The organism is Paucibacter sp. TC2R-5, from assembly GCF_025717605.1.
Classification (GTDB): Bacteria; Pseudomonadota; Gammaproteobacteria; order Burkholderiales; family Burkholderiaceae_C; genus Paucibacter_A; species Paucibacter_A albus.
On the sequence record NZ_JAJIRQ010000009.1, the window covers coordinates 168,671 to 225,988 of the forward strand.

47 protein-coding genes (2 of these 47 only partly in view) are annotated in these 57,318 nt (G+C 62.7%); 18 read left to right on the top strand and 29 right to left on the bottom strand.

Annotated elements, in window-relative coordinates; translation table 11 throughout:
- The 4 genes from LNV08_RS19935 to LNV08_RS19950 form a co-directional block, all read right to left on the bottom strand.
- A protein-coding gene (locus LNV08_RS19935) for a family 2A encapsulin nanocompartment cargo protein cysteine desulfurase (protein WP_263535484.1) crosses the window boundary here: on the bottom strand, nt 1-743 show its 5' end (the start). It extends 1,108 nt beyond the left edge of the window; only the first 743 of its 1,851 coding nucleotides appear in the window; the start codon lies at nt 741-743; the stop codon falls past the left edge of the window.
- Complete coding sequence (locus tag LNV08_RS19940; RefSeq protein ID WP_263535485.1) at nt 718-1,647, bottom strand: family 2A encapsulin nanocompartment shell protein; 930 nt, start codon at nt 1,645-1,647, stop codon at nt 718-720. Before LNV08_RS19940 ends, LNV08_RS19935 begins: the two co-directional genes overlap by 26 nt.
- Before the next feature lie 70 nt (nt 1,648-1,717).
- Nucleotides 1,718-2,695, bottom strand: coding sequence for a serine O-acetyltransferase EpsC (epsC, locus tag LNV08_RS19945; RefSeq protein ID WP_263535486.1), 978 nt, complete (start codon nt 2,693-2,695; stop codon nt 1,718-1,720).
- Nucleotides 2,695-3,177, bottom strand: a complete 483-nt coding sequence (locus LNV08_RS19950; RefSeq protein WP_263535487.1) for a rhodanese-like domain-containing protein — start codon at nt 3,175-3,177, stop codon at nt 2,695-2,697. Before LNV08_RS19950 ends, epsC begins: the two co-directional genes overlap by 1 nt.
- 277 nt (nt 3,178-3,454) lie before the next feature.
- Between LNV08_RS19950 and LNV08_RS19955 the strand changes: the two genes are divergently transcribed.
- Both LNV08_RS19955 and groL read left to right on the top strand, forming a co-directional pair.
- On the top strand, nt 3,455-3,742 hold the full coding sequence (locus LNV08_RS19955) for a co-chaperone GroES (protein WP_263535488.1): 288 nt from the start codon (nt 3,455-3,457) through the stop codon (nt 3,740-3,742).
- A 36-nt stretch (nt 3,743-3,778) separates the two neighbouring features.
- On the top strand, nt 3,779-5,419 hold the full coding sequence (gene groL / locus LNV08_RS19960) for a chaperonin GroEL (protein ID WP_263535489.1): 1,641 nt from the start codon (nt 3,779-3,781) through the stop codon (nt 5,417-5,419).
- Between the two features lie 726 nt (nt 5,420-6,145).
- Here groL and LNV08_RS19965 read toward each other — a convergent pair.
- The 3 genes from LNV08_RS19965 to LNV08_RS19975 form a co-directional block, all read right to left on the bottom strand.
- Nucleotides 6,146-7,147 carry a dienelactone hydrolase family protein gene (locus LNV08_RS19965; protein ID WP_263535490.1) on the bottom strand — a complete coding sequence of 334 codons (1,002 nt, stop codon included), beginning with the start codon at nt 7,145-7,147 and terminating at the stop codon, nt 6,146-6,148.
- A gap of 221 nt (nt 7,148-7,368) precedes the next feature.
- On the bottom strand, nt 7,369-8,097 hold the full coding sequence (locus LNV08_RS19970; RefSeq protein ID WP_263535491.1) for a cysteine hydrolase family protein: 729 nt from the start codon (nt 8,095-8,097) through the stop codon (nt 7,369-7,371).
- A 323-nt stretch (nt 8,098-8,420) separates the two neighbouring features.
- Entirely contained in the window at nt 8,421-8,969 is a 549-nt protein-coding gene (locus tag LNV08_RS19975) for a VOC family protein (protein WP_263535492.1), read from the bottom strand.
- 532 nt (nt 8,970-9,501) lie between these two features.
- On the opposite strand from LNV08_RS19975, the gene lepB reads away from it, so the two are divergent.
- Nucleotides 9,502-10,170: a signal peptidase I gene (lepB, locus tag LNV08_RS19980; RefSeq protein WP_263535493.1), complete on the top strand. Its 669-nt coding sequence runs from the start codon at nt 9,502-9,504 to the stop codon at nt 10,168-10,170.
- A 261-nt stretch (nt 10,171-10,431) separates the two neighbouring features.
- Here lepB and LNV08_RS19985 read toward each other — a convergent pair whose 3' ends face one another.
- The 10 genes from LNV08_RS19985 to LNV08_RS20030 all read right to left on the bottom strand — a co-directional run bounded on the left by LNV08_RS19985 (nt 10,432) and on the right by LNV08_RS20030 (nt 21,046).
- Nucleotides 10,432-11,004, bottom strand: coding sequence for a PEP-CTERM sorting domain-containing protein (locus tag LNV08_RS19985; RefSeq protein ID WP_263535494.1), 573 nt, complete (start codon nt 11,002-11,004; stop codon nt 10,432-10,434).
- 854 nt (nt 11,005-11,858) lie between these two features.
- The gene (locus LNV08_RS19990) at nt 11,859-12,743 is read right to left on the bottom strand and encodes a cytochrome b/b6 domain-containing protein (protein ID WP_263535495.1); all 885 of its coding nucleotides are present in this window, start codon (nt 12,741-12,743) and stop codon (nt 11,859-11,861) included.
- 66 nt (nt 12,744-12,809) lie between these two features.
- Nucleotides 12,810-13,340, bottom strand: coding sequence for a rhodanese-like domain-containing protein (locus LNV08_RS19995; RefSeq protein WP_263535496.1), 531 nt, complete (start codon nt 13,338-13,340; stop codon nt 12,810-12,812).
- Between the two features lie 38 nt (nt 13,341-13,378).
- Complete coding sequence (locus LNV08_RS20000; RefSeq protein ID WP_263535497.1) at nt 13,379-14,071, bottom strand: hypothetical protein; 693 nt, start codon at nt 14,069-14,071, stop codon at nt 13,379-13,381.
- A gap of 13 nt (nt 14,072-14,084) precedes the next feature.
- Nucleotides 14,085-14,546: an ExbD/TolR family protein gene (locus tag LNV08_RS20005; RefSeq protein WP_263535498.1), complete on the bottom strand. Its 462-nt coding sequence runs from the start codon at nt 14,544-14,546 to the stop codon at nt 14,085-14,087.
- A 22-nt stretch (nt 14,547-14,568) separates the two neighbouring features.
- Nucleotides 14,569-14,994 carry an ExbD/TolR family protein gene (locus tag LNV08_RS20010; protein ID WP_263535499.1) on the bottom strand — a complete coding sequence of 142 codons (426 nt, stop codon included), beginning with the start codon at nt 14,992-14,994 and terminating at the stop codon, nt 14,569-14,571.
- A 37-nt stretch (nt 14,995-15,031) separates the two neighbouring features.
- Nucleotides 15,032-15,739 (bottom strand): MotA/TolQ/ExbB proton channel family protein, encoded by a 708-nt coding sequence (locus tag LNV08_RS20015; protein ID WP_263535583.1) that lies wholly within the window; start codon nt 15,737-15,739, stop codon nt 15,032-15,034.
- A gap of 120 nt (nt 15,740-15,859) precedes the next feature.
- Nucleotides 15,860-16,876 carry a sulfate ABC transporter substrate-binding protein gene (locus LNV08_RS20020; protein ID WP_263535500.1) on the bottom strand — a complete coding sequence of 339 codons (1,017 nt, stop codon included), beginning with the start codon at nt 16,874-16,876 and terminating at the stop codon, nt 15,860-15,862.
- 426 nt (nt 16,877-17,302) lie between these two features.
- Nucleotides 17,303-18,469, bottom strand: coding sequence for a sigma-54 interaction domain-containing protein (locus LNV08_RS20025; RefSeq protein WP_263535501.1), 1,167 nt, complete (start codon nt 18,467-18,469; stop codon nt 17,303-17,305).
- A 219-nt stretch (nt 18,470-18,688) separates the two neighbouring features.
- On the bottom strand, nt 18,689-21,046 hold the full coding sequence (locus tag LNV08_RS20030) for a sulfatase-like hydrolase/transferase (protein WP_263535502.1): 2,358 nt from the start codon (nt 21,044-21,046) through the stop codon (nt 18,689-18,691).
- Nucleotides 21,047-21,278: 232 nt separating this feature from the next.
- Between LNV08_RS20030 and LNV08_RS20035 the strand changes: the two genes are divergently transcribed.
- Both LNV08_RS20035 and LNV08_RS20040 read left to right on the top strand, forming a co-directional pair.
- Nucleotides 21,279-22,832, top strand: coding sequence for a Do family serine endopeptidase (locus tag LNV08_RS20035; protein WP_263535503.1), 1,554 nt, complete (start codon nt 21,279-21,281; stop codon nt 22,830-22,832).
- 405 nt (nt 22,833-23,237) lie between these two features.
- A complete protein-coding gene (locus LNV08_RS20040) occupies nt 23,238-24,110 on the top strand; it encodes a hypothetical protein (RefSeq protein ID WP_263535504.1) in 873 nt (290 codons plus the stop codon).
- Nucleotides 24,111-24,430: 320 nt separating this feature from the next.
- Here LNV08_RS20040 and LNV08_RS20045 read toward each other — a convergent pair whose 3' ends face one another.
- Entirely contained in the window at nt 24,431-25,249 is an 819-nt protein-coding gene (locus LNV08_RS20045) for a substrate-binding periplasmic protein (protein WP_263535505.1), read from the bottom strand.
- Between the two features lie 388 nt (nt 25,250-25,637).
- Between LNV08_RS20045 and LNV08_RS20050 the strand changes: the two genes are divergently transcribed.
- Nucleotides 25,638-26,453 (top strand): class II glutamine amidotransferase, encoded by an 816-nt coding sequence (locus tag LNV08_RS20050; RefSeq protein ID WP_263535506.1) that lies wholly within the window; start codon nt 25,638-25,640, stop codon nt 26,451-26,453.
- 11 nt (nt 26,454-26,464) lie between these two features.
- On the opposite strand, the gene LNV08_RS20055 is transcribed toward LNV08_RS20050, so the two are convergent.
- The 11 genes from LNV08_RS20055 to LNV08_RS20105 all read right to left on the bottom strand — a co-directional run bounded on the left by LNV08_RS20055 (nt 26,465) and on the right by LNV08_RS20105 (nt 46,273).
- Nucleotides 26,465-28,735 carry a xanthine dehydrogenase family protein molybdopterin-binding subunit gene (locus tag LNV08_RS20055; RefSeq protein WP_263535507.1) on the bottom strand — a complete coding sequence of 757 codons (2,271 nt, stop codon included), beginning with the start codon at nt 28,733-28,735 and terminating at the stop codon, nt 26,465-26,467.
- Entirely contained in the window at nt 28,732-29,223 is a 492-nt protein-coding gene (locus LNV08_RS20060) for a (2Fe-2S)-binding protein (protein ID WP_263535508.1), read from the bottom strand. Before LNV08_RS20060 ends, LNV08_RS20055 begins: the two co-directional genes overlap by 4 nt.
- A gap of 30 nt (nt 29,224-29,253) precedes the next feature.
- The gene (locus tag LNV08_RS20065; RefSeq protein ID WP_263535509.1) at nt 29,254-30,651 is read right to left on the bottom strand and encodes an efflux transporter outer membrane subunit; all 1,398 of its coding nucleotides are present in this window, start codon (nt 30,649-30,651) and stop codon (nt 29,254-29,256) included.
- A gap of 3 nt (nt 30,652-30,654) precedes the next feature.
- The gene (locus LNV08_RS20070) at nt 30,655-33,792 is read right to left on the bottom strand and encodes an efflux RND transporter permease subunit (RefSeq protein WP_263535510.1); all 3,138 of its coding nucleotides are present in this window, start codon (nt 33,790-33,792) and stop codon (nt 30,655-30,657) included.
- A complete protein-coding gene (locus LNV08_RS20075; protein WP_263535511.1) occupies nt 33,789-36,881 on the bottom strand; it encodes an MdtB/MuxB family multidrug efflux RND transporter permease subunit in 3,093 nt (1,030 codons plus the stop codon). The genes LNV08_RS20070 and LNV08_RS20075 overlap by 4 nt, the downstream gene beginning before the upstream one ends.
- Nucleotide 36,882: 1 nt before the next feature.
- On the bottom strand, nt 36,883-38,442 hold the full coding sequence (locus LNV08_RS20080) for an MdtA/MuxA family multidrug efflux RND transporter periplasmic adaptor subunit (protein ID WP_263535512.1): 1,560 nt from the start codon (nt 38,440-38,442) through the stop codon (nt 36,883-36,885).
- Nucleotides 38,443-38,487: 45 nt separating this feature from the next.
- Nucleotides 38,488-38,889, bottom strand: coding sequence for a hypothetical protein (locus LNV08_RS20085; RefSeq protein ID WP_263535513.1), 402 nt, complete (start codon nt 38,887-38,889; stop codon nt 38,488-38,490).
- Nucleotides 38,886-39,263, bottom strand: coding sequence for a cytochrome c (locus tag LNV08_RS20090; RefSeq protein ID WP_263535514.1), 378 nt, complete (start codon nt 39,261-39,263; stop codon nt 38,886-38,888). Before LNV08_RS20090 ends, LNV08_RS20085 begins: the two co-directional genes overlap by 4 nt.
- Nucleotides 39,264-39,350: 87 nt before the next feature.
- Nucleotides 39,351-40,781, bottom strand: coding sequence for a DUF1501 domain-containing protein (locus LNV08_RS20095; protein ID WP_263535515.1), 1,431 nt, complete (start codon nt 40,779-40,781; stop codon nt 39,351-39,353).
- 22 nt (nt 40,782-40,803) lie between these two features.
- Nucleotides 40,804-43,287 carry a DUF1549 and DUF1553 domain-containing protein gene (locus tag LNV08_RS20100; protein WP_263535516.1) on the bottom strand — a complete coding sequence of 828 codons (2,484 nt, stop codon included), beginning with the start codon at nt 43,285-43,287 and terminating at the stop codon, nt 40,804-40,806.
- Nucleotides 43,288-43,477: 190 nt separating this feature from the next.
- Nucleotides 43,478-46,273, bottom strand: a complete 2,796-nt coding sequence (locus LNV08_RS20105) for a TonB-dependent receptor (RefSeq protein WP_263535517.1) — start codon at nt 46,271-46,273, stop codon at nt 43,478-43,480.
- 385 nt (nt 46,274-46,658) lie between these two features.
- Here LNV08_RS20105 and LNV08_RS20110 point away from each other — a divergent pair, with 385 nt between their 5' ends.
- From LNV08_RS20110 to ccmC, 12 genes are all read left to right on the top strand, one after another.
- Nucleotides 46,659-46,823 carry a hypothetical protein gene (locus tag LNV08_RS20110; protein ID WP_263535518.1) on the top strand — a complete coding sequence of 55 codons (165 nt, stop codon included), beginning with the start codon at nt 46,659-46,661 and terminating at the stop codon, nt 46,821-46,823.
- 9 nt (nt 46,824-46,832) lie between these two features.
- Nucleotides 46,833-49,184 carry a DUF1549 and DUF1553 domain-containing protein gene (locus tag LNV08_RS20115; protein WP_263535519.1) on the top strand — a complete coding sequence of 784 codons (2,352 nt, stop codon included), beginning with the start codon at nt 46,833-46,835 and terminating at the stop codon, nt 49,182-49,184.
- A gap of 37 nt (nt 49,185-49,221) precedes the next feature.
- Nucleotides 49,222-50,676, top strand: a complete 1,455-nt coding sequence (locus LNV08_RS20120) for a DUF1501 domain-containing protein (protein WP_263535520.1) — start codon at nt 49,222-49,224, stop codon at nt 50,674-50,676.
- 192 nt (nt 50,677-50,868) lie between these two features.
- A complete protein-coding gene (locus LNV08_RS20125) occupies nt 50,869-51,288 on the top strand; it encodes a hypothetical protein (protein ID WP_263535521.1) in 420 nt (139 codons plus the stop codon).
- A 15-nt stretch (nt 51,289-51,303) separates the two neighbouring features.
- Nucleotides 51,304-51,888 (top strand): peroxiredoxin, encoded by a 585-nt coding sequence (locus LNV08_RS20130; RefSeq protein WP_263535522.1) that lies wholly within the window; start codon nt 51,304-51,306, stop codon nt 51,886-51,888.
- Nucleotides 51,889-51,954: 66 nt separating this feature from the next.
- Nucleotides 51,955-52,668 carry a c-type cytochrome gene (locus tag LNV08_RS20135; protein ID WP_263535523.1) on the top strand — a complete coding sequence of 238 codons (714 nt, stop codon included), beginning with the start codon at nt 51,955-51,957 and terminating at the stop codon, nt 52,666-52,668.
- 20 nt (nt 52,669-52,688) lie between these two features.
- The gene (locus LNV08_RS20140) at nt 52,689-53,690 is read left to right on the top strand and encodes an SMP-30/gluconolactonase/LRE family protein (protein WP_263535524.1); all 1,002 of its coding nucleotides are present in this window, start codon (nt 52,689-52,691) and stop codon (nt 53,688-53,690) included.
- Nucleotides 53,691-53,746: 56 nt separating this feature from the next.
- The gene (locus LNV08_RS20145) at nt 53,747-54,229 is read left to right on the top strand and encodes a c-type cytochrome (protein ID WP_263535525.1); all 483 of its coding nucleotides are present in this window, start codon (nt 53,747-53,749) and stop codon (nt 54,227-54,229) included.
- Nucleotides 54,226-54,957 (top strand): lectin, encoded by a 732-nt coding sequence (locus LNV08_RS20150; RefSeq protein WP_414858777.1) that lies wholly within the window; start codon nt 54,226-54,228, stop codon nt 54,955-54,957. The genes LNV08_RS20145 and LNV08_RS20150 overlap by 4 nt, the downstream gene beginning before the upstream one ends.
- Before the next feature lie 249 nt (nt 54,958-55,206).
- Nucleotides 55,207-55,869: a heme ABC exporter ATP-binding protein CcmA gene (gene ccmA / locus LNV08_RS20155; protein WP_263535526.1), complete on the top strand. Its 663-nt coding sequence runs from the start codon at nt 55,207-55,209 to the stop codon at nt 55,867-55,869.
- Nucleotides 55,866-56,543, top strand: a complete 678-nt coding sequence (gene ccmB, locus LNV08_RS20160; RefSeq protein ID WP_263535527.1) for a heme exporter protein CcmB — start codon at nt 55,866-55,868, stop codon at nt 56,541-56,543. Before ccmA ends, ccmB begins: the two co-directional genes overlap by 4 nt.
- Nucleotides 56,544-56,581: 38 nt before the next feature.
- Nucleotides 56,582-57,318 carry the 5' portion of a heme ABC transporter permease CcmC gene (gene ccmC, locus LNV08_RS20165; RefSeq protein ID WP_263535528.1) on the top strand. It continues 67 nt past the right edge of the window, so 737 of the gene's 804 nt are visible here — the first part of the coding sequence; the start codon lies at nt 56,582-56,584; the stop codon falls past the right edge of the window.

Sequence of the window (57,318 nt, forward strand, 5' to 3'; positions counted from 1 at the left end):
GGCTTTTGCGTGGTCGCCGCGTTGTCCAGCCAGACCAGTTGCTTGCCTTTGACTCGCTCCTGCAAGATGGGGAAGTCGCGCCGCACCGCCTGCACATCGAAGCCGCCGGGCGCACTGCGCGGCTGTGTCTGCGGCGCACCGGCGCGCGACTCGTGCTCCTGCACCTGACCGGGCTGCACAAAGTAGTAGCGGCCGGACTCATCCCGCTTGCCGCTCAGCTCGGTAGTACCAGGCTGGCTGCTGCGCACGTTGCCAAGCAGGGCCCTCAGCGTATCCTGGCCCGGCAGACCAAAAGCTTGGGCACTGATGCGGTCTTCCGGCTCCGGCAAGGGAGCCGCCGCAGCCGTGATCGGATGCGTGGCCTCGTTGACGAAGTAGTAGCCGCCCGGCGATGAACTCGCCGGTGCACCGCCCGCTTGCGGTTCTTTGGGGTGTGAGGTCGAAGGCAGGACGGACGGCAGCGCCGCCGCATAGGCTTCGGGCACGCCCTGCGCCACGCCGCCCTGACGCGGCGCTTGAGCGGCATGCGCTTGACCGGCCGGCGCTGCTTCCAACTGCGGCGACACATCCTCGCGCAGATCCAGGTCTTGATCGGGCTTGGCTGGCGCGGCCTGAGCCACAAAGTTAGGCCCAGGATCGCCATTGGGCAGCGCGGCGAAGAATTCACCGGCCAAGCGGCTCAAGAGCCCCACATCCGGCAAGTTCAGGCTTGCGCTGTCACTTGTAGGTATCTGGATACTCATGGTATTTGCCGATCTCCACATCATCCAAGAGGGCCAGGGCGTCATCGCTCTGCACAGCCAGCGAGCAATACAGCGAGATCAGGTAGGAGGCGATCGCGTTGCGGTTGATGCCCATGAAGCGCACCGACAGACCCGGGCTTTGTTCGCCGGCCAGGCCGGGCTGGAACAGGCCGACCACGCCTTGGCGCTTTTCGCCGACGCGGATCAACAAAATCTTGCTCTTGCCATCAGCCACCGGCACCTTGTCGGAGGGCACCAGTGGCACGCCGCGCCAGGTCAGGAATTGCGAGCCAAACAAGCTGACAGTCGGCGGCGGCACACCGCGGCGGGTGCATTCGCGGCCAAAGGCTGCGATCACCAACGGGTGGGTCAGGAAGAAGGCCGGCTCTTTCCAGACCTTGGTCAGCAGCTCGTCCAGATCATCGGGTGTAGGCGCGCCGGTCAGCGGATAGATGATCTGATCCGGTGCAACGGACGACAGCAGGCCGTAATCGGGGTTGTTGATCAGCTCGGACTCCTGGCGCTCCTTGATGATCTCGATGGTCAGGCGCAGTTGCTCCTTGATCTGATCATGCGGGCTGCTGTAGAGGTCGGACACGCGGGTGTGCACGTCCAAGACCGTGGAGACGGCATTGAGGAAATACTCGCGCGGCTTGTCTTCGTAGTCGACAAAGGTCTGCGGCAGCTCGCTCTCGTCGCGCTTGGCGCAAGTAACGCGGATGTCCTTGGCGTTCTTGACCTTGTTGAGGCGGTAGATGCCAGCCTCGACCGGCAGCCATTGCAGCAGATGCACAAGCCAGCGTGGGCTGATGGTCTCCAGCTGCGGAACGGTCTTGGTGGCATTGGCTAACTGACGCGCAGCGGAATCGCTGAGCGCCAATTGGGCTTCTTGGCTTTCGGCCATGGGGCTTCTCCTGGGGTGGTGGTAGGTAAATGGTTAACTGATCGTCTAAGGAACGGGCAAGCTGTTGATCTCAGGCTTGGGACTCACTTTGCGAGTTGGCTTGACTGATGTGGCTGCCGGCCGGCACGCTGCGCGTGACCCAGACATTGCCGCCAATCGTGGCGCCGCGCCCAATGGTGATGCGCCCGAGAATCGTGGCGCCCGCGTAAATCACCACCTCGTCTTCGACGACCGGATGGCGTGGCAAACCCTTTTGCACATGGCCCTCGGCGTCGACGGGGAAGCTGCGTGCGCCCAAGGTCACCGCTTGGTAAATACGAACCCGCTCGCCGATCACGGCGGTCTCACCGATGACGACACCCGTGCCATGGTCGATGAAAAGCCCCGCGCCGATGCGAGCGCCGGGATGGATGTCGATGCCGGTGCTGGCGTGCGCCAGCTCCGCCACGATGCGCGCCAGCAGCGGCACGCCCAGCCCGTAAAGCGCGTGCGCTAGCCGGTGGTGAATCATCGCGGTGATGCCGGGATAGCAAAGCAGCACCTCGTCGACGCTGCGGGCGGCCGGGTCACCGTCAAAGGCGGCCATCACATCGCTGTCGAGCAAGCGCCGGATTGGCGCCAGCTTCTGTCCAAATTCGCGCGTCAACGCAGAGGCCAAATGCTCCAAATCGGCTTCCGGCTTGCCCGGGCCGGCGCGCCCTGAATGGCGATCTACATAGCGTAACTCCAGCAATATCTGGGCGCGCAATGCATGCAACTGGGTGTGCAGAGTATGGCCAACGAAAAAGTCCTCGCCGTCATGCCGCAAATCAGGTGGCCCCAGGCGCATTGGGAACAGCGCGCCGCGCAGGCCTTCAACGATGGTGCCCAATGCCTGCGCCGAAGGCAGTTCGCGGCCGCCCGGTTCGCGTGGGCGCAGCTGCTGTTCGCGCCAATCATGGCGGGCGCGGCGCAGCGCGGCGACCACGCCGTCGAGTTGCAAATCGCCGTCGGCGGGCGCTTTGGACGAATTAGGCGCTGCCTGCAAAGCTTGTAATTGCGCGCTCATCAGTCTTGGCTCCAAGGCAGGCCACGAACCCGCCAGCCGTCGCAATGGCCGCGTTGGTCGGCTTCGTTGAGCTCGCCCTCGAAGCCTTCTTGCACATTGAAGACGCGTTGGAAACCGGCCTTCGCTGCGGCTTCGGCCGCCAGCGCCGAGCGCTTGCCGCTGCGGCACAGCAGCAAGACCAGCGAATGCTTGCCGCCGAGCTTGGTCTCCAGCTCCCGTGTGAATCGTGGGTTACGGGTCAGGCTGGTGCCGCTGGCCCAGGGCACCAACACGCTGCCCGGCACATGGCCGACAAATTTGTATTCTTCAGGCGAGCGCACATCCACCAGCGTGGCCGCCCCGGCTTGCACCAGGGCCCAAGCCTGTTGAGGCGGCAGGCTGCCTGCAAAGGCCAGGCCCTCAGCGCCGGCCTGTTGCTCGGCGGCTTCTAAGACTTGACGCAGTTCGGGGCTGAGCAAGGGACTTTCGAGTACGGCTGACATGATGTGGCAGAACCTTCCCGCGCCGGCCAGCAAGCTTTCGGCGGGCGCTTTGAATTGAAGTGAGAGTGCCGTCAGCTTAAGAACTTGAGGGCATGCCTGGAACTGCCGATTGCGCCCATTCATAGTTGAAAAGCGAATATCAAACCGCCGGACAGCAGGCCGCCGTGGTTCACAAGATTTCCGCAGATGCTTGCGCGCTTTGCTTCCTTGTGGCGAGGCTGGCGCGCTGCCAGCATCCAGGCTTTCCCACTATCGATTTATTGAAGGAGCCTCAAGCATGTCCATCCGTCCCTTGAATGACCGAGTGCTGATCAAGCGCCGGGACGCCGAAACCAAGACCGCCTCTGGCATCTTCATTCCCGACAGTGCCGGCGAAAAGCCCGAACAGGGCGAAGTGCTGGCCGTCGGCCCTGGCAAATTGCTCGACAACGGCGTACGCCAGGCCTTGAGCCTGAAGGCCGGCGATCAAGTCTTGTTCGGCAAGTACGCCGGCCAAACCATCAAACTGGACGGCGACGAATTGCTGGTGCTGCGCGAAGAAGACGTCTTTGCTGTGATCGAGTAAGTGACTTAATTTTTAGAGATTCAAGAGAGAAAACAAATGGCAGCAAAACAAGTTGTATTCGGTGACGACGCCCGCGCCAAGATCGTTCGCGGTGTCAATGTCTTGGCTGACGCGGTCAAGGTCACGCTGGGCCCCAAAGGCCGTAACGTCGTGTTGGAGCGCAGCTACGGCTCTCCCACCGTCACCAAGGACGGCGTCTCGGTCGCCAAGGAAATCGAGTTGAGAGATCGCCTGGAGAACATCGGCGCCCAGTTGGTCAAGGAAGTCGCCAGCAAGACCAGCGACAACGCCGGTGACGGCACCACCACCGCCACCGTGCTGGCTCAGGCTATCGTGCGCGAAGGTTTTAAGTACGTTGCCGCCGGCCTCAACCCGGCTGATCTGAAGCGCGGCATCGACAAGGCTGTGATCGCCTTGGTGGCCGAGATCAAGCTGATCGCCAAGCCCACCACCACGTCCAAAGAGATCGCCCAAGTCGGCGCGATTTCGGCCAACTCCGACCATGACATCGGCCGCATCATTGCCGATGCGATCGACCGCGTCGGCAAGGAAGGCGTGATCACCGTGGAAGACGGCAAGAGCCTGAACAACGAACTCGATGTGGTGGAAGGCCTGCAGTTTGACCGCGGCTATCTGAGCCCGTACTTCATCAACCAGCCCGAGCAGCAGACCGCAGTTCTAGAGCAGCCATTCATCCTCTTGTTCGACAAGAAAATCAGCAATATCCGCGAGCTGCTGCCCACGCTGGAAGAGGTGGCCAAGGCAGGCCGTCCCTTGCTGATCATTGCCGAGGATGTCGAAGGCGAAGCGCTGGCCACTTTGGTGGTCAACAGCATTCGCGGTGTGCTCAAGGTCGTGGCCGTCAAGGCGCCGGGCTTTGGCGATCGCCGCAAGGCGATTCTGGAAGACATCGCCGTGCTGACCGGCGGCAAACTGATTGCCGAGGAAGTCGGCCTGACGCTCGACAAGGTGACGCTAGCCGAGCTAGGCCAGGCCGCGCGGGTCGAGGTCGGCAAGGAGCACACGGTACTGATCGACGGCGCCGGTCAGGCCGAGGAAATCCAAGGCCGCGTGGCGCAAATTCGGGTGCAAATCACCGATGCCACCAGCGACTATGACCGCGAAAAGCTGCAAGAGCGTGTGGCCAAGTTGGCCGGCGGTGTGGCCGTCATCAAGGTTGGCGCGGCCACCGAAGTGGAGCTGAAGGAAAAGAAGGCGCGCGTCGAGGATGCACTTCACGCCACGCGAGCCGCGGTGGAAGAGGGCATCGTGCCCGGCGGCGGCGTGGCCTTGCTGCGCGCCCGCCAGGCGCTCTTGGCCAAGGGTGAGCTCAAGGGCGACAACGCCGACCAGGACGCCGGCATCAAGCTGGTCTTGCGCGCGATCGAGGAGCCGCTGCGGCAGATCGTTAGCAATGCCGGCGGCGAGGCCTCGGTCGTGGTGGCCAAGGTATTGGCCGGCAGCGGCAACGATGGCTTCAACGCCGCCAATGGCACGTATGGCGATCTGGTCGAGCAGGGCGTGCTGGACCCCGCCAAGGTGACGCGCAGTGCTTTGCAGAACGCGGCCTCTGTCGCCAGCCTGATTCTCAGCACCGAAGCCATCGTGGCCGAGCTGCCCGAGCCCAAGGTCGAGGCGCCGCATGCCGATCATCACCATGAAGGCGGTGGCTTCTGAGCTAGGTCATCCCTTCAGCAAGAAAAGGCCGACCCAAGGGTCGGCCTGTCTATTTGTTGCGTTCAGCAGGCTGCCTTGAGCTTGGCCATTTCGCTGCGCAGCGATGTTGCCTCAGTGGCCGCCGGACCGCAGGCCTGTTCCTTTGGCTGCTTGATCCACATATTTAAGCTCTTATCCGAAATCCCCAAGCGCTTGGCCGGCCAAGGAAAATGTCGCCAACCATGCAGATGTGCACAATGTAGTACACCCGATGACCTAGTAAGTTATGTCGTTTCAAGGCTGGCAGCAGTCGCTCGATTTTGGCGAGCCAACAAGCTCTGCGGTCGAAACCGGTCATTGAGCTTTTCGTTGGACGAATGTCTGCAGCACCCCCCGAAGCTGCCGATCGACAAATCAGCGACGCGAGACCATCGGTGCATGAGGCGTCGGCCGATCCAACGACAGCTTTCACAAGCTGCGAAATGGCATCAGGGCCCGCTGGCTTAAACGGCGAACGAGCCGGCGGCGGTCAACTCCGTGCCCATCACCGACATTCGTTTCCGACCTGCGTCAAACGGTTCGAGACCCCAAAGCGGCCATTCCCCTTGCTCAGTGCATTGATCGATTGCTGTCGTTCAACGTCCACGTTGAGCTGCCGCCGAGCCGCCAGGCGGCGGGTGTACCCGCCAGCGCCGCTGGTGGACGGTCCGCTCGAACGTGCTGTTGGGCGTCACCCTGAAACCGCAGTCACTTTGGCTGCAAGCTTGCGATAAGGAACTCTTTGATTGCCTTGACCGCCTCTGCATGCGCCTGCGCATCGTAGGCGACAGTGACTCCACGCTCGACGCACGGATCGCTCGCGTAGGTGAACGGCTGCTTCGTCTGGCTGTTCACGACACGACCACCCGGCACCTCCTCCAGGCGGGGGCAGCCGCGCGTCGTCTGCGCCTGCGAGAGATTGACTGGGTTCTTGAGTGTCGGGTTATCGAAGACATGGTGCGCACCGGGGTACTCGGTCAGCGTGATGTCCTTTCCGGCTTTCCTGAGGCGCTCGACGTAGCTGCGGCATTCGGCGGCGGGGACGTAGTCGTCCGCCACGCCGTGGAAGATGCGGATTGGCTTGTCCGCCACGTCCAGCCCGTCGATGAAGTCCCGGTTGCAGGTCGGATAGAGCCCAATGTAGCCGGCGAACGTGAGGCCGCCCGCCGGGCCGTGCATCGCGGCGAACCGCTTGAGAGCGGCGTAGTGAGCCGCTCCGCCACCGCGCGAGAAACCCATGACGACGACCCGCGCCGGGTCGATACGGGGATGCTTGCCGAGCACCTCGAGCGCGCGGTACGCGTCGCCGATGTGAGCCAAGCGGCTGAGCCGGTCCTGGTCGTCCTGGGTGCTGGTGATGCCGCGGCCGGTGAAACTGTCGACAATGAAGGTCGCGACTCCGAGGCTGGCGAATTCGCGCGCCCAGTTGTCCTGCTGGCCTGACGGGCCGCCCGAGCCGTGAAGCAGGATCACGGCCGGCAGCCGGTCGGTGCCGGCGCGTGGGATGCGGAGCTCGCCGCTGATGGTCGCCGGCTTGGCGTCCTTCTTCCCGGTCAGAAACTCTTGCTCGGTCGGGGTCTGGGTCTGGATCACATGCAGCTCGAGTCTTGCAATCTGCGCGCTGACCGGGCTGATCAGGAACACCGCACTGATGACCAACGACCAGGCAAGAAGCACCAAGCCGGGCTTGCGGGGAAAGCTGATGCACATAAGAACCTCCTTCGGTGACTCACTGCTGTGTAGTGACGTCCAACGTGGTGCAGACCGCAGGGCGGCGTGGATTCACGCCGAAGTCCGCGCCATAAAGATTTGATGTTATGTTCAAGGCCGTTCAGTTCTAAGCCCTAACGATAGGGGTGCGGGAAGGGGAAAAAGCACGTCTTCAAGCCCAAGTCACTTGACGGCCGCCGAGATCGGTAGCCTTCGCCGTCTTAGCGCATCGACTGTATGAATTTATCCGACGTCGAGACCCAGCCGAGCAAGACCTGTATCGTCAACAACGAAGCTTCGTGATTGCTCCTGGGCAAGTTTTTGCCGAGTGGTTCAGCCGTGCAATCTTCCAGCAAGACACATGAATAGTCTCTGAACATCGCATCTCGAATGGTCGACTCGACGCAGATGCTGGTCGTGCACCCTGTCACGATCAACTGCTTGATACCGCGCTGTTGCAGCAAGCCATGCAGCTCCGTTTCGAAGAAGCCGCTGAAGCGATGTTTGTAGAGGACGATGTCGCCCGCCTGCGGCGCAAGTGCGGGCAGGATGCCCGTGTTCCAAGTGTCCCGAATCAAGACTCGACTCTCGTCGCCGTTCGGCGCCTTGGCCATCGCACCCAGGCCCATCAGCTGATGCCTCATGTGGTTGGGGCTATCCAGCGGCCCGACATCCGAGAGATCGGTCTTGAACCCCATCTTCAGATAGACGATAGGGATGCCGCAGGCTCGTGCGGCCACCAGCACCTGGGCGGTTGGCGGCACGGCCTTCTGAATCGCCGAAATGTCAATGCCGGCACGCTCAAACATGCCGCCCTCGGCGCCGAAATCGTTTTGCATATCGATCACAAGCAGCGCGGCTTTCGACACATCCAAGCCGAACGCTGTGGGCCTCGCGTCCAGCGTCAACAGTGGATGAAGGCGGCTGGTCGGCGTGATTTCGTTCGTCATGCAAGGTCTCCCGAAAAGACGGTGAAAGCAAGCCCGGGGCCTCTCAACTGTCTCAAGCCTTAACGCTTTATTCGCACGGCATTGGGTCAGACAGGCCGGCCATTTTGCAAGCGCCGAGTAGACGGCGTCAAGCCGCAGGGGTACCGTTTTTGCCAACGGCGGCTTACTGGAGGTGATGCGGCCACTCTCACCTAGCCAGTTCCTGAAATACGAATGCGCAGAGGGGTTGCCAGCACGGTGCCCAGAGCAGTCGTCGCCATGGCAGAAGTAACTGCCATTTGACATTGCTTATCAACCAGCCTGAGGTCCGGTTTAATAGCTGGTTAGGTTTCTGAGTTGACACGGCCGAAGTTTCGTTGCCATTGCTCTACGGTCATAAACGAAGGGTCAGCGCGGCAGTTGGCTTCAGTCTCCGAGAGGAGTTCGGCATCCGACTTTGAAAGGTCTAGTGGGTCTCCATGCGGTTGAGAGACATAGAAGGGGGTTTCAAAGTAGACCTCCACTGTATTTCCCTCGGGATCGTTGAAGTACAGAGACAGCGCGTTTCCGTGGTTCAGTGTGATCAACTTTGTGGCGCCGACTCCTGGTGACGCGGCTCCGATTCGACGTAAATCATCGATGGCCTCTGCCCTGAAGGACAGTTGCATTACCGTGCTGAAAGTCGCCTCTGGTGGACGGCCCGATGAAATCACCAACTGATGATGATGACTAGGGTGAGCACTCATGAAGACGAGGTCGTTCTTGAACGTTCGCCCGCAGCCTCTGTCCGTTACCCGCAAGTTGAATAGCTCAGAGTAGAAGCGAACCATCCGTTCGACGTCTCGGGCGTAGATGCCTACGTGCGACAGCATAGGTGCGTTGTGGGCGCTCATGTTGGTTCTTTTGGATGTACGGGCCGCTAGGCCAAATTACAGGCATCGAACCGTAGTATGCCGCAGGGCGGCGTGGATAAACACTGACGCCCGCGCCAAACGGCTTCTCTGCAAAAGTCCACAAATGCTTGAAACACCCTTGACGGCCGCCAATATCGGAAGCCCCAAAATCAAGGCAGACTGGGCAGTGCAGGTGAACGGCAGCATCGGGCACTGAGTCCCCACGCACCCACAGGCCCTCGAAAAGCCCGGCATGCGCCAGGTCGGCAGTTCGAACTTGCGCCGCATAGCTGACCTTCGGTTCGCCGACCGTTTTGGTCAAGGTCAGCTTGCTGGCGATGATGCGGCCTCTCGTTCCAGGCCTGCTAACCTTTTAATGACTTACCGCTTTGCCTAGCCTGCTGCATAACAGTTAGCGTTTATCTGCCGCGGCACGACTACGAACACCGTGCGCCGAACCCTCGCGCTGTTCCTGTGCGAGACTTGCAATTGCTCGTAGGCTCCTCAGATCCCTTCTACTCACGGGGTAATCATGAAACAGTGGCTCAAGAACAACCGCGGCTTTCTGGTCTTCCTAATCTGCTTCGGTTTCTTCCGTACGGCAATTGCCGACTGGAACCCGATCCCGTCAGGTTCCATGCGGCCAACCATACTTGAGGGCGACGTGGTATTTGTGAACCGCCTTGCCTACGATCTGAAAATCCCACTCACCGATCTCTCTGTCGCAGAGCTCGGTAACCCGCAACGCGGGGAGATCGTGACGTTCAAGTCACCGAAAGACGGTACAAGGTTGATAAAGCGGCTTGTCGCAATACCTGGCGACATCATTGAGATGCGAGATGAGATTCTCTTCATCAACGGCAGCGCCGCCGAGTACACCAACGTTACTATCGTCAGCGAGCCCGTAGGTTATGGCTTCAACCTTCAGGCCGCACGCGCTACCGAGCGCGTTGCCGGCAGCAGTCGCGCTGTGCAGTTTCTGCCTCGCGTTGGCAGCAAGAAGTCCTTCGGACCAATGACGGTTCCCATGGAACAGTACTTCATGCTCGGCGATAACCGGGACAACAGCGAAGACTCTCGCTTCATCGGATTTGTGCAGCGCGCCTCACTCATCGGCCGCGCCGAGCGCGTTTTAGTCTCTGCGGATATCAAGGGCAACTGGCTACCACGCATAGAACGCACGGTGGCGCCGCTCCAGTGAGGCCGCATCGGCGCCAGTAAGTCGCGGTTGACCAAAACGGTCGGCGAACCGAACGTCAGCTGTGCGGCGCTTGTTCGTGCCGTCGACCAAGTGCAGGCCGGCAAAATTTCAGAGGCAATGACTCCTTGGCAACTCGGTGTCCGATGTAGTCATACGGGATTGGGGCCGGCGGCGAGTTGCCAGCAGTACCGCTCTTGCCCGCCTAAAAAAACCGGCCACTTGAGCCGGTTCTTTCGAAAGGCCTAAGTCAATCGATTACTGCTACTTGCTGCTGCGGCCGCGAGCAACTAAGCCCATGAGGCCCAGACCAGCGAGGAGCATTGCATAGCTTTGTGGCTCGGGCACTGCGGCGATGCTGAATTCCCCGATTGAATAGTAGTCGAAGGGGTAGGCATGAGGGATTAATGCCACTTCACTAAAATATACAAAAGACCTATTCACCTCAGGCCCTCCCGCCCTGGACATGAAACCGAATTCTCTGTTGGGGGCATAGTAATCAGCGCTCCACCCCGTGTATCCTCGCGGCTGATGCAGGGTATTGCTCAACAGAGCAAAAGAGTCAGCCGCTGTACCGACGGAAATCACGCCTCGTTTTGAAGATAGTCGTGGATTGTTCGAACTCGCTGTCAAATCAAACGTGACCCCATCCCATACCAGAGTGAATGCACTGAAGCCGACTCCGGCGTCGTAGGTGAAGGTTCCCGCCGTTGGCGCAAGTGAACCCTCCGTGACATTGAATTTGATTGCGTAAGTCTGTGGCGCAGCCTCAGCTGCAAACGGGGCGATCAACAGCGAAGCCGTAACAGCCACTAGAGCACGAGAAAAAACGGACATGAAACTTTCCCTTTACATTCAGCACTGGAACATCTTGATTGCGTGCCCTCTCCCCGGTGCGACTTGAGCAAGCCCTTGCCTGAGGCAATTGCGAAGGTTGCCTTCAAGTGAGAACATGTCCGGAGCGCCGCTTTGCATCGCAATCCAGGGTCCCCTTAAGCCCCGTGCACAGTGTCTACGGATCTGGCTTCCGCGTTGGCGACAAAACGCGACAAATCATGACAAGGCTGTCGCATTTGCTGTGGCAATGGCAGCCTAGGCTATGCGCAATAGGCCTGACATCCGGTAGCCATTTGAAGCTCAGTTTCAGGTCGAAGCAAAGACCGCGTTTTTGCATCTGGAAGCCGTACGATGACGCTGAGATGATCCACACCGGGATCAGCCGGGCGAAGATGAACTTAGTGATCTTCGACTCTTCGGCATGTAGGCTTCGTTCGGTCTTCCGCAGGCATAGGACGGTGGTCGAGGAGTCGCACACCTACTGAGCATGCCTGTCATCGCCTCACCCTGCGGACGTCTTGCTTGAATGGCTTCAGTGGGTCAGTCAAAATGGGTCGGGCTATGTCCGGTATGGGCACCGTGCTGGCGCCACCCACTGCGCCTCCGAATGACAGCAGCCGACCTGGAGCGTGAGGCCGCAACATCGCTGCAGACCCGCCATCTGCATCCGGCCCTGCCAATGCAATGGCCTCCAGGACTTGCAGCGCAAGGGGGGCGGCGGCCCCCGTTTGCCGGTCTTTGTATTTTTTGGCCAATGCCTACTTGCTGAATCAAGGCACGTTGACACTCCTTAGAAATCACGCGCTGCCTAACGAAAATCTTGTTGTTTGCTAGATCGCGTCATGCCGACCGACTCACCAACTGCTGGTGGCAGCAGCGCTTGCGGCAGGTGCTGCGGGCGGGGCGGTTCTACTTTGCAAAGCTGGCTCTGCAGAGCTGCTGTCCGTCAATGCAGTGCTTGCAGGCCTTGGTGCATGCAGCGTGGCGCCGCTGGCTAAGTAGGTGGCTGCTGCGGCCACTGCCAAAGCCAGACTGAAGCTTGCCAGGCTCGCCAGCGCGCTGCGCGGCGCAGCGGCTTGGGCTTGCAGATTCTTGCTGCGCACCTGCTTGATGCCGCTCAGCATCGGCCCGACAAGATTGTCTTTCTTCAGCAGGCCGTGCAGCGCGATCGCGGCGATGTGCAAGCCGATCAAGACGAACAAGGCATTGGACATTTGATGGTGCAGTCCGGTCAGGCGCAGCGAGGTTTCTTCGCTGACCAAGGCGGCCAGCGGGCCGCTGAAGGCAATCTCGTCATAGCCGAGCAGACCGGTCACGGCTTGGGCCGCAAGCAAGCCCAGCAAAGCCAGCACCGACAGCGCGCCCAGCGGGTTGTGGCCCAAACCCTGCCAGCGCCCTTGCAGATAGGCCAGCAAGCGCTGCGGACTGGGCACAAAGTTGCGAAAGCGCGCGTGCCGGTTGCCGACGAAACCCCAGACCAGGCGGAAAGTCAGCAAACCGACGATGCTTAAGCCCGCTTGGCCATGCAAGTCCATCCAGTTGCCGCCGATCAGGCCGGTGGTGATCGCCACTGCTACGGCCAGCAAAAGCGACCAATGAAAGAGGCGTGTTGGCAAATCCCACAAGCGCACGGCCACTGCGGGCCTGACTTCAAGCGGCTGGGCGGCCTCTGGCTTGTGCGCAGATTGGGCCGGCTGCGCGGCCAGCACTTCAGAAAAGTAGGGAGAATCGGCGTTCATAGAGACGATAGCGTGCGGCCAGACCCGCAGGATTCTCCTGGGCCTGGGCCTGGGCCTGGGCCTGGTTTACTTGGGGCTGGCGACTGCGGCCACTGCGGCTACGGGTGCTGCAGCGGTGGCTGCTGCATTGGCAGCAACGCGCGGCGGTGGCGGTGTAATCTTCACCACGGCCTTGCCGCCTTCTTGCTCATAGTCCTCCGAGCCGGTGGCACCCACGACATTGAAGCCTTTTGAGCTCAGCAAGTCACCGGTGGCGCCGGCACGCTGCGCATGGTTGGAGACGGTGATGATGGCGCGGTCCTTGGGCAAATAAGCCAGGTGCTTTTCAACATCCTTGTTCTGGATGTTCAGGTAAACCGGGAAGCTGCCGTACTTGATCAGTTCGTCGGGGCGCCGCACATCAAGGACGACGATCTTGTCGGGCTGGCTCAAGAGCTGATCCACATCATCTTTGTTCAGATGCTTGGTCTTGTATTTCCAAACCGCCGGGGCGGCATTGGCGGCTGGAGCAGCCTGGTTCTGCGCAAAACTCAAGGTCGCGCCAAGGCTAAGCGCCAAACCGAGCGCCAAGGTGGTCAAGGAAATTGATTTCTTCATTTTCTTTTCCGTTCTAATTACGAGTTACTTGTGTTTGATCACTTGCGGAAGTTCACTGGCAGCAGCACCTGCACTTCTTCCGCGCCACTGACGTTGCAGCGCAGCCGCTTGGCGGCGTTTTGCACGTACTTGAAATACTCCGGCGGGCCGCTGACTTGCGACACGTCAACGATCTGGTTGCCGCGAATCTTCAGCAAGGTGGTGACGGTGCCGGTGATGCCGACGCGGTCAAACACATCTTCCAGGTGCTGCGCCAGCACGTTCTGATAGCCCGGGCAGGCGGCCGAAATTTCTTGTTTGATGACGGCCGGCTTGGGCGGTGGGGCAGGTGGTGCGGCGATCACCGGCGGGGCAATCTCCACCGGCGCGCGCGGTGCTTCAGACTGCACCTGGGTGATCACCGGTGCCGGCGGCGTCACCGTGGGCGTGACTTCGGCCTGCGGCACGTAGGAAGGCGGCGGCGTTTGCTGCTTGACGACTTCCTTGAGCTTGACCACCTTGGGCGGCGGAGGAGGTGGCGGCGGGGCCTCCTGAATCACCGACATCTCGATCGGCTTTTTGATGATCTCGATGGCTTTCTTGGCCAAGCCTGAGGCCAAGGCCCAGGCGAGCAGCACATGCAGGCCCAGCACGATGATCAGGCCCGGTCCCCGCTTGGTGCCCGGTGTGCGCAGCTGCGGTGTGCTGCTCTGGAACGGAAAACCGCCTTGGGGTGGAAATACTGCACTCATGATCAATAAGTCCTCAGTTGTCGATGAATTGCTCGCTGCCGATCACGCCGAGCTTTTGCAAGCCGGCTTGATTGATCGCCACCATCACCTCGGCGAAGGTGTTGTACTTGGCTTCCTTGTTGGGGCGCAGATGCACTTCCGGCTGCACCGCCTGATGCGCAGCGGCCTGCAGCTTGGCTTGCAGCACCTGGCGCCCGCCGCTGCCGCTGCCGGCCACTTCGTCGATCGCCTCACCGTTCCAGAAGACGGTGCTGCGCTCGTCGATGTCGATCTTGACCACTTCGGGCCTGACCTCCGCCGGTGGTGGCGGGCTGCCCACCGGCAGGTTCAGATTGACGGCGTGCAGCTGTATCGGGATGGTGATGATCAGCATCACCAAGAGCACCAGCATCACGTCGATCAGCGGCGTGGTGTTGATGTCGATGATGATGTCGGGGTCGCCCTTGCGGCGAGCTTGATGAATATGCATGCCCATGGCTTGTCCTCGGCGGCTTGTTTCAACCGCGCGGTGGTGGTTCGGTGATGAAGCCGACTTTGGCGATGCCGGCGCGCTGGCAGGCATAGACGATCTTGCCCACCGCGTTGTACTTGGCATCCAGGTCGGCGCGGATGTGCACCTCGGGTTGCGGGTCTTGCACCGCGACCTTCTTCAGACGCTCGACCAGCGCCTCGGTGCCGGCGACGCGCGCATCGAACCAGTACAAGCCGCCTTGCGGATCCACGCTGATGACGATGTTGTCGGGCTTGCTTTCGCGCACCTCGTTGCGTTCCTTGGGCAGCGTCACCGGCACCGAGTAATTGACTACCGGAATGGTGATCAGAAAGATGATCAAGAGCACCAACATCACGTCAACCAATGGCGTGGTGTTGATGGCCGAAACCACCTCGTCTGCGGCCGCCAGGCGGCGCGATTTCTTGGCCATGTTTTGTCTGCTCCTGAGCTGTGGGCTATGCCGGTCTTCAGTGACCGGACTGCGCCAGCAGCGCGGTGTGCAGGTCATCGCCGAAGCTCTGCACTTCGTCGATGGCGGCCTTGTTGCGCCGCGCAAGCCAGTTGTAGCCCAGCAGCGCCGGCACGGCCACGGCCAGACCGATGGCGGTCATGATCAAGGCTTCACCGACCGGGCCGGCCACCTTGTCGATCGAGGCCTGGCCGGCCACGCCGATGGCGGTCAGCGCGTGGTAAATGCCCCAGACCGTGCCGAACAAGCCGACGAAAGGTGCAGTCGAGCTGACCGCAGCCAGGAAGGCCAGGCCTTGCTGCTGAGCGCCTTGCACCTTTTCGACGGCGCGCTCGATCGACAGCGTCACCCAGTCATGCAGGCCGATATGCTTTTGCAGCTTGGTGTGCTTGCCGCTGGCGTCCAGGCCGGCCTCGGCCAGATAGCGGAAGGGGCTGTCCTTGCCCAGACCCTCGGCGCCTTCGCGCACCGTCGGCGCGGCCCAGAATTTGTCCTTTGCGTCGCGGCTTTGGCGCACGATCTTGGCTTGCTGCAGCAGCTTGGTGATCAGGATGTACCAGCTGCCAATGCTCATGACAGCCAGGATCAGCAGCACGGTCTTGGTGACCAGGTCGCTCTGGGCCCACAGTGCGCCAACGCCGTAGGGGTTGTCGACACTGACCGTTTCCGGCTGCGCAAACGCCATACCAAGGCCGCACAGCAGCATCAGTCCGGCGCTCAGATTGCGCGCGATATGAGAGTTATCTTTTTTCGTGTTCATAGCTTTGATGATTTGTTGTGCGCCTAGGTGTTGGTGCTGTTGGCGGTGGCTTGCTGGCCTGTTCTCTTATTTCTTGGTGTAGATCTTGTCGAACACGCCGCCGTCTGCAAAGTGGGTTTGCTGCGCCTTGGTCCAGCCGCCGAAGACATCGTTGATGGTGAACAGATTGATCTTGGGGAATTGCTTGGCATACTTGGCGGCGGCCTTGGCGTCGGTAGGGCGGTAGAAGTTCTTGCCGGCGATGTCTTGGCCTTCATCCGAGTACAGATACTCCAGATAGGCCTGCGCCACTTCACGCGCGCCACGCTTGTCGACGTTTTTGTCGACCACCGCCACCGGAGGCTCGGCCAAGATGCTGATAGGCGGATAAACGATGTCGAACTTCTCGGCGCCAAATTCCTTCAGGGCCAGATGGGCTTCGTTTTCCCAGGCCAGCAGCACGTCACCGATGCCGCGCTCGGCAAAGGTGACGGTGGAGCCGCGCGCACCGGAGTCCAGCACCGGTACGTTCTCGAACAACTTCTTGACGAAGTCTTGCGCCTTGGCATCGGTGCCGCCGGGCTGTTTGAGCGCGAAACCATAGGCGGCCAGATAGCCCCAGCGTGCGCCACCCGAGGTCTTGGGGTTGGCTGTGATGACACCCACGCCCGGCTTGACCAGATCGTCCCAGTTCTTGATGCCCTTGGGGTTGCCCTTGCGGACCAGGAAGATATAGGTCGAGGTGTAGGGCGAGGCATTCAGCTTCAAACGCTTTTGCCAGTCGGCATTGATCAGCTTGCCGCCTTGCTCAGCGATGGCGTCGATGTCATAGGCCAAGGCCAGCGTGACCACATCGGCCTCCAGGCCGTCGATGACCGAGCGGGCTTGCTTGCCCGAACCGCCGTGCGAGACCTTGACGCTCAGGTTGTCGCCGGTCTTGGCTTTCCAGTATTTGGAGAAGGCGGCGTTGTATTCCTGGTAGAGCTCACGGGTCGGGTCATAAGAGACATTGAGCAGGGAAATGTCCTTGGCAAGAGCCAGGGCCGAGCTGGCGCTCAAGGCAGCGACGAGAAGGGTATTGCGCAGGAAGTTCTTGGCAGACATGGAGGTAATCAATCCGTGGTTAAAGTGGAGGCACCGCTCTTTGGAAGGAGTGGCTGCTTGGGGCTCAGTTTGCTGCGCCGCAGTCAAATCGTGAAGAACGAAGTTCGCAGATGCTTATGCGTTGAGTGGCGCTATAGAGCCTGGACCTAATAGCAATGTTCATCGGTACAAATTGACGCGCGAACGATCGCCTGAAGGTCTTGTTTGACCGTCATCGATGACGCAGCGATCGTCCGCGTTCTGGACTTGAAGTCAGCAAGTTCAGTGCCAGCTTCAAAACAAGGCTGAGCAGTGTGGAGAAGTGCTTGCTCAAGCACTTTTGGGGCTCTGTGCTGGCGAATCTCTGCTCTGATGCAGGCAGCGCTGCTGCGAATTCATCAAGCCATGCCGGCCCACTGTTGCTGGCGCAACAGTGGGCCGGCTGACTCAAGCCGCTTGGCAGTCGTCGTCGGTCAAGGCTTCGAAGGCCGGGGCTGCGTGGTTGGCGCTGCGGCCACTGTCTGCGAGCAAGCCGGCCCGTTTGAGCTGGGCGCGCAAGATATTGCGACTGACGCCCAGCAACTCGGCCGCATGTACTTGGTTGCGGCCCACATGGGTGAAGGCGGCTTGTACGATTTCGCGTTCAAGCAGGGCAAACAGGTCGTTCGGCGGCGACAGGTAGATCGCCTCCAGCGCAGCGCGCAGCAGGTCGAGGGGAGCCTTGTCGGAAGAATCCGCAGCGGCGGGAAGCTGCTGGGTCAGTGTTTCGGTCGCACTGGATGCTTGGGCGCTTGGGCTCGGTGCCGAACGACCCAACCGGCTGTGCAGGTTCAAAGCCTCGGGTCGCAATTCATCGCCGCGTCCGGTGATCAAGGCGCTGTGGATGACGTTCTCTAGCTCCCGGATATTGCCGGGCCAGTCATGCCCCAAGAGCTTCAGATAAGCCGCATCGCTCAGCCTGACCGGCCCGCGCCCGAGCCGTTTGCTATAGAGCGCAATGAAGTGCTCGGCCAGCGCCCGGATGTCGGCCGGGCGTTGGGCCAGCGGTGGCAGATGCAAAGTAGCGATGTTGAGGCGGTAAAACAGATCGCGTCTGAAGTGGCCGGCTTCCACCGCCTGAGCCAGGTCCACATTGGTTGCGGCGACCAGACGCACATCGACATCGATCGCTTTGCGCGAGCCCAGCCGCACGACTTGGCGCTCTTGCAACACGCGCAGCAGCTTGACCTGCATCTGCAGCGGGAGATCACCGATTTCATCGAGGAAGAGCGTGCCGCCGCGGGCGGTCTCGAACCAGCCGGCGCGCGCTTGCAAGGCGCCGGTATAGGCACCGCTCTCATGGCCGAACAGCTCGGCTTCGACCATGTTGTCGCTGAAGGCGCCGCAGTTGACGGCCACAAAGGGCCCCACACGCCCGCTGCAGGCGTGCACATGGCGAGCGATCAATTCTTTGCCGGTGCCGGTTTCGCCGGTGATCAATACAGTGGCTTCGCTGGCCGCGACCAACTCGGCCTCGGCCAACAAGGCCTTGGAAATCGGATCTTCAAACACCAGAGCCTTGGCGCGAATCGACAGCGCTTGCGGGTCCGGCAGGGTCAAGAGGGTGCTGGGCATGATGGTGTTGGGGCAGGGTTCGCTGCAAGCGAGCGGAGCTCTGCTTGCCAGGAAAGTGTCGGAACTTGCTGCCTGGACAGCAGCTCCGCGCTGGATCTGAAACAGCTCTGCACTCTAGCCAGCAGTCAGCGTGACTCGAAGTTAGAAATTCGAGCTTGCTTATGCGTTGTTGGCTGCTTACCGCACCAGCCTACACACACCCATGCCCACAGAGTCGCTTCAGCGCAGCTCGATCTGCACGCGCTCGATCTGGCCGCCAAAGCGGAAGGGCGTGGCGTAGTCACTCGTGACCGGTGAGCCCAGGTCGGCGCCGATGTCTTGCGACTCATAGGTTTGCACAGCAATCTTGCTGATCGCGCCTGCGCCGGCGAGCTGGCCATTGACGAACAGCCGCCCTTGGCCGGCCACCGCATTCGCGACCGGCTGGGCCACGTCGGGCGTGAACTCAAAGGCCACGCTCACCTTGCCGGCCGGCAAGGCGGCGGCGCTGACGAGATGGCCACTCGCATGCCCATGGGCATTGGCGGCATAGTGCAGGCGGCCGTCCTGCACATAGAGGCTGTAGCCGCCCCAGCGGCCGCCATTGGCGATGATCACGCCGTCGTTGCTGCGTTTGCCGTCGAGCTGCAGCTCGGCGCTGATGCGGTGCGCGCGCTGCGCCACTTGCGGGGCGTTGCCCGAGGGGATGCGTTGCACGCCCGCGCGGTAGCTGAAGCTCTGGCGTCCGGCGCTCGGATTGGGGCGCCCCTCGCCGCCGGGCTGCAGCGGGTAGACCTCATTGCGCTGCGCCTCCTGGTCGAACAAAGCCTCCAAGGCCTTCACGAGGGCCGGCTGCTCGGCCGCCAGATTGCGCGCTTGGCTGTAGTCGGTATTGAGGTTGTAGAGCTCCCAGGCGCGGTCACCGAAGGGCTCTTGGCTCCACAGCGCGCCGGGCTGCTTGCGCACATGACGTACCCCGGCAAACCAGCCGTCTTGGTAAATGCCGCGCGTGCCATTGATCTCGAAATACTGCACGCGTTGCGGCGCCGCTGCATCGGCGCGGGCAAAGCTATAGGCCAGGCTCTGGCCGGCCAGCGGCACTTGTGCAATCCCTTCGACCACATCTGGGAACTTGATGCCGGTGACTTCATAAATGGTCGGCGCGATGTCGATGGCATGGCCGAACTGGCGGCGGATTTCGCCCTTGGCCTGGATGCGAGCCGGCCAGGACACCACCATCGGATTGCGGATGCCGCCCAGATAAGCGGGCTGGCCCTTGCCGTACTGGAAGGGCGTGTTGTCGGCCCAGCCCCAGCCTGCACCGTAGTTGTTGTCGAAGGCATTGCTGCCCAGCTGATCGATCAGCTTGAGGCGCTCCTCCAGCGTGCGCGGCCGGCCCTGCGCGTCCTGCGCATCGCGGCCGGTCAGCGGGTTGTCGATGGCGGCGCCGTTGTCGCCGGCAATGAAGAACACCAGGGTGTTGTCCGCGCGGCCCAGCGCCTTGATCTCGTCCAGCACGCGGCCCACTTGGTGGTCGGTGAAGGCGAGAAAAGCGGCCGCCACCTCGGCTTCGCGCGCCAGCAAGCGCTGCTGATCGGCCGAGAGGCTGTCCCAGGCCGGCAGCTCGGGCGGGCGCGCGGTCAGCACCGCGTCCTTGGGAATCACGCCGAGTTTTTGCTGGCGCGCGAAGTTCTGTTCGCGCAATTTGTCCCAGCCGACATCGAACTGGCCCTTGCACTTGGCGATCCAATCGCTGGGCGCATGCTGCGGCCAATGCGTGCCGCCGGGCGCAAACCAGAGGAAGAAGGGCTTGTCCGGGTAGACGGCGTCTTGCGTGCGCAGCCAGCCCTGGGCCTGCTCGGCCATATCGGCAATCAGGTGGTAGCCCTGGGCGGCCGTGCGATCCGGCTCAACAGCCAGCGTGTTGCGCCAGATGCGCGGCTCATACTGGTTCTCCGCGCCGCCGTGGAAGCCGTAGAAAAACTCGAAGCCCAGGCTGGTCGGCCAACGCTCGAACGGCCCGGCCGGTGTCACTTCCCAAGCGGGGGTGTTGTGCCATTTGCCGAAGGCCGCCGTGCCGTAACCGTTCTGGCGCAGCACCTCGGCCACGCCGACCGTGTCTTTTTGCCAGACCGAGTTGTAGCCGGGGTAGCCGGCCGTGGCCACCTGGCCAAAGCCGGCTTGATGCGCATTGCGGCCCGTGAGTAGCGCGGCGCGAGTCGGCGCGCAAAGCGCGGTGACGTGGAACTGGTTGTAGCTGATACCTTGATCGGCCAGGCGCTGCAGCGTTGGCGTCTTGGCCAGGCCGCCAAAGGTGGAACTGGCGCTGAAGCCCACATCGTCAAGCAGCACCACGACGATATTTGGCGCACCGGCCGGCGCCTTGGCGGCCTGCGGAAAGGCGGGCGTGGCGGCGTCACCGCGCGGTGCGATCTTGCCGGCGAAGGGGGCCGCGGGGCGCGGCAGCACTTCCAGCGCTTGAGCGTCCGCTGGCGAGGCAAAAGACAGGGCCAGCGTCAGCGCCAGGCCGAGCACGGAGGAAGCGAAGGATTGGGCGCGGGCAATGGGCCCGCTAGGCGGCAATGCGGATCTGTACATGGGTTTCATAGTTGTCAGGTTTGGCTTTGCTTAAGCAACTACCGGGCCAAAGCATCCGCAGCGCTGGACGCAGGCCTGCGCCCAGCAAGACTGCTGCACGAGCAGCAGCGCGTGGCCGCAACTGTTGCTGCTGATGCACTTGGGCACGCTGGCTCCAGGCGAAGACGCCGATCCTGCGTGGTACGTAACTTGCGGACTACACAGTTATTCGAATCAGACCTGGAAAGAACGCATGTGCCGCTATCACTATCGCAACACGCTGGCTTTGACAGCAATCGCTCTTGCTCTGCATACGAGCACGGCCGTGGCTCAGCCCGTCTCCAAGGAGGCCGCAACGGTCACGCCAAGTTTGTCGACCTCCACGGTCGCGCCAAGCCTGGCACCCTCCGCAGTCGCGCCAAGTCTGGCACCCTCCGCAGTCGCGCCAAGTCTGGCGCGAGGCCTGCCCGACTTCACCGAACTGGTGGAGCGCGTGGGGCCGGCGGTGGTCAATATCCGCACCACCGCCAAAGCCAAGCCCAGCGAGGCGCGGGCCGAGGAAGAAGAGGCGCGCGAATTGCTGCGCCGCTACGGCCTGCCGGTGCCGCGCGGGCGCTCGCCTCGCGGTGCTTTGCCGGGTGGTCCGGCCGATGACGAGCCGCAAGAGCGCGGCGTCGGCTCCGGCTTCATCATCAGCGCCGACGGCATTTTGTTGACCAATGCCCATGTGGTGGACGGCGCGGCCGAGATCTTTGTGCGCCTGAGCGATAAGCGCGAGTTCAAGGCCAAGCTGATCGGCGCCGACAAGCGCAGCGATGTGGCGGTGCTGAGCATCGAGGCCAGCGGTCTGCCCACCGTCAAGCTGGGCGATGTGAGCCGACTCAAGGTCGGTGAATGGGTCATCGCGATTGGCTCGCCCTTCAACTTCGACAACTCGGTGTCGGCCGGCATCATCAGCGCCAAGGCGCGCGACACCGGCGAGCTGCTGCCCTTGATACAGACCGATGTGGCGATCAACCCCGGCAACTCCGGCGGCCCGCTGATCAATCTGCGCGGCGAGGTGGTGGGCATCAACTCGCAGATCTACAGCCGCTCGGGCGGCTATATGGGCATCTCGTTTGCGATCCCGGTCGACGAGGTGGAGCGCGTGGCCACGCAACTGCGCGCCAAGGGTCGGGTGGTGCGCGGGCGCATCGGCCTGCGCATCGGCGAGCTGAGCAAGGAGGTGGCCGAGTCACTGGGTCTGCCGAATGCGCAGGGAGCCTTGGTGCGTGGCCTGGAGCCGGGTGGGCCGGCTGAGACTGCCGGCGTGGAGCCCGGCGATATCGTCATCCAGTTCAATGGCCAGCCTATCGAGAAGCCCAGCGATCTGCCGCGCATCGTCAGCAATAGCGCGCCGGGCAGCGAGCAATCTTTGCAGGTTTGGCGGCGTGGCAAGCCGCTCTCGCTGCGGGTGAAGGTGGCCGAGCAGGAACCTGAGGTGCCGGTATTGGCGAAGGCCGAAGCCGCGCCCAAGACGGCAGTCGGGCCTATCGCGGCGCTGGGCTTGCAACTGGCCGAGCTGAGTGCGGCCGAGCGCAAGGAACTCAAGCTGGCTCATGGCCTGCGGGTAGCGGCTGCTGCAGGCCCGGCGGCGCGTGCCGGCCTGCGTGAGGGCGATGTCTTGCTGGCCTTGGGCGCCAGCGATATCGCCAGCGCCAAGCAGTTGGAGCTGCTGCTGGCCCACAGCGACAAGCGCAAGCCGCTGAGCCTGCTCTATCTGCGCGAAGGTGCGGCGCAATATGCGCTGATCAAACCCGCCGCCTGAGTTCGAAGTTAGAACTTATTCGAATTTGCAAGCTCGATTTACGTCCTTCCACGGCGAGCGCTGAGACTCTATGCTTGAGCCCAAGCGCAAAGTAGTTCAGGGCGAGGGCGGGAGAGTTGAACTGCGCTGCGCTGAAGAACATGCTTGCCAGCGCATGGCTGGCAAGCGAAGCTTGTCTCCTCAAGCCCGTCATGGGTTTGATTCGACCCCATAGCGTCTTGGCGCTATGGGGTCTTTTTTTGCCATACGGCTTGCAGGCTGCAGCTTCACTCGGCGCATGAGCAAATGCGGAATCAGTCCTTCTGCGCAGCAGTGCCAAGACTTATGGTGGCGGCTTGTATCAAAAGAAATGGACTTGCCATGGGCAGCCAAGCTAACCATATATTCACAGTGACCCGAGTGCCCGTGGCAGCCGATGCTCAGGCCGAGCCGGCCGCTGTGCATGAGTTGGACGTGTTGGTGATCGGGGCCAGCCGCCTTGGCGCCCTGGCCGCTTGCGTAGCGGCCGCGCAGGGAGCGCAAGTGGCCGTGCTTGATAGACGCGCCTGCTGCACGTCCGTCGCGTCGCTGCCGGGCGCGCGCTCGGTGCATTGGCTGAGCCAGCATCATGCGTTGGAGCTGCTGGTCGATGAGCAGGGTCGGGTGCGCGGCGCCAGTGGCGTCAGTGGCGAAGCCGAGAAACCCTGGCGCGTGTTGGCCGGCGCCATCGTGCTGGCGGCCCCGGGCACCCGTTTGATGGCGGTGGAAGCGGGCGTGGCCGGCATCTGGCCGGACCTGGCGACGGCGCCTGGCTTGCTGCATGTTTTGGGCTCGTCCGACCCGGCCCAGGTGGGCCGCGCCGCCGCTGAGTTGGCCCTGCAAGAAGAGTTAACGCCGAGCGTGCGCGCAGCGTCGTCTACACCCGATGATTTGTACGGCCCGGCCGGCTTGCGCCCCACCGGCTGGGCTGGACTGCGCGGTTTTGGCCGACAGCCGATCAACCCTTTTGCGCTGCAGGCGGCCTTGCAGATGGTGGCTCAAAGCCAGGCGCGGCGGCAGCTTGAGGCAGGGTCTGCTGCGCCGGATGGTGCGGCAGCCGCTGCAGCTGATCTGGCCCGGCTGGACGCTCTTTGGCAGTTGCTCAGCACGGCCGCACCGGCTCCCTTGGGCGCGCTGAGCGCGTGCCGGGCCGTCGCCGAACGCCTGGCTTTGGCGCGTTGGCAAGCCCGGCGCGAGGTGCAGGACGCGCAGGCGCTGCGAAACGCGGCACCGCTGCGACTGCGGGCATTTGCTTGCTGAGAGTGCCGCCCAGACTTGTCGCTTTGCGCCAGGTAGCCCGAGGGGAGGAGAAGCAACTTGGAAGCGGCCCACCGTCTTGTTTCATGTGAGCCCTGTCATCTCCATGTTGTTCGCTGCAATCTGTCAGAACAGACGTCATTCACCCCGCAAGATGCAGAGGGTCAGGTCTTGATTTGACTTGAAATTTGAGACCTGCTCGCGAACTTGTATCCCCGAACTTTCACAAGTGGCGCAGGATCAACAGAGCGACCCCCTTTGATTTGCTGGGCGCCCGAGGTGCGCAGGCGTGGCTTTCGCATGCGCTAAGGGAGCCAATCCCTTCATTGCTTCCAGTCCCTCATGCCGTAGCGAGCCAGCGTCTTTGCCAGCTGCCCACTCTTTCGCAGTTGAATGATGCCCTGATCTAGCGCTTCGCCGATCATTTGAGACCGCCGTTCGTCTTTCTTGGATAGACCAACCACCATCTTTTCCTTTTCCAGGCAGCCCACCGCCTGGAAGTTCCTGCCGATGTCCCCTTTGCTCTGCCCATACTCAAATACATCTGTGCTCAAGACGACCGTGTCGGCACGCTTTAGCCCCAAGAAGATGAAGAGACGTTTGGCAAAATGTTGCTCACCCTTGAATCGTGTGACCGTGATCGTCGAGTGGTGAGCCTTGAGGTAGTCATCAACTTCACCGAGGCCAGAGTCGGCCAACATCGCAATGTGCTGATTTTGCAGGTCAGCAGGTTGGCGATAGCGCCATTGGCTGGATTTGTCGGCATAGAAACAGTACTGCTGGTAGCCCACTGCCTGTGCGTGGAATATGTACTTTGGAAATCCGGGGACCGTAGGCGTGAGCAGGCCATCAACCTCGCCGCGATCCACCATCCGCATGGCGCGAGACCATGGGAAGTAGTGCAATGTATAAGGTACCCCCTGCGATTGCAGAGCCTGCGTCACGATATCAACCACGTAGCCTTTGTCTGGCGCCCCTGATTCGCAGTGCTGCGGACACCAATCGTTGGCAACCAAGGCAACGGGCTTCCTCTGTAACTCGGGCCAACTAGGCTGGGCGCCGACTTCCTGAAGAACCATAAGGCTCACGACGCCGAATAGCCACCGGCCCGTTCCTAGTCGATTCAGGACAGTCTTTTCCATGGGCCTTGGCATGATATTCAATACAGATATGCAGCGCTGTGCCGCCGGCACGGTGAATCCTAATATGCCACAGACCTGTTTCTACGGCTTGCCTTTGCACGCCGGGGTCAGATGCCGTCTTGAACCTGAAGGGCTCCTCCAAGCTTGCCCGGTAGCGTCAGTTCCGCCACATTCCGGGCGTTCGAATTGGGTAGCTTGCTACGTATAGAAAGCTTTGAACTGAAGGCCGCATCGAGCCAGAAGTGGCGAAGTGGTGCCTTAGTTCTTTGCAAGCTTGGTGCTCAGAAAGCAGCCGCTGCTTCGCTCAGCGCATGAGCAAATGCGCAATCCGTCCTTCTGCGCGGCGAGCACAAGCCCTAAGGTAGCGGCCTAGACCAACCGAGTTCCCATGTGCCAATTGTTCGCGCTCAATAGCAACACGCCCAGCGACGTGACTTTTTCTTTCACCGGCTTCTCGGCCCGCGGCGGCGCGACCGGCGAGCATGTCGACGGCTGGGGCATGGCCTTTCATGATGAGCGCGGCTGCCAGGTCTTTATCGATGAGAAGCCGGCCAGTCAATCGCCGCTGGCGGAGTTTCTGCGCCGCCATCCGATCAAGGCCAACTCGGTGTTGGCCCATATCCGCAAGGCCACACGCGGTGCGGTGCAGTTGTCCAACTGCCACCCGTTTCAGCGCCAATGGCGCGGCCGGCATTGGGCGTTTTGCCACAACGGCACGCTGGAGAACTTTGCGCCGGCGCTTGAATCGGGTTTTCAGCCGGTCGGCAGCACCGACAGCGAGGCCGCTTTTTGCTGGCTCTTGCAGCAGTTGGAGCAGCGGTTTGTGGACGTAGATGCGGCGCCGAGCTGGGCCGAGTTGGCGCCGGTGCTGGCCGAGCTGAGCGCCGAGTTGGCCAGTTATGGCAGCTTTAATATCGTGCTCAGCGACGGCGAGGCCGTCTACACCCATTGCAGCACGCGCCTGCACTGGCTCAGCCGCAGCCACCCCTTCGCCCAAGCCCGCTTGATCGATACGGAGCTGAGCCTGGATCTGAGCCGGGCTAACGGCCCGAATGACCGCATGGTGCTGGTGGCGACCGAGCCGCTGACCCATGATGAGCCCTGGCAAGCGATGGCGGCGGGCGAGTTTTTTGTCTTCGTGCAGGGCCAGCCGGTCTGGCGAGCTCAGACACAAGTACAGGCGCCGCTGCTCGCGGCGGCCTGAACCTCAAACCATCAGATCCAACTCAGATCTACCCTTGCCAGCGGCCATTGCCGCACTCGTTTGCCGGTGGCGGCAAAGATGGCGTTGCAGACGGCCGGCGCCAGCGGCGGCAGCGCCGGCTCGCCCAGGCCGGTGACCGGCTGCTGGCTGCGCAGGAAGTGCACCTCGATCTTGGGCGGTGCATCGCCTATGCGTATCAGCGGATAGTCGCCGAAATTGCTCTGCACAATGCGGCCGCGCTGGATGTCCAGTTCGGCATGCATCAAGGTGCCCAGACCGTCGATCACCGAGCCTTCGACCTGGTTCTCGGCACCGCTCAAATTGACGATTTGGCTGCCGATGTCGGAAACCACCACCACCCGGTCGACCTTGAGCGCGCCAGCCTTGGAGACCGTCACTTCGGCCACCTCGGCGATATAGCCCCGGTGGCTGAAGTGAAAGGCGATGCCGGCGCCCTGGCCGCGTAGGAACTTCTTCTGCCCCCATTGCGCCTTGGCCGCGACTTCCTTGAGCACCGCGCGCATGCGGCCCACGTCATAGGGCGCGGCGCGCTCACCGCTGCCGGGTACCAGATCGCGCTGACCCAGCAACTCCAAGCGGAAATCCAGCGGGTCGCGCCCGGCCGCATGGGCCAGCTCGTCGATGAAGCTGTGGAAGACCCAGGCAAACACATTGCTGCCGGGCGCGCGCCAAGGCCCCATAGGCACGCCGCATTCGATCGGCGTCTGCTCCAGCAGATAGTTAGGCGCCCACCGGCCGGGGAACTCATCGCCCGAGAGGCTGGCGCCGCTGCCGGGCTGCAAGACCGATTTGCCGTCGCGCTCGACCCGGTTCGCAAAGGTGACGAAATGGTTGTGCCAGGCGGTGAGCTTGCCGGCCGCATCGACGCCGCCCCGCAGAAAGTGAAAGCCACCGGCGCGGAAATGATCGTGCTGCAAATCATCCTCGCGCGACCAGGTCAGCTTGACCGGCGCCTTGACACGCTGTGCGATCGCCGCCGCCTCGACCACGTAATCGGCACTCAGGCGCCGCCCGAAGCCGCCGCCGCTGCGGGTGATGTGCAGGCTGATTTTCTCCTTGGGCAGGCCCAGGGTGCTGGCGACCAGGTTCTGGCCGGCGGCCGGGTTCTGCGTCGGCGCCCAAAGCTCCAGGCTGCCGTCGGGCTTGAACCAGGCCGTGCAGTTTTGCGGCTCAATGCTGGCGTGCGAGACAAAGGGGTAGCTGTAGGCTGCCTCCACCACCTTGGCCGAACTAGCCAAGGCGGCATTCACGTCGCCGTCCTTGCGCTGTACTTGCGCGCCAGGCTGCTTGGACAGCGCCTGCGCCTGCTGCACAAAGCCGTCCCAGCTTTCATTGGCAACCTTGCCTTCGTCCCATTGGACCTTCAGCTGCTTGCGCGCGCTGAAGGCCGCCCAGGTGGAATCGGCGACGATGGCAACACCCGGCAACAGGCCGCGCAGGTCAGCGGTGCCGGCGATCACGAACGCATCGCGCACGCCAGGCAAGGCCTTGATCGCGTCCAGATTGGCGCTGACGACCTTGCCACCGAAGGCCGGCGACTTGGCATAGACGGCATAGAGCATGCCGGGCAGTTTGATGTCGATGCCAAACAGCGGCTTGCCGGTGACGACGGCCAGGTTGTCCACGCCGCCGATGCGCCGGCCGAGCAATTGGTAGTCCTTGGGGTCTTTGAGTTTGACGGTGGTCGGGTCCGGCAGCGGCAGCGTGGCCGCTTTGGCGACCAGCTGTGCGTAGCTGAGGCGGCGTTTGCTGGGGCTGTGCAGCACGGCCGAGTTCTCGGCCCTGCATTCCGAGGCCGGCACGCCCCAGGTCTGCGCAGCAGCCTCGATCAGCAGCATGCGCGCGGTGGCACCCAGCAGCAGGAAGTTGTTGTAATTGTTCGGCGTCGAGGTCGAGCCCCCCGCGCTCTGGTTGCCGAAGATGGGATCGAGGTCGCCCTGAATGACCCGCACATCCTGCCAATTGACCGACAACTCCTCGGCCAGCACCATGGGCAGCGAGGTCTTGATGCCTTGGCCGATCTCCGGCTGCTTGGAGATCAGCGTCACCACGCCTTGTAGCGAGATGCTGATGAAGGCATTGGGCTGGAAGTTCACTGCCGTGCCGGCTGCGTCCAGCGCAGCGGGCTTGCCGACCTGATCGGCCGCGCCGCTGGGGACGATGTGCAGGCCTAAGAGCAGGCCACCGCCGCCGACTGCGCTGCGACGCAGGAAGTTTCTGCGATCCGCTTGGCGTGGAGTCAGGTTTTGGCGATTCATCATGCTTTCACCTTCTTGGCAGTGGCTGGCTTGGCCTTGATTTCGGCCGCGCGGTGGATGCCGGCGCGTATGCGCAGATAGGTGGCGCAGCGGCACAGATTGCCCGACATCGCGCCGTCGATATCGGCATCCGTGGGCTTGGGGTTTTCTTTCAGCAGCGCCACCGCCGTCATGATCTGACCGGCCTGGCAATAACCGCATTGCGGCACATCCAGCTCTTGCCAGGCTTGTTGCAGCGGGTGAGCGCCCTTGGGGTCCAAACCCTCAATCGTGGTGACCTGCTTGCGCCCGACGGTGGACACCGGCGTCATGCATGAGCGCGTCGGCACGCCATTGATGTGCACGGTGCAAGCGCCGCAGGCCCCGATGCCGCAGCCGTACTTTGAGCCGGTCAAGTCCAAGTTGTCACGCAGCACCCAGAGCAAGGGCGTGTCGGCGGCGACGTCCACTTTGCTGGGCTGGCCGTTGATCTGGAGGGTGTATTGAGGCATTGTGGAGGTCTCCGGGCTAAGGGTGTGGTTTTACCAGCTTCCAGCAATATTCTTCAGCAACTGGTTGCTGGCCGTCAGTTGCCGGCTTTGCAGGTCGAGCAGATTGCGCTCGCTATTGAGCGCGGCGGTTTGCGCCACGACGACATTGAGGAAGCTGACCGTGCCGACGCGGTATTGCTCTTGCGTAATGTCCAAATTGCGCAGCGCCGCGCTGAGCGCCTCGGCCTGCAGCCCCGCCTGGGCCTGTAGCTGGCGGCTCAGGAACAGGTTGTCTTCGACTTCCTGAAAAGCCTGCAACACCAGTTGGCGGTAGACGGCGCCGGCCTGTTCGGCCTGCGCTATCGCCTGTGCATGGACGGCGTCGCGGGCGCCGCCGTCCAAGATCTTTTGTGCCAAGGCCGGGCCCAGCGACCACAGCAGCGTCGGCGCATTGAACAGGTCGTGCAAACCAGGGCCACGCAAGCCCGCGCCGGCCGTGATGCTGACGCTGGGGAAGAAGGCCAGCGCGGCCTCGCCGACCTGGGCTTGCGCGGCGGCGACGCGGCGTTCGGCGGCGTTGATATCGGGGCGGCGCTGCAGGAGCGTCGAGGGCAAGAGCTCGGGCGTGCTGGGCGGCAGCGGCAGCTTGGCGGTTTGCTTGAGGCTCAGCTGCGCCGGCGCTTGGCCCAAGAGCACGGCGATGGCATGTTCGGCCAGCGCGCGCTGGTTGTTGGTGTCCAGGCTTTGCACCTGGGCGTTCTTCAGCTGGGTTTCGGCCTGCAAGACATCGGTGGCCGCTACGACGCCGGCCTGGTAGCGCGCCACCGTCATGTCCAGCGAGCGCTGAAAAGCGCTGATATTGCGTGCGATCAGTGCTTGTTGGGCCTCGGCCACGCGCAGGCTGAAATAGCTTTGCGTCAAGGTTGCCTGGGCCGACAGTCGCAGCGCCGCCAGGTCATTCTGGCTGGCCTGCAAGCGCGCCTCGCTGGCCAGGCTGGCTTGTTTGAGGCGGCCCCAGAGATCAAGCTCCCAGCTGGCGGCCAGATCGGCGCGGGCATTGGTTTGCGCGCCGTTGCCGGTGTCGGCACGGTTGACGTTGAAGCTGCCGCCCAGCTGCGGCTGCTGCGCCGCGCGCACCTGGCCCAAAACGGCGCGGGCCGCGTCGACTTGGGCCAGCGCGGCTTTGAGGTTTTCGTTGCCGATCACCAATTGGGCTTGCAGCGCGTCCAGGGTCGGGTCTTGGTACAAGCTCCACCAGGCGGCGGGGATGGCTTCGGTGTCGCTTGCGCCGCTAACTGCACCAACTGCCGGGGCACTTTGCTTGAACTGTGCTGGCTGTTGCGGTGCGGCCAGCTGGGCGCTGCGTGGCAAGCTGCAAGCACTCAGCAGCAGGCCGAGGGCGCCATACAGCGCCAGACGAGCTTGGGGAGAATTCAATAGAGAGGACATGGTTCAGATCGAGACAGGTAAGGCCCTTGGGTGGCCGGGTGCGCGGCGCAGCAGCCGCGCCAGCCGCAAGCGCAAGCGGTCCATGCAGAGAAAGACCACCGGCGTGGTGTAGAGCGTCAATAACTGGCTCAGTAAGAGCCCGCCCACCACCGCAATGCCCAGCGGTTGGCGCAGCTCCGAGCCCACGCCCATGCCTATGGCCAGCGGCAAGGCGCCGAACAGCGCGGCAAACGTGGTCATCAGAATCGGGCGCAAGCGCATATGCGCGGCGCGATAAATCGCCGCCGAGGCCGGCAGTTCACGCCCCTGCTGCGCCGCAAGCTTTTGCCGCGCAATCGCGAAGTCGATCATCATGATGGCGTTCTTTTTCACGATGCCGATCAAGAGCACCACACCAATCATCGCAATGATGGAGAACTCAAAGCCCAAGCCCATCAGCGCCAACAGTGCGCCCACGCCGGCCGAGGGCAGGGTGGACAAAATCGTGATCGGGTGCAGCAGGCTTTCGTACAACACACCGAGCAAGATGTAGATGGTGATCATCGCGGCCAAGACCAGCCAGGGCTGATTCGCCAGCGTGGCTTGAAACGCGTTGACCGTGCCGCTGTAAACGCCGCGCACCGCCACCGGCACGCCCAGCTCGGCCACCAAGTTGTCGATCGCGGCGGTGGCCTGCGACAGCGACACGCCGGTGGCGAGATTGAAGCTCAAGGTGGTGGCCGGCGTGCCCTTGTCATGCGCGACCGACAGCGGCGCCAACGTCGGCTCTATGCGCGCCAGCGCGGCCAGCGGCACTTGCGCGCCGCCGCGCGCGGTCAGGAACAGGTTTTGCAGCGCCTCCGCACTTTGCAGATACTCGGGCGCTAACTCCATCACCACGCGGTACTGGTTTTGCGGGTTGTAGATCACGCTGACCTGGCGCTGGCCAAAGGCATTGTTCAGCGCCGTGCTGAGATCGCGCATGCTGATGCCGTGCAGGGCCAGGGCGTCGCGGTCTATCACCAGGCTGGTTTGCAGGCCACGGTCCTGGCGGTCGCCGCTGACGTCGGTGAGCTCTTTCAACTCGCTCATGCCGCGCCGGATGCGTGGCTCCCAGGTGGCCAACTCCTTCAGCTCATCGGCTTGCAAGGTGAACTGGTATTCGGAATCGGACTGCCGCCCGCCGATGCGGATCTCGGCACCGGCGCGCAAGAAGAGCGCCGCACCGGGCACCTTCGCCAGCTTGGGGCGCAGCCGGTCCAGCACTTCATCCACCGAGGCCTTGCGTTCCGCCAAGGGCTTGAGCGCCACAAAAACCTGCGCGCCATTGCTCTGGCCGCCGCCGGTGCTGATGGTGACATGGGCGATCGCCGGGTCGGCGCGCAAGATCTCCATGAAGGCGTCCATCTTGCCCTGCATGGCCTGGAAGGAGCTGCCCTGGTCGGCATTGATGCCGCCAATCATCCGGCCCACATCCTGCTGCGGGAAGAAGCCTTTGGGGATGATTTGGTAGAGGTAGACATTCAAGCCAATCACACCCGCCAGGGCCAGCAGCGCCACCGGCTGATGGCGCAGCGTCCAGCGCAGGCTGCGCCGGTAGCCGCGCTGCAGGCGGCGCAGAAGTCGTTGCCAGAATCCAGGCGCTTTGGGGCTGGCCGACTCGGCGCGCATCAAGCGCGCCGCCATCATCGGTGTGGCCGTCAGCGAGACCAGCATGGACACCAGAATCGCCACCGACAGCACCACCGCAAACTCGCGGAACAGCCGGCCGATATAGCCACCCATGTAAAGAATCGGGATGAAGGCGGCAATCAGCGACAGGCTGATGGCGACCACCGTGAACCAGATCTCGAGTGCCCCGTCCAGCGCCGCCTGCAGCGGCGTCTTGCCGCGCTCCAAATGGCGGCTGATGTTCTCCATCACCACGATGGCGTCGTCCACCACAAAGCCGGTCGCCACGGTCAAGGCCATCAACGAGAGGTTGTCCAGCGTATAGCCCAAGAGGTACATCACGGCCAAGGTGCCCGCCAGCGAGGCCGGCACCACCACGGCCGGAATCAGCGTGGCACGCAGGCTGCGCAAAAAGGCATAGACCACCACGATCACCAGGCCGATCGAGATCAGCAGCGTGATTTGCACCTCTTTCAATGAGGCGCGAATGGTCAGCGTGCGGTCCATCATCACTTCGAGCCGCGCGCCCTCGGGCAGGCCGGCGCGCATCTGCGGCAAGAGGGCATGCAGGCCGTCCACCGTTTCCAGCACATTGGCATTCGGCGCTCTCTGGATGCGCAGGATGATGGCGCGTGCGCCGTCGGCCAGGCCGTAAGCGCGCACGTCCTGGGTCGCGTCGCTGACCTCTGCCACGTCTTGCAGGCGCACGACGGCGCCATCGCGAACCTTCAAAACCAGCGGTGCATAGTCGGCCGCCCGTGCGGCTTGGTCGTTAGCGGCAATTTGCCATTGGCGGCCGCCGCCTTCTTCTTCATTGGCATCCAACTCCTCTATATAGCCCTTGGGCCGGTTCGCATTGCTGGCCACCACCGCCTGGCGCAGTTGCTCCAGCGACAGGCCCTGGGCGCTGAGCTTGTTGGGGTCCACGGCAATACGCACGGCCGGCAGCGAGCCGCCCGCCAGGCCCACATCGCCGACGCCGCGCACCTGCGCGATGCGCTGCGCCAGCACGGTGGAGGCCACATCAAACAACTGCTTGACGGGCACCGTATCCGAGCGCAGCGCCAGGATCATGATGGGCGGATCGGACGGGTTGACCTTGCGATAGCCCGGATTGCCCGGCAAGCCGCTGGGCAAGATGGCGCGTGCCGCATTGATGGCGGCCTGCACCTGGCGCGCGGCCGCGTCGATATTGCGGCTGAGGTCGAACTGCAGCGTCACCCGCGCGCTGCCTTGGGACGAGGTGGACGTCATCTCGGTGATGCCGGCAATGCTGCCCAAGGCGCGCTCCAGCGGCGTGGCCACGGTGGCCGCCATGGTCTCGGCGCTGGCGCCGGGTAGGTTGGCGGAGACCGAGATGGTGGGTGAGTCAACCTCGGGCAAGGAGGCCACCGGCAGCAGCAGATAGGCCAAGCCGCCCAAGAGCAGCAGGCCCAAGGTCAGCAGCGTCGTGGCGACCGGCCGCTTGATGAAGGGCGCCGAAAAATTCATGCCACCGCCTCGCTGACTCGGCCGCGACCGAAGCGCTTGGTCAGCGCATCAAACTGCAGGTAAATCACCGGCGTGGTGAACAAGGTCAAGAGCTGGCTGACGATCAGGCCGCCCACCATGGTGACACCCAGCGGATGACGCAGCTCGGCACCGACCCCGCTGCCCAGCATCATCGGCAGGGCGCCCAAGAGTGCTGCCATGGTGGTCATCAAGATCGGCCTGAAGCGCAAAAGGCAGGCCTGGTAGATCGCCTCGCGCGGCGACAGCGTGCCGTCGCGCTGCGCTTCGATCGCAAAGTCGATCATCATGATGGCGTTCTTCTTCACGATGCCGATCAAAAGCACGATGCCGATCACCGCGATCAGCCCCAGCTCCAGATTCGCCACCTTGAGCGCCAAGAGCGCTCCGACGCCGGCCGAGGGCAGGGTGGACAGAATCGTCAGCGGGTGAATGAAGCTCTCATACAGCACGCCCAAGACGATGTACATGGTCACCACCGCTGCCAGGATCAACCACAGGGTGTTGCCCAGCGAAGCCTCGAAAGCCAGCGCTGCGCCCTGAAATTTGCTCTGCACGGTGGCCGGCAGGGCCAGCGCCGCTTGCTCCGCGCGGATCGCGTCGACGGCGTCGCCCAGCGCCACGCCGGGCGCCAGATTGAAACTCAGCGTCGCGGCCGGGAACTGCGCCAAGCGGTTCAAGGCCAAGGCGGTCGGCCGCTCGCTCAAACGCGCCACCGAACTCAGCGGCAGCAGCGCGCCGCCGGTTGCCGGCACATAGAGGCCATCCAGGCTGAAGGCGCTGCTTCGCAGGGCCGGATCGGTCTCCAGCACCACGCGGTACTGCGCCGACTGGGTGTAGATGGTGGACACCAGGCGCTGGCCATAGGCGTTGTAGAGCGCCGCGTCGATGGCGGCGACGCTGACGCCCAGGCGGCCCGCCGCGTCGCGGTCGATCTCGACAAAGGCTTGCAAGCCGTTTTGCTGCAGATCGCTGGATACATCGCGCAGCTGCGGCAGCTGGCGCAGGCGCTCCAGCAGGCGTGCATTGGCGCTGGCCAACTCGGCCAAGTCAGGTGAGCTCAGGCTGAGCTGGAACTGGGTCTTGGCAATGCGATCCTCGATGCTGAGGTCTTGCACCGGCTGCATATAGAGCGCAATGCCGGGCAGTTCGCGGCTGGCCGCTTGCAGCCGCGCCATCACCTCCGTCACCCCCGCCTCGCGCTGCTCATGCGGTTTGAGGCTGATCAGCAGGCGGCCGCTATTGAGCGTGGCATTGCTGCCGTCCACGCCGATGAAGGAGGCCACCGACTCCACCGCCGGGTCAGCCAGCACCAGGGCTGCCAGCCGCTGCTGTTGAGCTGCCATGGCCGGGTAGGAGATGCTGGGCGCCGCCTCGGTGATGGCCTGGATGGCGCCGGTGTCTTGCTGTGGGAAAAAGCCTTTAGGCACCCAGAAGTACAGCGCCACCGTGGCGGCCAGCGTCAGGCCGAAGCCGGCCAGGGTCAGGCGCTGATAGGCCAGGGTCTTGGTCAACGCACGGCCATAGAGTGCGATCAGCGCGTCAAAGCCCCGGCCCACGGCCAGGAAGATTCGGCCATGCTTCACATCATGTTCTGGCTTGAGCAGGCGTGCGCTCATCATCGGCGTTAGCGTCAGCGAGACCAGGGCCGAGATCAGGATCGCCACCGCCATGGTGATGGCGAATTCGTGGAACAGCCGGCCGACCACATCGCCCATGAAGAGCAGTGGGATCAGCACCGCGATCAGCGAGAAGGTCAGCGAGATGATGGTGAAGCCGATCTCGCGGCTGCCTTTGAAGGCGGCGGCCAAGGGGCTTTCGCCGGCCTCAACATGGCGGGCAATGTTCTCGACCATCACGATGGCGTCGTCCACGACAAAGCCGGTTGAGATGGTCAGCGCCATCAAGGTCAGGTTGTTGAGCGAGAAGCCCAGCAGATACATCACGCCCAGCGTGCCGACCAGGGACAGCGGCACCGCCACCGCCGGAATCAGCGTGGCTGAGGCGTTACGCAGGAATAGAAAGATCACCATCACCACCAGCGCGATGGCCAAGAACAACTCGTGTTGCACCGAGGCGACCGAGGCGCGCACGGTCACGGTGCGGTCGCTCAGCACCGCCACATCGACCGATGCCGGCAGCGTGCTCTTGAGTACCGGCAGCAAGGCCTTCACGCGGTCCACGGTCTCGATCACATTGGCGCCGGGCTGGCGTTGCACATTGAGGATCACGCCTTGGGTGGTGTTTGCCCAGGCGCCGAGGCGAACGTTCTCGGCGTCGTCCACTAACTTGGCGACATCGCGCAGCCGCACCGGATTGCCGTTCTTATAGGCCAGGATCAGATTGGCATAGTCCGCCGTGCTGCGCAGCTGGTCATTGGCGTCGATGGTCGAGGCACGCGCGACGCCGTCGAAACTGCCTTTGGGCTGGTTGACATTGGCGCTATTGATCAGCTGGCGCACGTCTTCGCTGCTCAGGCCCAGCGTGGCCAAAGAGCCCGGGTTGAGCTGTATGCGTACGGCAGGGCGGCGTCCACCGGCAATGCTGACCAGACCGACGCCGGGCACTTGCGAGATCTTCTGCGCCAGCCGGTTTTCCACCAGGTCATGGACCTTGATCACCGGCAGCGAGGGCGAGGTGATGGCAATGCTGAGTACCGGCGCATCGGCCGGGTTGACCTTGTTATAGACCGGCGGCATCGGCAGATCGGCCGGCAGCAGACTGCTGGCCGCATTGATGGCCGCCTGCACCTGCTGCTCGGCCACATCGAGCGAGACCTCCAGCGCAAAGCGCAGGGTGATGCTTGAGGCACCGCCCGAGCTGCTGGAGCTGAGCTGGGCCAGACCCGGCATCTGGCCGAACTGGCGCTCGAGCGGCGCGGTGATAGCTGAGGCCACCACGTCCGGGCTGGCCCCGGGGTAAAGCGTGGTGATCTGAATGGTCGGGTAGTCCACCTCGGGCAAGGCCGAGACCGGCAGCAGCCGATAAGCCAGCAGGCCGGATAGCAGCACCGCCAGCATCAGCAAGGTGGTGGCGACCGGTCTTTCAATGAAGAGCCGTGAAGGATTCATTTCACTGACTCGCCTCGCGCTTGGCGCGTTCGGCGCGGCGCTGTTCGATGAAAGCGCGTCGCTCGTCCGGGCTCATGGCGCGCAGCTTTTCGGCCAGCTCGGGCGGCAGGTGACTGAAGCCTTCGGGGCCTCCTTGACCGATTGCTCGGCGCTCACCTTCTTGGCGCTCATGGCGTTCGGTCCTGGCCTGGTCCTTGGGCGCCCTGTCCACGGCTGGGGCAACGCTGGCCGCCGCTGCCGGCGCGCTGGCTCCATCGGCTCCGCGCTGCCCGCGCTTGCCGCCGCGCCCGCCTCCACCACCACCACCCCGCTCGGGCTGTCCGTCCTTGAACTGCGGCTTGATCACTTCGACTTGCGAGCCTTCGCGCAAGCGGTCCACGCCGTCGGTAACGATGCGCTCACCGGCTTGCAAGCCACCGCCTTGCACACTAACCCAGCCCTGGTCGCTGGCGCCGGCCTGCACGCGCTGCACGCTGACCGTTTTGTCCTCGCCGACGCGGTAGACGTAACTGCCTTGGCCGTCGCGCAAGAGCGCTGCGGCGGGCACGGCCAACTGGTTCTCCAGCGTCGCCAATTGCAGGCGCACATTGACGAATTGGTTCGGGAACAGCGACAGGTCGGCATTCGGGAACGCCGCCTTCAGCTTGATGGTGCCGGTGGCGGCATCGATGGCGTTGTCGCTGCTGCCCAGCTGGCCGACAGCCAAGCGGCGCAGGCCCTCGCGGTCCCAGGCTTCGACCTGGAGTTTCTGGCCGGCGGCCAGTTGTTCATTGACGCGGCGCAGATGGGTGTCGGGCACTGCGAACACCACGTTGACCGGCTTGCTCTGCGCAATGCTGATCAGCCCGCCCGCATCACCGGGCTTGAGCACATTGCCCAGGTCCACCTGCTTGAGGCCGACTCGGCCTTCAATCGGCGCCACGATGCGGGTGTGCGACAGCTGTAGGCGCGCGTTGTCCACCAAGGCCTGGCCAATCTGCACCGTGCCTTGCAATTGCCGCACCTGGGCGGCCTGGGTGTCGACCTGTTGCTTGGCGATTGCGTCCTTGGCCAACAGCTCGCGGAAGCGCTCCAGGTCCAGCCTTGCGTTTTGCAGCAAGGCCTGATCGCGCGCCAGCTGGCCCTCGGTCTGCGCCAGATTGATTTGCAGCGCGCGGTCGTCCAGCTCGGCCAGCAGCGCGCCGGCCTTCACCCATTGGCCTTCCTTGAAATGGATGCGCTTGAGTTCGCCCTCGATCTTGGCCTTGACCACGGCGGTATTGGCGGCCGAGATCGTGCCGATGGCGCTGACCGTGACCTGGATATCGCGTTTGGCAACGCTCGCCACGCTGACCGGCTGGATGCGGCCGCCGCCAAAGCGGGCGCCGCTGGCGGGCTTGCCTGGCGCGCTGGCCGCGCTACTTGCTGAGGCGCTGGCTGCGGCGGCGCTTTCGCTGCGTTGGGCATAGGCCCACCAGGCGCCACCTGTGCCCAAGGTCAGCAAGGTGGCGATGGCCCAGGGCAGCGCTTTTTTAGCTGCTGACGGTGATGATGAAGATGGCGTGTTGGTGGACGAATTCATGGAGAGAAAAATGGGGGTGTCTTGTGTAGGGGCACTTGCAGCGCTTCAGCGCACCGGCTTGTATTCGTCGTGGCAGTCGTTGCAGGCGCGCGCAATCTTCAGCAGGCCATCGGCGGCGGCATCCATCTGCTGCGCCTGGATTTGCAGCACCGCCTGCGCGGCCAACTCTTTGCCTTCGCGCGAGATTGCGGCGGCGTCCAGCGAGCGGCCCGTCTGGCGGTAGAAGGTTTCCATCAGCGCATACAGCTCGCCCAGCCGGCGGGCATCGTTCGCTGCCGCTTCAAATTCGCCGCGCGCCAGACGCTGTTGGCTGGTCACGCTGAGCTTGTCGATCACGCGCATCCAGATGCCGAAGTCCAGCAAGCTGCCGCCTTGCGTGGCCGAGCTGGCCGTCACGGCAAAGCACAAGCAAAGCCAGGCCATGCATGCCAGCAAGAGACGTTTCATTTGTAAACGTCGTGGCAAGCCTTGCAACTGCGCACCAGCTGGGTGACCGAGCCGGAAGCCGCTTCAAAATCGCCCGCTTCGACCGACTGCAGAATCTGCCGGGCCAGCGCATGGGTCTTGCGCGCCATCTCGATACCGTCGGCGGCGTCGCCCTTGCCGACGTAATAGGCCTGCACCTGCTCAAAGGCGCCGACCAATTCTTTGGCCTCTTGAGCGGCTGACTTGGCCTCTTTCAGTGCGACATGCGAATCCAGGCTCTTCATCGTGTCTTCGATGGCACGCATATTGTCGGCATCGACCTCGTAACCGGCCGAGCCCGCGGGGCCGACCAAAATCATCAGCGTGACGAGAAGAAATACAGCAAACCTAGGCATAAGCAAACAAGCAAAAGTTGTAATTGGTAAAGCCCACAAAACGAAGCCCGGTGAGAGATCACCGGGCTTCAATGGCGTGGCTGAAAATCAGGCGAGGATGTCTTTTACGACCTCGCCGAATACGGTGGCTGGGCGCTCTGCACGACCCTGGTAGGTGAAAGTGACCTTTTTGTGATCCAGGCCGAGCTGATGCAGGATGGTGGCTTGCAGGTCGTAGGTGTCGACGATGCCGCTGACCGCGCGTAGGCCGACCTCGTCCGTCGCGCCATAGGTGCCTGGCTTGATGCCGCCACCGGCTACCCATTGCGTATAGCCCCAGGGGTTGTGGTCACGGCCGTTGCCGCTCTGGCCGTACGGCGTGCGGCCGAACTCGCTGGTCCAGACCACCAGCGTGGTTTCCAGCAGGCCCAGCGCCTTCAGATCGGCCAGCAAGGCGGCCACCGGCTTGTCGACCTGCTTGGTCATCACGCTGTGGTTGCGCTCGATGCCGTTGTGTGCGTCCCAGCTGTCGACCGAGTTGTCGGGCGCGCCGGAGATGCAATGCACAAAACGCACACCGCGCTCGACCAGGCGGCGTGCGCGCAAGAGCGCTGTGCCGTACTCGTCGGTTTCCTTGGTGCCGATGCCGTAGAGCGCCTTGGTGGCGGCCGATTCCTTGCTCAGGTCCACCGCCTCAGGCGCCGAGGTTTGCATGCGGTAAGCCATGTCATAGCTCTTGGTGCGGGCTTGCAACTCGGTGTCGCCGGCGTATTTACCTGATTGGCGCTCATTGAGTTCCTTCAGCAGGCTCAATGCATTGCGCTGCGCATCATCGCTGACCAGGTCTGGGCGGGCCAGATGCAGGATCGGCGAATCGCCCTGGCGGAAGGCCGTGCCCTGGAACACCGCCGGCAAGAAACCTGAGCTCCAGATCACCTGGCCACGGCCGCCACCGGCCGCGCCCTTGCCCGTGGGCAAGACCACGAAGGCGGGCAGATCGGGATTGTTGGAACCCAGCGCATATTGCACCCAGGCGCCCAAGGCCGGGCGACCCGGCACCAGGCCGGCGGTGTGCAGCTTGAGCGAGGCGATCACATGGGTGCTGCCATCGGTCTTGCTGCCCTTCAAGAAGGCGATGTCGTCCACCTGCTTGGCGATATTGGGCAGCCAATCGGAGACCCAGGCGCCCGTCTCGCCGTATTGCTTCCAAGTTCGCTTGGTGGCCAAGAGATTGCCCACGCCGCCATCGGTGGCGGTCTTGAGATTCTTGGCGAAGGAGTCCGGCAGCGGCTTTCCATTCAGCTTGATCAGATCGGGCTTGTAGTCATACAGGTCCAGCGAGCTGGGCGCGCCGGCCATATGCAGCCAGATGACGGCCTTGGCCTTGGCCGGAAAATGCGGCTGCTTCGGTGCTTGCGGGTCGTCCAGCTCGGAAGCCCAGGCGGCGCCTGAGATACCCAGGCCGGTCAGCCCACTGGCGGCCGCTGCGGCGGCACTGGCTTGGCCGAGGAAATTGCGGCGGGAGGTCGTGTTGCTCATGATGTTGATGTCCTTAGATCGCTTAGAAGCGGTAGGTGAATTCATTGGCATTGGCCAGCGCATGCACCATGTCCACAAAGGCGGCGGCGCGCGCCGGATTGAGCTTGTTGGCGTCGGCCTTTTTGCTGCCGGCCTTTTTGGCAGCACTGCCGCCGGACGAAGCGTCGTCGCCTTCTTCATCGCCCGGCTGGGCCTTGGCCAGCTTGTCTTGTTGGCTCTCCAGATGCTTGACGAAGGAGGCGCGCTCATAGCGATCGGCGCTGCGGCCCAGCATCGCCTGGTAGAACTTGTCGATCTGCTTGCTGGCGTCTTCGCTGACCCCAAAACCTTCCGGCTTGGGCAGCTTTTTGCCGTCGGCGATCTGCTTCTGCGTGATCGCCTCCTGGGCGTTCAAGAAGCCTTGGAGACGGGCCACTTCGGCCTTCTCAGGTGCGCGGGCATAGAGGATCTGATACAGCCGCTCGATCTGCGCCGTCTCGCTGCTCGGGGCCTCGCGGATCACGCGGCCGGCCAGCGCCTTGGACCAGTCATAAACCAGATCGCTGTTGAACAGGGTCAAGGCTTGCGGCGCGGTGGTGGTCACTTCGCGCTTGTTGTGCACCAGCTGCGGGTTGGCCCAGTCGAAAGTGTCCAGGAGCGGGTAGGGCGTGTTGCGGCGCACGAAGACATAGAGGCTGCGGCGGTGGTGGTCATGCGGGTTCTCGCTGGTGGGCCAGGCCTGGCGCTGGCCGCCGATGTCCATATTCGGCGGCAGGGGAGGGTAGACGGCCGGGCCGCCGAGCTTTTCTTCCAGCAGGCCGGAGGCAGCCAGCAGCGAGTCGCGCAGCTGTTCGGCTTCCAGGCGCTGGCGCGGGAAGGCCCACAGCAGCTTGTTGGCCGGGTCAATGATCTGCGTGTCGGTGCGTGGCAGCGAGCTTTGGCGGTAGACGGCCGACAGCCAAATCTCTTTTTGCAGCTTCTTGACGCTCCAGCCGTTCTTGACGAAGTTGCTCGCCAGGTAGTCGATCAGCTCGGGATGGGTGGGCTTGGAGCCCATACGGCCGAAGTCGCTGACCGTGTCGACGATGCCGGTGCCGAAGGTCTCGGTCCACAGGCGGTTGACATAGACGCGCGCGGTCAGTGGGTTATCGGCGCTGGCCAGCCAGTCGGCCAAGGCGGCACGTCGACCCGATGAGTTAGGAAAGGGCTTGATCTCGGGCTGCTTGCTGCTCAGCAGCGCCGGCACACCGGGCTGCACCTCGGCCAGGGGCTGGTCGAAAATGCCCTTGAACAACACATAAGTCGGCGGCGCATCGGCATGGCCGAGTTCGGTCATGGTGGAGACTTGGCCAGGGTCCTTGGGCTTCAGATGGTCGAACTTCTTCAGCTCGGCCGCCAGCGCCTCGTACTTGGCATAGGCTTCCTTGTCCTTGGTCTTCAGCGTGGTGGCGGCATTGCGGGTGCGGCCCTGCAGCGTCCACAGATTGCGGTGATAGATCCAGCGGTCATAGGCGTTACGTTCGGCGGCGGGCTTGGTGATGGACTCGCGCGTCGCGGGCACAAAGCCTGACAGGCGGTCGCTCTCCGCTTTTTCGATCACCGGCTTGAGCAAGGCGTCCTGCTGGGCGCGTATGTCCTTGGTCGCCTCTTCCCACTTGCTCAGTTTGAGGTCGTAGTCGGCCAGCTCCTTGCCCTGCAGCGGCTTGACGTCATCGCGCCAGCTGGCATTGACGAAATAGGCCTGGAATTGGTAATACTCTTTTTGCGTAATCTTGTCGGATTTGTGATCGTGGCATTGCGCGCAATTGAAGGTGGTGCCGAGGAAGACCGAGCCGACGGTGTCGGTCAGGTCGTTGGCGACTTCTTGCTTTTTCAGGTTCAGGTCGCGCGCATTGACTTCGTCGGGGAAGTTGCGCAGAAAACCTGTCGCCACCAGGGCCTCGGTGTTATTGGGCCAGAGCTCATCACCGGCGATCTGCTCCTTGATGAAGCGATCAAAAGGCTTGTCTTGGTTGAAGGCATTGACCACGTAATCACGGTAGCGCCAGATATTCGGGCGGGTGCCGTCGGCGTTATAGCCGTCGCTGTCGGCATAACGTGACAGGTCCAGCCAGCGGCGGCCCTGGCGCTCGCCATAGCGCGGCGAAGCCAGCAGGCGGTCGATCAGCTTCTCATGCGCCTTGGGCGATTTGTCATTGACGAAGGCCTTGACTTCTTCGGGCGTCGGGATCAGGCCCCAGGCATCCAGCGTGGCGCGGCGGATGAAGGTGGCACGGTCGGCCTCGGGCGAGGGCTTGAGGTTTTTGGCCTCCAGTTTGGCCAACACAAAGCCGTCAATGGGCGAGCGTACCCAGCTCTTCAATTTGACGTCTGGATCGGCCGGGCGCTGGACGGGCTGGTAGGCCCAGGCCTTGGCTGCAGGAGCCTTGGCCGCGACGGCCGTGGCCGGAATGGAGGTGGTTTCGGCCGCATGTGCGGCCAGGGTCGACAGACCCAGCAGGACGGCGGCGCTGAAAGTTTTTTTCATGGCTGAACCTTTGATGGCTAGAGGTGGCTTCAAGCCTTGTACGCAAAATCCGCGCCAGCTTTTTGCTTAGCTCTTGGCGCTGATTTGCTTCGTTTTCAGCAGCGCAGCGGGCTGCGGCTGCTTCGATTCAAACAGTGGCGGACCATGCGCTGCTGCGACGGCAACAGCGCATGGTTTCGGGCAACAGGCCTTAGATCCTGCCGCTGAACGAGATCGCGAAGGAGCGCGGCACCGCCGGCGAAGTGCTGTTCCAGGTCTGCGACTGCGGCGTCTTGTCATTCAGCAAATTCTTGGCCAGCAACATCACTTCGAAGCCCTTGTCACGTCGACCAAAGCCGATGCCGGCATCGACCACATAGCTGGACGGGATCACCGAATAGATCGACAAAGCGTTATCCGAGTAGTAGCTGCTGCTATAGGCCAGATTGACGCTGCCGCGCACAATCTTGTCGCCCGCCACCGGCAGGTTGTAGTCGCCGCCGACATTGAAGCTGTACTTCGGCGCGCCGGGCAACTGGCGACCACTCAAATCCTTGCCCGCCGGCACGGCCACATTGCCTTCTTCAACCGGGAAGCCCGCATTAGGGAACTTGTCGTAAGTGACGTTGTTGAGTGCACCCGAGAAGCGCAGCGTGGTATTCCTGATGCCGCTGTAGAAGCCGTCCAGTTCCAGACCGTAGAGCTTCACGCGCGGCACATTGCCGGTGATGCCGGCGTAGACGGGAATCGCCTTCGGATCAGCGGCCACTGCCTGTTCGGTCGCGTAGTCATCAATCACCCGCACCAACTGTTGGTAGTTGGTGATCCTGGACTGGTAGACGGCTGCATTCAGAATCAAGCTGCGACCCAGCAGCGCCGACTTCACGCCGAGCTCGAAGCTGTCGGTCTTCTCGGCTTCAACCGCGTAAGGCTTGCCGTTGTAGACCTGCGCGATGCCGGCCTTCTCGCCATGCTGGAAGGAGGCATAGGTCGTGACATCCGGGTTGACCTTGTAGCTCGGGCTCAGCAGCAGGGTCGGCTGGGTCGCCTTGTACGGTGTGGCTTCCACATCATTGGACAGCACGCCGACGGCGGCCTTGCGGATCGCTTGCGCGTAAAAGAGTTGCTTCTTCTGCGCGTCGGTCAAGGCGGCCCAGCTGGCGGCGTTGAAGTACTTCTTGGCCGCGAAGTCGGCTTGCTTTTGGCCGGTGGCGACTGCTGCAGCGTCACGGCTGTCGGTCGTCAGCGCGTATTTTCCGGCTGCCACCAGGGTGGCACCGGGGGTGCCGGCGGCCACCGTATTGCCGTTCAAGGCCCACTTGTCGGTCTTGCCATTGTTCCAGAACGAGTCAAAGCCACCGAGCTTGACGCCATTGATGGACGAGGCATTCAGCTCAGGCGCGCTGCCGTTCTCAAAAATGCGCGAGCCGACGGTGTTCTGCCTGTCTTCGCGGGTGACGCGGGCGCCAGTGGTCACGGTCCAAGCCGGGCTGAGATTCCAGTTGGCCTGACCAAAAATCGCCGCACTCTTGTTTTGAATGGCCTGCACGCCGCCGGTATCTCTCAAGCCGCCGCGCAGATGAGCGAGTGAGCTTTGCAGCAGATAACGGCCATTGCCATCGGCGTCGAGGGCCGCGTATTGCGCGTCACTGGCCAGGTTGGCGCCAGCGTCGTTGCCGAAGCCCTTGTTATAGGTGGCGTCGTTCTTGACGCTCAGCAAATACAGCCCGGCTTGATAGTCGACAAAGCCTCCGGTGGCCGAGGTGATGCGGAATTCTTGGCTGACTTGGCTGTAATCGTTCCAGTAGCCGCCTGAATTGCGCGCGATATCAAACGGCGAGTTCTCGTCGTTATAGGCGTTGAAGTGGTAGTCCTTGTAAGCGGTGATCGAGGTCAGCGTATGGCTGCCCAGGTTCCAGTTCAGGTCGGCGGTAGCGCCCTTGCTGCCGGTGACCAGCGGGCGAGCCGCGTCGTTGATGATGTTGTTGTCAGCCAGCTCGGGCGAGTAGGCCTTGTTGTCCTTGAACCAGCGCCGCTCAAACTTTGAAACCGCTGTAGCCACCGGCTCGCCGTTCAAATAGGTCGGGGGGGTGGGCTTGCTGAAGCTGCGGCCGTTGGTGGACTCGCCAGCGCGTGGCTGCAAGTCAAAGGACAAGCGGGCGTTGAAATCCTGGGTTGGCGTCAGCAGGAATTGCAAGCGCCCGGACACGCGGTCCTTGTTGGTGTAGGTGACGTCGGGGTTGTAGATATTCTTGATATCGCCTTCGCCGCGATTGACCGAGAAGGCCACCCGGTAGGCCAGCAAGTCATCGATGACGGCGCCGCCGGCAGCGGCCGAGGCGAACAGGCCGCGGTCCTGGCGGAACTCCAGCTTGTAGTCGGCCGTCGAAGTGAAGGACGGCTTGCGGGTATTGAAGATCAGCGTACCGACGCTGTTGTTCTTGCCCAGCAAGGTGCCCTGCGGGCCGCGCGTAACTTCAACCGTGTCGATGTCGACGAAGTCAAAGCTGGAGGTCAGCGCGTTGTAGGCATAGGCCACGCCGTCCACGATGACGCCGACGCTGGGGTCTTGCGCCTCGGTCTGGCCGACCTTGCCGATGCCTCGGATCGCGATGCTGCTGGTGCGCTGGTTGCCCAGGTTCCAGGACACATTGGCCGCGCGGCGGGTCACGGCCTCGATGCCGTAGGCGCTCAGGCGTTCGATCTCCGTGCCTTGCACGACCGAGATCGACAAGGGCACATCTTGCAAGCGCTCGATACGCACGCGGCTGCGTACGGTGATGCCGTCCAGAGCCAGGGCATCGCTGCCGCTGGCTGCATCTGCCGCCTTGGCGGTGTCGGCGGCTTTGGCTGCGTCGCCTGTGCTGACGGCTTCGGCCGCGGCCGTTTGTGCAAAGACCGAGGCGCTGCCAAACAGGCCCACAAAGGCAAGGGCGATCGGTGCCAGACGGAAGCCGGCTTGGGCGCGGCGGGTGTTTGATGGGATAGAGAAATGCTTGTTGCTCACTGAGGACCTGCTCTTGGTTATGGGTTGTGCTGTTGTCGAGTTTGAAACTGCGTACAACGAACTCATAAGCACAGGCCGTGCCTAGCAGAAAAGCTTATATGCATATGCACAACAGGCCAGAAACATTGGGGTTTTCGCCTTGTTTTTGACCGCTACTTGAATCCCTGAGTCAATCTATGAATCTCAGAGATTTCTGCTGCTGCAAATTCAACAGCGCGGCAGCAGCAAAGCGAGTTTCGCTGTTGGGAAAACAGCAGCCGATCTTTGCAGGCCCGCTGCAGATTCATTGCGTGAGCGCTGCTTCCAGCGCAGCAGCTCACCAATCCAAGTGTTGAAAAACCAGCCGATGCTGTTGAATTGCTGGCTGCATAAATCAAATGAGCTCATGCGCTCTTTGAATATATTGATGAATCAAGGGCTTAGCTTGGTTTTTCATTTGATTTCAGATTATTTAAAACAGGCACGGAGCTTGCTAACCAAGGCCTCAGTCACAGAGAGTTTTGTCAGCCTGTCTATCCATCCAATCTTTGAAATTCAAATAGGTGATTGAGGTCAACGCATGAATAAGAAAAAAGAACTGTATTTTTCGCTTGCACTGGGTTTGCTCGCGCTGTCATCGGCCTGGGCAGCACCAGAAAAAGCTGCTGCTCTGGATGCGGCCGCCAGTGCTAAACCCGCCTCAGCCAAAGCCTGGTCGGTTTACGGGCCGGTGCAAGCACCTGCCGTGCCCACGGTCAAAGCGGCTCAATGGGTGCGCTCTCCCGTCGACGCCTTTGTGCTGGCCAAGCTGGAAACCGCCGGCCTCAAGCCCAGCAAGGACGCCGAGCGCGGTGCATACATCCGCCGCGCCACTTTGGACGCCTGGGGCTTGCTGCCCACGCCCGAAGAGGTCAAAGCCTTTGTCGAGGACAAGTCGCCGCAGGCTTACGAGAAGCTGGCCGACAGGCTGCTGGCCTCGCATCATTTCGGCGAGCGCCAGGCGCGCCGGTGGTTGGACCTGGCCCGTTATGCCGACAGCTCCGGCTTCCAGAATGACACCACACGCGCCAACAACTACCTCTATCGCGACTACGTCATCAATGCCTTCAACAAGGACAAGCCTTTTGATCGCTTTGTGAAGGAGCAGATCGCCGGTGACGAGCTCTATCCAGATGACCAGGAGGCCAAGATCGCGACCGGCTTCATCGCCGGCTACCCGGATAACAACAACTCACGCGATATGGTGCAGCGCAAGTACCAGATCGAGACCGACATCACCGACCTGGTCGGCGAGACCCTCTTGGCCAGCACCATCGGTTGCGCCCGCTGCCATAACCACAAGGCTGATCGGGTCAGCCAGAAGGAATACTTCCAGCTGCAGGCCTTTTTTGCAAACACATCGTTTGAGGACCGCGCGCCGCTGAAAGAAAAACCGCCGGTGGACCCCGAGTTCGACAAGGCGCAAAAAGCCTATCAGGCGCTGACCAAGGATATCCGCGACAAGCAGCGCGCGCTCACGGCAAAGTACACCGCCGCCGGTGTCAAGTACCAAAAAGAGCGCTACCTGACCGACACACGCGATGCCTTGTTCAAGCCCGAGCAGGAATGGACGGCGCTGGACCGCTGGGTCAATTTCCGCCACAAGCATGTCTCCACCGATGCGCAGGCAGCCCAGGCCTATTTGCGCCTGGCCGGCGAGGACAGTAATTTCGAGGCGCACACGCCCGAAGTCGTGGCCGACTGGAAGGAATACCAAAAGCTGACGGCCGAATTGGCCAAGTTCGACAAGCAAAAGCCAAAACCTGCCAACGAAGGTTTGACCAATAACTTCACCACCGCGCTGGAGCTGAGCAAGGACGTGCCGCCGACCTTTGTGCGCTTTGGTGGCGTGCATGAAAAGCCCACCGACGAGGTCAAGCCCGGCATTCCGGCTTTGTGGCTCGCCGGTGGCGCTCAGCCCGAAATCGTGCCTACGGATAAAAGCTCGGGTCGCCGTGCTGCATTGGCCAGTTGGCTGACTAACGAAAAAAACCCGCTGACCGCGCGCGTCTATGTCAACCGCATCTGGAGCCAGTATTTCGACAAGGGCCTGATCACCACGGTGCAGGACTTCGGCCGTGCCGGCGCCAAGCCCACGCATCCGGAGCTGCTCGATTGGCTGGCGGCCGACTTCGTCAAGAAGGGCTGGAGCGTCAAGCAACTGCACCGCGAAATTCTGCTGTCCAGCGCTTATCGCCAGTCTTCCGACGAACGCCAAGAGGTGGTCAAGCTCGACCCGGAGAACAAGCTGCTGGCCGTGTTCCCGCGCAAACGTCTGGAGGCCGAAGCGCTGCGTGACTCGCTGCTTTATGCCTCGGGCCAGCTGGTCGACAAGGTCGGTGGCCCGGCAGTGTTCCCGCCGGTGCCCAAGCAGCTCGGCGCCGGCAATCTTTGGCAAGAGCCGCGCAGCGATGAAGAATCGCGCCGCCGCAGCATCTACACCTTTGTGCGTCGCAGCGTGCCTTACCCGCTGACCGTCAACTTCGACCCGGCCAACCCGGTGCAGCCGCATCACAAGCGCGATGTGACGACCACGCCGCTGCAGGCGCTGACGCTGTTCAACAGCGATGTGACCTTCGCCTGGTCGCAAGCCTTGGCCGGCCGCGTCATCAACGAGGCAGGCAAGGGCGGTGAAAACGCCCAGCTTGACCGCCTCTATGAAACCCTGTTTGCCCGCGTGCCGACCAAGGCGGAACGCGCCGCCTTGGTGGCCTTCTTGAATCAGCAGGAAAAACTGATCGCCAGCAAGGGCCTGAATGGCGGCAAGTTTGAAGTCGCCGTGCCTACCGGCCTGAAGCAGGCCGATGCGGTGGGCAACCCGCTGCGCGCTGCGGCCTTTGTGGACCTGGTTCACACGGTGGCCAATTCCAACGACTTTGCCTATCGGTTCTGAGCGGCCTTCATTCAACAAACTTCGACGAGAAAGAACAATGAGCAATAACAACGCACGACGTGATTTCATCCTCCGCACCGGCGGCGCCGGCCTGGCTCTGTCGGGCTTGATCCCCGGCCTGGGCGGCTTCCAGGCCGCACTGGCCTCAGAGCTGGCCGATCCGCTGGCACCCAAGAACCCGCATTTCGGCGCCAAGGTCAAGTCGGTGATCTGGCTGCATCAGAACGGCGCGCCCAGCACCCTGGACTTGTACGACTACAAGCCCGAGCTGCAAAAGCTCGCCGGCCAGGCCGTGCCGGCCTCCTTCATGAAGGGCATCAAGACCAGCACCCAGGGCGGCGTCAACAAGCTCTGGGTGTCGAAAGAGCGGACCTGGAAGCAGTACGGAGAAAGCGGCGCCTGGTTCTCCAATCTGCTGCCCAACCTGGCCGAGCATGCGGACAAGATCGCCTTTATCAAGTCCAGCGTGACGGTAGGCGCCACGCATGACATCTCCATTCTCAAGCTCAACACGGGCGATCTGAACCCCGGCCGGCCTTCGCTGGGCGCCTGGGTCAGCTATGCGCTGGGCACGGCCAACCCGAATCTGCCGCCTTATGTGGTGCTCTACAACAGCGACCGTGAGCCGCAAGCCGGCTCGCAAAACTGGAACTCGGGCTTTTTGCCCGCCGTCTACCAGGGCACGGCCTTTCGTCCTGGCGATTCGCCCATCCTCTATCTGGACCGCCCGGAGCTGCGCACGGCCAAGCAGCAACGCAGCCAGCTGGATCTGCTCAAGCACCTGAACACCAGCAGCGCGGCGCGATACCCCAACGACAGCGAGCTGCGCGCCCGCCTGCGTGCCTATGAGCTGGCCGAGCGCATGCAGGAAGCCGCGCCCGATGCGGTCAGCCTGGCGACTGAAACCGATGCCACCAAGAAGCTCTACGGCATCGACGACAAGACCAGCGAAAGCTACGGCGAGGTGCTCTTGCGCGCACGCCGGCTGGTCGAGCGAGGTGTTCGTTTTGTCCAGGTGGTATCGGGTTACCCGCAGAACGCTGGCGAAGGTGATAACCGCCGCAGCTGGGACGCGCACAACAACCTGGACGAGAACCACGGCGTGATGGCCAAGATGGTGGACAAGCCGATCGCCGGCTTGCTGGCCGATCTGAAGTCGCGTGGCCTGCTGGAGTCGACGCTGGTGGTCTGGACCAGCGAGTTCAGCCGCACACCCTGGGGCGAAAGCGGCTCCGGCCGCGACCATAACCCTTGGGGCTACACAACCTGGCTGGCCGGCGGCGGCGTCAAGGCCGGCACGACCTATGGCGGCACCGACGAGATCGGCCTGCAAGTGGCCGACAAGGACACCGCGGTCGACACCTATGACCTGCATGCCACCGTGCTGCAGCTCCTGGGTCTGGACCATCTGAAGACCACTTATCTGAACAACGGCCGCTCCGAGCGCCCGACGGTGGTCTACGGCAAGGTCATCAAGGAATTGCTGGCTTAGTAAAGAGGAAGGGAAGTAGCGAGAGGAAGGAAGAAGGGGAAGAAGGGGAAGAAGAGGAAGAAGGAGAGGAAGTAGGGGGATGCCCGCAGGCGCTTGTACATGGCCTGCGGGCCTAGCCTTTAATTTCTACGCACATGCTGCCTTGTTCGCTTGATTCGCCTGATCCGCGCTATTCGCTTTTCTCGAATTGATATGTTGAAACTATTCACAAGAATTTGCCCTCGGGGGAGCGCCGCTTGGGCGCCTGGTTTGCTGTTATGCCTGAGCGTGGCCTGCGGCCCGGCCGGCTCCGCCGAGGGCGAGTTGGACATCGACCTGATGCAAACCATCGAGGACCTGAATAAAAGCCTGTCCTCGAATATTGCGCTGCGCGACGTCAAGGCCAGCAGCTCGGACGCGCGCGAGTTGCAGCCGCTGTTCGCCCAGGTCGAGGCGCATTTCAGCGCCAAGGGCGACGCGCTGGATGCGGTAGAGCTGGCCAAGAAGAGCAAAGAACTCAGCGCCGCCATCATCAAACAAGTCGGCGCCAGCCAGTTCGATGCCGCCACCGATTCGGCCACGGCGATCTCGCGCGCCTGCCGCAGTTGCCACACCTTTTACAAGAAATCCTGAAGAAAGCCCTTCGCCATGAAACTCAAACTTGCTTTGCTCACCACGCTCTTGGCCATCGCCTTGCCTAGCCATGCCGCGCTGAAGGCCGGCGACCCCGCCCCTGACTTCAAGGTCGAGGCTGCGCTGGCCGGCAAGGCTTATAGCTACGCGCTGAAAGACGCGCTGAAAGCTGGTCCGGTCGTCGTTTACTTCTATCCCTCTGCCTATACCGGCGGCTGCAATATTCAGGCCCATACCTTTGCCACTCAGATCGACCAGTTCAAAGCGGCCGGCGCCACGGTCGTGGGCCTGTCGCTGGACAGCATTGGCCGGCTCAAGGAGTTCTCGGCCGATCCGGATTACTGCGCCGGCAAGCTCTCGGTGGCCAGCGATGCCGACGGCAAGATCGCCCGCGCTTACGAGCTCAATGTGCGCGAGGCGGCGGCCGGCCGCAAGGACTCGCGCGGCCAAGACATCGACCATGGCTTTGCCGAGCGCACCACCTTTGTGGTCACCCCGGACGGTCGCATCGCCGCCACGCTGGGTGGGCTGACGCCGGCCGAGAACGTGGCCCAGGCGTTGCAGACGGTGCAAAAACTGTCGTCGGCCTCGAAACGCTGAGCTGATGCTGGAAGCAAGACCTGACCCTTCTTCACTTACTTCGAACCTTTCCAGCTTCGCTCATTGATGATTCATTCCCTAGCAAACGCGGCGGCCTGGCTCTGCATCGGACTTGCCCTGCCCGCAGGCATGGCTTGGGCAGCCGCCAAGCCCGTTCCCAAGGCGCAAGCGAAAGTGCAGGCCAAGGTGGCGGCTCCTGTCGCGCTTCAGCCTCGCCAGCCCAGCGCCCAGTTGGGCCATGAGAAGGGCGACACCGAGCGCTGCTTCGAATGCCATGGCGAGAACGGCCAGGGCCCGGCTCATCACAGCGAAGGTATTTTTGCCAAGCTGGCGGGCCAGCCGGCCGACTACCTGTTGCGCCAGATCGAGCATTTCCGCAGCAATAAACGCGACAACGCCAGCATGGCCTTGATGGCGCGCACCGTCAGCACCGAGGACTTGCAAGACATTGCTGCTTACTTTGCGGCGCTACCGCCCATGCGTGGCAGCAGCGGAACGGGCTCCAGATTGAATGCGCGCGCCGAGCAACTACTGGCGCAGGGCGATGCATCAAAGGGCATCGCCGCCTGCGCCGCCTGCCATGGCGAACAAGGGCGTGGCATCGCTGGCCAAGCAGCACCGGTGCTGGCCGGCCAGGACTTGAATTACCTGAAGCGCCAGCTCTGGACCCTGCGTGATGGCTCGCGCAGCGAGGTCGCCCCTGCCGTGATGGGCCCGGTGGCACGCCAGCTCAGCGATGCCGACATCGACGCCTTGATCTCTCATCTCTCCGCCCTTTGAACCACAAGGAAATCTCCCCCATGACTCTCTTTGCCTTTGGCCCCACCCGACATTTGCTGGCCGCAGCCGCCGCGCTCCTAACGGCCAGTGCCCAGGCCCAGCAAACCCCGCCAGCCAATCAGCCGCCGGCCGACACGCCGACCCAAACCCCGGCCATCGCCGGTGTGGTGGCGGCCGGCACGCCGGTGCAGTTCATCAAGCAGGGCTTCAAGGGCACCGAAGGCCCGCTGGGCCTGCCCGACGGCGGCTTTATCTTCACCGAGACGCAAGACAAACGCATCACCCGCATTGCGGCCGATGGCCAGACCAGCCCCTTTCTGGAGAACAGCAATGGCTCCAACGGTCTGGGGCTGAGCGCCAGCGGCGAGCTCTATGCGGTGCAAGTGGACCAGCCCCGCGTCGGCGTCGTCTACCCGCTCGACAAGGCCCGCACGCTGGCCGACAGCTGGGAAGGCAAGCCGTTCGGGCGGCCCAATGACCTGGTGCTGGACAGCCGAGGCAATGTGTACTTCACCGACTCCGGCGTGATTGCGAAACCGGGCGAGCCCGAGAACGCGGTCGCCGCCGTGTACCGCATCAGCGCGGCCGGCAAGCTGGAACGCCTGGCGGCCGACATTACCCGGCCCAACGGCATCCAGCTCAGCCCGGATGAAAAGACGCTTTATGTAGCCGACACCGCCGGCGAATATGTGCTGGCCTATGACTTGCGCGCCGACGGCAGCATCGGCCCGCGTCGCAACTTCGCCAAGCTCGAAGGCTGGCGCAAGCTCGACAACGGCCAAACCAGCAGCGGCGCCGATGGGCTGGCTGTCGATGCCCAGGGTCGGCTTTTCGTCGCCAGCACGGTGGGCATTCAGGTCTTCAATGCCAAGGGCGAGCCCCAAGGCGTGATCACGCTGCCGCGAGCACCGCAAAACCTTGCCTTCGCCGGCCCGGGCAAGTCCACGCTCTATGTCGTTGGCCGTGGCTCTGCCTACAAGATTGCCACGCAAACGGCAGGTTATGCCGGCCGCGCCAAGTGATGGCGCGCAAATAGAAATCTCCCTGCTTTTCCCTCAACCCACCTAGGACCCCGTAGATGAAAACAAGCTCCTTCAAACTCGCCCTGCTGGCCAGCCTGGCCTTTAGCGCCTTGGCTGCCAGCGGAGCCGCCAGCGCGCAAGCAGCGCCAAAGCCAGAACAGCTGATCAAGTGGCGCCAGTCGGCCTACCAGGTGATCGCCTGGAACAACGGCCGCGTCAAGGCCAATATTGACGGCCAGTACAACAAGGACGAGGTCATCAAGGCCGCCAACACGATTGCCGCACTGGCCAACTCGGGGCTAGGCGGCTTGTTCCCGGCTGGCACCGACACCGGCAAGGGCTGGCATGACACCGCAGCCAAGGCCGAACTCTGGGCCGCCGGCTCCAAGGTGGCCGAGTATTCCGCCAACTTCAGCCGTGAAGCAAATGCCTTGGCCGAAGTCGCCTTGCTGGGTGACCCGGCCAAGACTAAAGAGCAGTTCGGCAAGCTGGGCCGCACTTGCAAGGCCTGCCACGATGACTACAAGGCGAAAGACTGATGATGCGCAAGAACATGTCCCTCAAACAAACCCTGCTGGCCGCAGCCTTGCTGGGTCTTTGCGGCTTTGTGCAAGCCCAAACTGCGCCGGCTACTGCGGCGACGCCAGCATCAGCGCCGCCCACACCAGCGGCGGTCAAAGACTTCAGCTTCTTCGTGACCAGCAGCGGTGCCGGTAACGGCGCCAACCTGGGCGGCCTGGCCGGTGCCGACGCGCATTGCCAAAAGCTGGCTGCAACGGCGGGGCAGGGCGGCAAAACCTGGCGCGCTTATCTGAGCACGCAGGCGCTGGACGGCCAGCCGGCCGTCAATGCCCGCGACCGCATTGGCAACGGCCCCTGGACCAATGTGCGCGGTGCGGTCGTCGCCAAAAATCTCTCGCATCTGCACGGCGACACGCTGGACGAGGCCCGCCTGGGCAACAACGTGACCCGTGCCACCGCGCTGACCGAGAAGAACGAGCCGGTCAAAGGTGTGGGTGACCGCCCCAATGAACATGACATCCTGACCGGCTCGCAGCCCGACGGACGCGCGTTCACCGATGCAGCCGACAAGACCTGCCGCAACTACAGCAGCAGCGCCGAAGGCTCGGTGCAACTGGGTCACCATGACCGCACCGGCGGCGGCAACACATCGTGGAACTCCACGCATGGCAGCCGGGGTTGCAGCCAGGCGAACCTGGTGTCCACCGGCGGCGCTGGTCTGCTGTACTGCTTCGCGCCAAATTGAGAGCCTGTCTTGGCCTGATGGGCTGATGGGCCGTGTTTGAGCGGGCCTGTGCCAAGTCTTTGGTGCAGGCCCGCTTTTCCTTTTGCCTAGCCACCCCGCTAGCAGTCCTTCCTTCATCCAGACATTCAAGCTGCGTATATGCAAGCTCGATTCGCTTCCTTCCCGTGCAGGACTGGAACTTTTAGAGTTCGGGCTCGGTGAACTCTTGGGGTTCGGTATTCATTTTCATTGGCAATCAAGGAGGCGAGTGTGGGTTTGGAAGCAAAAGCGCTGGCCTTCGGCCATGGCCATCGGCCGCTGTTTGAGGGCTTGAGTTTTGGCCTTGCTGCCGGGCAGGCGCTGCTGGTAGAAGGCGCCAACGGCAGTGGCAAGACCAGCCTCTTGCGGCTCTTGGCGGGCCTGAGTCGGCCGCATCAAGGCGAGATTCTTTGGCGCGGCCGGCCTTTGTCGGCGCAGCTGGACGCTTGGCGCCAAGGGCTGGTTTATATCGCCCATGCGCCGGCATTGAAGGATGATTTGCTGGCCTGGGAGAACCTCAGCCTGACGATCAATTTAAGCGGCGCCCGGCGCCAGCCCTTCGCGCAAGCCGAGGCCGTGGCCGCGCTGGCCCGCATAGGCCTGGCGCGCCAAGCCTTGTTGCCGGTGCGAGCCTTGTCGCAAGGCCAGCGCAAGCGGGTCAGCTTGGCGCGCCTTTTTGTGGACCCTGAGCCTGCAGCAGCAGTTCCAGCGGCAGCGCAAATCTTGTTGCTGGACGAGCCCTTTGATGCGCTTGACGACGCCGGCATCCTGAGCTTGAAGGACAGGCTTGCGCACCTGGTGCTGCAAGGTGCGCGGCTCGTTTACACCACCCATCAAGCGCAGACCTTGGCGCTGGCGCCTCAGCAGTTTTTGCGCTTGCGATTGGCCGCATGAGCAATCACTTTTTCTTCTTGCTGCGCCGCGAACTGCTGCTGGCCTGGCGCCGGCCGGCCGAGTTGCTGGGCGGCTTGTTCTTCTTTGTCATGGTGGCCAGCTTGTTCCCCTTGGCCGTCGGTGCTCAGCCCGAACTGCTGCGCCAGATTGCCCCCGGAGTGCTGTGGGTGGCCGCGCTGCTGGCCAGCCTGATCGCCTTGCCGCGCCTGTTTGCGGCGGATTGGGCCGACGGCACGCTGGAACAATTGCTGCTCACGCCGCAGCCGACCGTGCTGCTGGTGCTGGCCAAGGGCCTGGCGCATTGGCTACTGGCCGGTCTGCCCTTGCTGTTGCTGGTGCCCTTGCTGTCCTTGCAATTTGATTTGGCCAGCGACGTCAGCGGCGTGCTTTGGCTGAGCCTGCTGCTCGGCACGCCGGTGCTGAGCCAGATCGGTGCCATTGGGGCGGCGCTGAGCCTGGGGGCGCGCGGCGGCCCTGGGGGCGGCGTCTTGCTTGCGCTCTTGGTGCTGCCGCTCTACATCCCGGCTTTGATTTTTGGGGCCGGCGCGCCTGCTGCGGTGCAGGCGGGGCTGTCGGCCGAGCCGCATCTGTACCTGCTGGCCGCCCTGTTTTTGACCGTGACCGCGCTTTCGCCTTGGGCGACGGCGGCGGCCCTGCGTATTGCCTTGGAGTGATGAAAGATGCCAAACAGTGAATTTGAGCGGAGGTCGGCATGAGCAGTTTGAGCTTGGGTCCGGCATCGGCCAGTCCCAGAAACCTTGCGCCCGTGGCCGGTTGGCGCCAATTCGCCGCACCCTCGCGCGGCTATGCGCTGGCCGGCCGGCTCTGGCCTGTCTTCGCGTTGGCCGCCGCCTTGTTGGGTGTGCTGGGTCTGTACATCGGCTTCTTTGTGGCGCCCACCGATCATCAGCAGGGCGAGGCCTACCGCATCATCTTTGTGCATGTGCCCGCCGCCTGGCTGTCCATGTTGATCTACTTGGCGATGGCCTTTTGGGCCGGCTTGGGCTGGGTGCTCAATACGCGTTTGTCCTCGCTGCTTGCCAGCGCTTTGGCGCCGACCGGGGCGCTGATGACGGTGCTGGCCTTGTGGACCGGCGCGCTGTGGGGCCGGCCGACCTGGGGCACTTGGTGGGTCTGGGATGCGCGGCTGAGTTCGGAGCTGATCCTGCTTTTTCTCTACATCGGCTTCATGGCCTTGCAGGCCGCCATTGAGGACCCGCGCCGCGCCGACAAGGCCAGCGCCTTGCTGGCCCTGGTGGGCGTGGTCAATGTGCCCATCATCTATTTTTCGGTGCGCTGGTGGAACACCTTGCACCAGGGTGCCTCGGTCAGCCTGACGGCCGCGCCCAGCATGGCGCACACCATGTTGGCCGGCATGTTGGTCTGCACCTTGGCCCTGTGGGCCTATGCGATCGCGGCGGTGTTGCTGCGCCTGCGTAACAAGATACT

Excerpts from the sequence above, each read along its gene's own strand:
- LNV08_RS19940 (WP_263535485.1), bottom strand. The coding sequence starts at position 1,647 with ATGGCCGAAAGCCAAGAAGCCCAATTGGCGCTCAGCGATTCCGCTGCG.
- epsC (WP_263535486.1), bottom strand. The coding sequence starts at position 2,695 with ATGAGCGCGCAATTACAAGCTTTGCAGGCAGCGCCTAATTCGTCCAAA.
- LNV08_RS19950 (WP_263535487.1), bottom strand. The coding sequence starts at position 3,177 with ATGTCAGCCGTACTCGAAAGTCCCTTGCTCAGCCCCGAACTGCGTCAA.
- LNV08_RS19955 (WP_263535488.1), top strand. The coding sequence starts at position 3,455 with ATGTCCATCCGTCCCTTGAATGACCGAGTGCTGATCAAGCGCCGGGAC.
- groL (WP_263535489.1), top strand. The coding sequence starts at position 3,779 with ATGGCAGCAAAACAAGTTGTATTCGGTGACGACGCCCGCGCCAAGATC.
- LNV08_RS19965 (WP_263535490.1), bottom strand. The coding sequence starts at position 7,147 with ATGTGCATCAGCTTTCCCCGCAAGCCCGGCTTGGTGCTTCTTGCCTGG.
- LNV08_RS19970 (WP_263535491.1), bottom strand. The coding sequence starts at position 8,097 with ATGACGAACGAAATCACGCCGACCAGCCGCCTTCATCCACTGTTGACG.
- LNV08_RS19975 (WP_263535492.1), bottom strand. The coding sequence starts at position 8,969 with ATGAGCGCCCACAACGCACCTATGCTGTCGCACGTAGGCATCTACGCC.
- lepB (WP_263535493.1), top strand. The coding sequence starts at position 9,502 with ATGAAACAGTGGCTCAAGAACAACCGCGGCTTTCTGGTCTTCCTAATC.
- LNV08_RS19985 (WP_263535494.1), bottom strand. The coding sequence starts at position 11,004 with ATGTCCGTTTTTTCTCGTGCTCTAGTGGCTGTTACGGCTTCGCTGTTG.
- LNV08_RS19990 (WP_263535495.1), bottom strand. The coding sequence starts at position 12,743 with ATGAACGCCGATTCTCCCTACTTTTCTGAAGTGCTGGCCGCGCAGCCG.
- LNV08_RS19995 (WP_263535496.1), bottom strand. The coding sequence starts at position 13,340 with ATGAAGAAATCAATTTCCTTGACCACCTTGGCGCTCGGTTTGGCGCTT.
- LNV08_RS20000 (WP_263535497.1), bottom strand. The coding sequence starts at position 14,071 with ATGAGTGCAGTATTTCCACCCCAAGGCGGTTTTCCGTTCCAGAGCAGC.
- LNV08_RS20005 (WP_263535498.1), bottom strand. The coding sequence starts at position 14,546 with ATGGGCATGCATATTCATCAAGCTCGCCGCAAGGGCGACCCCGACATC.
- LNV08_RS20010 (WP_263535499.1), bottom strand. The coding sequence starts at position 14,994 with ATGGCCAAGAAATCGCGCCGCCTGGCGGCCGCAGACGAGGTGGTTTCG.
- LNV08_RS20015 (WP_263535583.1), bottom strand. The coding sequence starts at position 15,739 with ATGCTGCTGTGCGGCCTTGGTATGGCGTTTGCGCAGCCGGAAACGGTC.
- LNV08_RS20020 (WP_263535500.1), bottom strand. The coding sequence starts at position 16,876 with ATGTCTGCCAAGAACTTCCTGCGCAATACCCTTCTCGTCGCTGCCTTG.
- LNV08_RS20025 (WP_263535501.1), bottom strand. The coding sequence starts at position 18,469 with ATGCCCAGCACCCTCTTGACCCTGCCGGACCCGCAAGCGCTGTCGATT.
- LNV08_RS20030 (WP_263535502.1), bottom strand. The coding sequence starts at position 21,046 with ATGTACAGATCCGCATTGCCGCCTAGCGGGCCCATTGCCCGCGCCCAA.
- LNV08_RS20035 (WP_263535503.1), top strand. The coding sequence starts at position 21,279 with ATGTGCCGCTATCACTATCGCAACACGCTGGCTTTGACAGCAATCGCT.
- LNV08_RS20045 (WP_263535505.1), bottom strand. The coding sequence starts at position 25,249 with ATGGAAAAGACTGTCCTGAATCGACTAGGAACGGGCCGGTGGCTATTC.
- LNV08_RS20050 (WP_263535506.1), top strand. The coding sequence starts at position 25,638 with ATGTGCCAATTGTTCGCGCTCAATAGCAACACGCCCAGCGACGTGACT.
- LNV08_RS20055 (WP_263535507.1), bottom strand. The coding sequence starts at position 28,735 with ATGATGAATCGCCAAAACCTGACTCCACGCCAAGCGGATCGCAGAAAC.
- LNV08_RS20060 (WP_263535508.1), bottom strand. The coding sequence starts at position 29,223 with ATGCCTCAATACACCCTCCAGATCAACGGCCAGCCCAGCAAAGTGGAC.
- LNV08_RS20065 (WP_263535509.1), bottom strand. The coding sequence starts at position 30,651 with ATGTCCTCTCTATTGAATTCTCCCCAAGCTCGTCTGGCGCTGTATGGC.
- LNV08_RS20070 (WP_263535510.1), bottom strand. The coding sequence starts at position 33,792 with ATGAATTTTTCGGCGCCCTTCATCAAGCGGCCGGTCGCCACGACGCTG.
- LNV08_RS20075 (WP_263535511.1), bottom strand. The coding sequence starts at position 36,881 with ATGAATCCTTCACGGCTCTTCATTGAAAGACCGGTCGCCACCACCTTG.
- LNV08_RS20080 (WP_263535512.1), bottom strand. The coding sequence starts at position 38,442 with ATGAATTCGTCCACCAACACGCCATCTTCATCATCACCGTCAGCAGCT.
- LNV08_RS20085 (WP_263535513.1), bottom strand. The coding sequence starts at position 38,889 with ATGAAACGTCTCTTGCTGGCATGCATGGCCTGGCTTTGCTTGTGCTTT.
- LNV08_RS20090 (WP_263535514.1), bottom strand. The coding sequence starts at position 39,263 with ATGCCTAGGTTTGCTGTATTTCTTCTCGTCACGCTGATGATTTTGGTC.
- LNV08_RS20095 (WP_263535515.1), bottom strand. The coding sequence starts at position 40,781 with ATGAGCAACACGACCTCCCGCCGCAATTTCCTCGGCCAAGCCAGTGCC.
- LNV08_RS20100 (WP_263535516.1), bottom strand. The coding sequence starts at position 43,287 with ATGAAAAAAACTTTCAGCGCCGCCGTCCTGCTGGGTCTGTCGACCCTG.
- LNV08_RS20110 (WP_263535518.1), top strand. The coding sequence starts at position 46,659 with ATGCGCTCTTTGAATATATTGATGAATCAAGGGCTTAGCTTGGTTTTT.
- LNV08_RS20115 (WP_263535519.1), top strand. The coding sequence starts at position 46,833 with ATGAATAAGAAAAAAGAACTGTATTTTTCGCTTGCACTGGGTTTGCTC.
- LNV08_RS20120 (WP_263535520.1), top strand. The coding sequence starts at position 49,222 with ATGAGCAATAACAACGCACGACGTGATTTCATCCTCCGCACCGGCGGC.
- LNV08_RS20125 (WP_263535521.1), top strand. The coding sequence starts at position 50,869 with ATGTTGAAACTATTCACAAGAATTTGCCCTCGGGGGAGCGCCGCTTGG.
- LNV08_RS20130 (WP_263535522.1), top strand. The coding sequence starts at position 51,304 with ATGAAACTCAAACTTGCTTTGCTCACCACGCTCTTGGCCATCGCCTTG.
- LNV08_RS20135 (WP_263535523.1), top strand. The coding sequence starts at position 51,955 with ATGATTCATTCCCTAGCAAACGCGGCGGCCTGGCTCTGCATCGGACTT.
- LNV08_RS20140 (WP_263535524.1), top strand. The coding sequence starts at position 52,689 with ATGACTCTCTTTGCCTTTGGCCCCACCCGACATTTGCTGGCCGCAGCC.
- LNV08_RS20145 (WP_263535525.1), top strand. The coding sequence starts at position 53,747 with ATGAAAACAAGCTCCTTCAAACTCGCCCTGCTGGCCAGCCTGGCCTTT.
- ccmB (WP_263535527.1), top strand. The coding sequence starts at position 55,866 with ATGAGCAATCACTTTTTCTTCTTGCTGCGCCGCGAACTGCTGCTGGCC.